Origin of the sequence: Microbacterium sp. zg.Y1084, from assembly GCF_024623595.1 — a bacterium.
Classification (GTDB): domain Bacteria; phylum Actinomycetota; class Actinomycetes; order Actinomycetales; family Microbacteriaceae; genus Microbacterium; species Microbacterium wangruii.
Window position 1 is genome coordinate 57,672 of sequence record NZ_JANJGV010000004.1, and the last position, 57,265, is coordinate 114,936.

At 69.1% G+C, this 57,265-nt stretch carries 51 protein-coding genes (2 of these 51 only partly in view); 23 read left to right on the top strand and 28 right to left on the bottom strand.

From position 1 onward, the window contains the following. On the bottom strand, positions 1-680 hold the 5' portion of the coding sequence (locus NQ165_RS08405; RefSeq protein WP_257532509.1) for a hypothetical protein. Its footprint begins 412 nt before the window's first position; the window shows 680 of its 1,092 coding nt (coding positions 1-680); its start codon is at positions 678-680; its stop codon lies beyond the left edge, outside the window. A 159-nt stretch (positions 681-839) separates the two neighbouring features. Here NQ165_RS08405 and NQ165_RS08410 point away from each other — a divergent pair, with 159 nt between their 5' ends. Further along, positions 840-1,202 (top strand): hypothetical protein, encoded by a 363-nt coding sequence (locus NQ165_RS08410; RefSeq protein ID WP_257532511.1) that lies wholly within the window; start codon positions 840-842, stop codon positions 1,200-1,202. Between the two features lie 900 nt (positions 1,203-2,102). On the opposite strand, the gene NQ165_RS08415 is transcribed toward NQ165_RS08410, so the two are convergent. From NQ165_RS08415 to NQ165_RS08435, 5 genes are all read right to left on the bottom strand, one after another. Next, positions 2,103-2,696, bottom strand: coding sequence for a hypothetical protein (locus NQ165_RS08415; protein ID WP_257532513.1), 594 nt, complete (start codon positions 2,694-2,696; stop codon positions 2,103-2,105). A gap of 175 nt (positions 2,697-2,871) precedes the next feature. Continuing rightward, on the bottom strand, positions 2,872-3,534 hold the full coding sequence (locus NQ165_RS08420) for a hypothetical protein (RefSeq protein ID WP_257532515.1): 663 nt from the start codon (positions 3,532-3,534) through the stop codon (positions 2,872-2,874). Between the two features lie 394 nt (positions 3,535-3,928). Next, a complete protein-coding gene (locus NQ165_RS08425; RefSeq protein ID WP_257532517.1) occupies positions 3,929-4,954 on the bottom strand; it encodes a hypothetical protein in 1,026 nt (341 codons plus the stop codon). Positions 4,955-4,968: 14 nt separating this feature from the next. Continuing rightward, positions 4,969-5,841, bottom strand: a complete 873-nt coding sequence (locus tag NQ165_RS08430; RefSeq protein ID WP_374940938.1) for a metallophosphoesterase — start codon at positions 5,839-5,841, stop codon at positions 4,969-4,971. Positions 5,842-5,989: 148 nt separating this feature from the next. Continuing rightward, positions 5,990-6,448, bottom strand: a complete 459-nt coding sequence (locus tag NQ165_RS08435) for a hypothetical protein (RefSeq protein ID WP_257532519.1) — start codon at positions 6,446-6,448, stop codon at positions 5,990-5,992. 341 nt (positions 6,449-6,789) lie between these two features. Between NQ165_RS08435 and NQ165_RS08440 the strand changes: the two genes are divergently transcribed. The 4 genes from NQ165_RS08440 to NQ165_RS08455 are packed head-to-tail and all read left to right on the top strand — an operon-like array spanning position 6,790 to position 11,374. After that, the gene (locus NQ165_RS08440) at positions 6,790-7,797 is read left to right on the top strand and encodes a site-specific DNA-methyltransferase (RefSeq protein WP_257532520.1); all 1,008 of its coding nucleotides are present in this window, start codon (positions 6,790-6,792) and stop codon (positions 7,795-7,797) included. Then, entirely contained in the window at positions 7,797-8,420 is a 624-nt protein-coding gene (locus NQ165_RS08445) for a hypothetical protein (RefSeq protein ID WP_257532522.1), read from the top strand. The genes NQ165_RS08440 and NQ165_RS08445 overlap by 1 nt, the downstream gene beginning before the upstream one ends. A 54-nt stretch (positions 8,421-8,474) precedes the next feature. Then, positions 8,475-9,620 carry an AAA family ATPase gene (locus tag NQ165_RS08450; protein WP_257532524.1) on the top strand — a complete coding sequence of 382 codons (1,146 nt, stop codon included), beginning with the start codon at positions 8,475-8,477 and terminating at the stop codon, positions 9,618-9,620. A 5-nt stretch (positions 9,621-9,625) separates the two neighbouring features. Then, complete coding sequence (locus NQ165_RS08455) at positions 9,626-11,374, top strand: restriction endonuclease-like protein (RefSeq protein WP_257532526.1); 1,749 nt, start codon at positions 9,626-9,628, stop codon at positions 11,372-11,374. Here the strand turns inward: NQ165_RS08455 and NQ165_RS08460 are convergent. Beyond that, entirely contained in the window at positions 11,353-12,336 is a 984-nt protein-coding gene (locus NQ165_RS08460; RefSeq protein ID WP_374940935.1) for a hypothetical protein, read from the bottom strand. The genes NQ165_RS08455 and NQ165_RS08460 overlap by 22 nt on opposite strands. A 93-nt stretch (positions 12,337-12,429) precedes the next feature. Here NQ165_RS08460 and NQ165_RS08465 point away from each other — a divergent pair, with 93 nt between their 5' ends. From NQ165_RS08465 to NQ165_RS08480, 4 genes are all read left to right on the top strand, one after another. After that, positions 12,430-12,744: a hypothetical protein gene (locus NQ165_RS08465; protein ID WP_257532530.1), complete on the top strand. Its 315-nt coding sequence runs from the start codon at positions 12,430-12,432 to the stop codon at positions 12,742-12,744. A gap of 105 nt (positions 12,745-12,849) precedes the next feature. Continuing rightward, positions 12,850-14,463, top strand: a complete 1,614-nt coding sequence (locus NQ165_RS08470; protein WP_257532563.1) for a hypothetical protein — start codon at positions 12,850-12,852, stop codon at positions 14,461-14,463. A 90-nt stretch (positions 14,464-14,553) separates the two neighbouring features. Beyond that, positions 14,554-15,210: a hypothetical protein gene (locus NQ165_RS08475; RefSeq protein WP_257532565.1), complete on the top strand. Its 657-nt coding sequence runs from the start codon at positions 14,554-14,556 to the stop codon at positions 15,208-15,210. Positions 15,211-15,513: 303 nt separating this feature from the next. After that, positions 15,514-15,888 carry a hypothetical protein gene (locus NQ165_RS08480; RefSeq protein WP_257532567.1) on the top strand — a complete coding sequence of 125 codons (375 nt, stop codon included), beginning with the start codon at positions 15,514-15,516 and terminating at the stop codon, positions 15,886-15,888. Positions 15,889-15,944: 56 nt separating this feature from the next. On the opposite strand, the gene NQ165_RS08485 is transcribed toward NQ165_RS08480, so the two are convergent. Both NQ165_RS08485 and NQ165_RS08490 read right to left on the bottom strand, forming a co-directional pair. Further along, on the bottom strand, positions 15,945-17,132 hold the full coding sequence (locus NQ165_RS08485) for an ATP-binding protein (protein WP_257532569.1): 1,188 nt from the start codon (positions 17,130-17,132) through the stop codon (positions 15,945-15,947). A 386-nt stretch (positions 17,133-17,518) separates the two neighbouring features. Then, positions 17,519-17,740, bottom strand: coding sequence for a hypothetical protein (locus tag NQ165_RS08490; protein WP_257532572.1), 222 nt, complete (start codon positions 17,738-17,740; stop codon positions 17,519-17,521). A gap of 659 nt (positions 17,741-18,399) precedes the next feature. Here NQ165_RS08490 and NQ165_RS08495 point away from each other — a divergent pair. Then, positions 18,400-21,249, top strand: a complete 2,850-nt coding sequence (locus NQ165_RS08495) for a M20/M25/M40 family metallo-hydrolase (RefSeq protein ID WP_257532574.1) — start codon at positions 18,400-18,402, stop codon at positions 21,247-21,249. A gap of 35 nt (positions 21,250-21,284) precedes the next feature. On the opposite strand, the gene NQ165_RS08500 is transcribed toward NQ165_RS08495, so the two are convergent. After that, positions 21,285-21,761 carry a GNAT family N-acetyltransferase gene (locus tag NQ165_RS08500; RefSeq protein WP_257532576.1) on the bottom strand — a complete coding sequence of 159 codons (477 nt, stop codon included), beginning with the start codon at positions 21,759-21,761 and terminating at the stop codon, positions 21,285-21,287. Between the two features lie 143 nt (positions 21,762-21,904). Between NQ165_RS08500 and NQ165_RS08505 the strand changes: the two genes are divergently transcribed. After that, entirely contained in the window at positions 21,905-22,111 is a 207-nt protein-coding gene (locus tag NQ165_RS08505) for a cold-shock protein (RefSeq protein ID WP_257507210.1), read from the top strand. A gap of 4 nt (positions 22,112-22,115) precedes the next feature. On the opposite strand, the gene NQ165_RS08510 is transcribed toward NQ165_RS08505, so the two are convergent. The 5 genes from NQ165_RS08510 to NQ165_RS08530 all read right to left on the bottom strand — a co-directional run bounded on the left by NQ165_RS08510 (position 22,116) and on the right by NQ165_RS08530 (position 28,180). Further along, a complete protein-coding gene (locus tag NQ165_RS08510; protein WP_257532578.1) occupies positions 22,116-24,185 on the bottom strand; it encodes a bifunctional lysylphosphatidylglycerol flippase/synthetase MprF in 2,070 nt (689 codons plus the stop codon). A gap of 62 nt (positions 24,186-24,247) precedes the next feature. Then, the gene (locus tag NQ165_RS08515) at positions 24,248-25,498 is read right to left on the bottom strand and encodes a hypothetical protein (protein ID WP_257532580.1); all 1,251 of its coding nucleotides are present in this window, start codon (positions 25,496-25,498) and stop codon (positions 24,248-24,250) included. Further along, positions 25,495-26,178, bottom strand: a complete 684-nt coding sequence (locus tag NQ165_RS08520) for an HAD hydrolase-like protein (RefSeq protein ID WP_257532582.1) — start codon at positions 26,176-26,178, stop codon at positions 25,495-25,497. Before NQ165_RS08520 ends, NQ165_RS08515 begins: the two co-directional genes overlap by 4 nt. A gap of 46 nt (positions 26,179-26,224) precedes the next feature. Next, positions 26,225-26,923, bottom strand: coding sequence for an endonuclease NucS (gene nucS, locus NQ165_RS08525; protein WP_257532584.1), 699 nt, complete (start codon positions 26,921-26,923; stop codon positions 26,225-26,227). Positions 26,924-26,932: 9 nt separating this feature from the next. After that, positions 26,933-28,180 carry an MFS transporter gene (locus NQ165_RS08530; protein ID WP_257532586.1) on the bottom strand — a complete coding sequence of 416 codons (1,248 nt, stop codon included), beginning with the start codon at positions 28,178-28,180 and terminating at the stop codon, positions 26,933-26,935. 59 nt (positions 28,181-28,239) lie between these two features. Here NQ165_RS08530 and NQ165_RS08535 point away from each other — a divergent pair, with 59 nt between their 5' ends. The 7 genes from NQ165_RS08535 to mnhG all read left to right on the top strand — a co-directional run bounded on the left by NQ165_RS08535 (position 28,240) and on the right by mnhG (position 35,607). Beyond that, positions 28,240-29,292: a LacI family DNA-binding transcriptional regulator gene (locus NQ165_RS08535; protein ID WP_257532588.1), complete on the top strand. Its 1,053-nt coding sequence runs from the start codon at positions 28,240-28,242 to the stop codon at positions 29,290-29,292. A 98-nt stretch (positions 29,293-29,390) separates the two neighbouring features. Further along, the gene (locus tag NQ165_RS08540) at positions 29,391-32,324 is read left to right on the top strand and encodes a Na+/H+ antiporter subunit A (RefSeq protein WP_257532590.1); all 2,934 of its coding nucleotides are present in this window, start codon (positions 29,391-29,393) and stop codon (positions 32,322-32,324) included. Then, on the top strand, positions 32,321-32,845 hold the full coding sequence (locus NQ165_RS08545) for a Na(+)/H(+) antiporter subunit C (protein ID WP_257532593.1): 525 nt from the start codon (positions 32,321-32,323) through the stop codon (positions 32,843-32,845). Before NQ165_RS08540 ends, NQ165_RS08545 begins: the two co-directional genes overlap by 4 nt. After that, on the top strand, positions 32,842-34,407 hold the full coding sequence (locus NQ165_RS08550; protein ID WP_257532596.1) for a Na+/H+ antiporter subunit D: 1,566 nt from the start codon (positions 32,842-32,844) through the stop codon (positions 34,405-34,407). The genes NQ165_RS08545 and NQ165_RS08550 overlap by 4 nt, the downstream gene beginning before the upstream one ends. Next, complete coding sequence (locus NQ165_RS08555; RefSeq protein ID WP_257532597.1) at positions 34,404-34,988, top strand: Na+/H+ antiporter subunit E; 585 nt, start codon at positions 34,404-34,406, stop codon at positions 34,986-34,988. Before NQ165_RS08550 ends, NQ165_RS08555 begins: the two co-directional genes overlap by 4 nt. Next, on the top strand, positions 34,985-35,254 hold the full coding sequence (locus NQ165_RS08560; protein WP_257532599.1) for a monovalent cation/H+ antiporter complex subunit F: 270 nt from the start codon (positions 34,985-34,987) through the stop codon (positions 35,252-35,254). The genes NQ165_RS08555 and NQ165_RS08560 overlap by 4 nt, the downstream gene beginning before the upstream one ends. Further along, entirely contained in the window at positions 35,251-35,607 is a 357-nt protein-coding gene (gene mnhG, locus NQ165_RS08565) for a monovalent cation/H(+) antiporter subunit G (protein WP_257532601.1), read from the top strand. Before NQ165_RS08560 ends, mnhG begins: the two co-directional genes overlap by 4 nt. A gap of 34 nt (positions 35,608-35,641) precedes the next feature. On the opposite strand, the gene NQ165_RS08570 is transcribed toward mnhG, so the two are convergent. Continuing rightward, on the bottom strand, positions 35,642-36,835 hold the full coding sequence (locus NQ165_RS08570; RefSeq protein ID WP_257532603.1) for an alpha/beta hydrolase: 1,194 nt from the start codon (positions 36,833-36,835) through the stop codon (positions 35,642-35,644). A 237-nt stretch (positions 36,836-37,072) separates the two neighbouring features. Between NQ165_RS08570 and NQ165_RS08575 the strand changes: the two genes are divergently transcribed. Continuing rightward, positions 37,073-38,752 carry a glycosyltransferase family A protein gene (locus NQ165_RS08575; RefSeq protein WP_257532605.1) on the top strand — a complete coding sequence of 560 codons (1,680 nt, stop codon included), beginning with the start codon at positions 37,073-37,075 and terminating at the stop codon, positions 38,750-38,752. A gap of 29 nt (positions 38,753-38,781) precedes the next feature. Here NQ165_RS08575 and NQ165_RS08580 read toward each other — a convergent pair whose 3' ends face one another. The 8 genes from NQ165_RS08580 to NQ165_RS08615 all read right to left on the bottom strand — a co-directional run bounded on the left by NQ165_RS08580 (position 38,782) and on the right by NQ165_RS08615 (position 48,705). Then, positions 38,782-40,269 (bottom strand): NAD(P)/FAD-dependent oxidoreductase, encoded by a 1,488-nt coding sequence (locus tag NQ165_RS08580; RefSeq protein ID WP_257532607.1) that lies wholly within the window; start codon positions 40,267-40,269, stop codon positions 38,782-38,784. Then, positions 40,266-40,967: an SRPBCC family protein gene (locus NQ165_RS14545; RefSeq protein ID WP_306816616.1), complete on the bottom strand. Its 702-nt coding sequence runs from the start codon at positions 40,965-40,967 to the stop codon at positions 40,266-40,268. The genes NQ165_RS08580 and NQ165_RS14545 overlap by 4 nt, the downstream gene beginning before the upstream one ends. Before the next feature lie 131 nt (positions 40,968-41,098). Beyond that, a complete protein-coding gene (locus tag NQ165_RS08590; protein ID WP_257532609.1) occupies positions 41,099-43,777 on the bottom strand; it encodes a penicillin acylase family protein in 2,679 nt (892 codons plus the stop codon). Between the two features lie 133 nt (positions 43,778-43,910). Next, a complete protein-coding gene (gene argG / locus NQ165_RS08595; RefSeq protein ID WP_257532611.1) occupies positions 43,911-45,344 on the bottom strand; it encodes an argininosuccinate synthase in 1,434 nt (477 codons plus the stop codon). A gap of 45 nt (positions 45,345-45,389) precedes the next feature. Further along, positions 45,390-46,061 (bottom strand): peptidylprolyl isomerase, encoded by a 672-nt coding sequence (locus NQ165_RS08600; RefSeq protein ID WP_257532613.1) that lies wholly within the window; start codon positions 46,059-46,061, stop codon positions 45,390-45,392. Positions 46,062-46,155: 94 nt separating this feature from the next. Further along, entirely contained in the window at positions 46,156-46,983 is an 828-nt protein-coding gene (locus NQ165_RS08605) for a MetQ/NlpA family ABC transporter substrate-binding protein (RefSeq protein WP_257532615.1), read from the bottom strand. 22 nt (positions 46,984-47,005) lie between these two features. Next, entirely contained in the window at positions 47,006-47,722 is a 717-nt protein-coding gene (locus NQ165_RS08610) for a methionine ABC transporter permease (RefSeq protein ID WP_257532617.1), read from the bottom strand. After that, on the bottom strand, positions 47,719-48,705 hold the full coding sequence (locus tag NQ165_RS08615) for a methionine ABC transporter ATP-binding protein (RefSeq protein ID WP_257532619.1): 987 nt from the start codon (positions 48,703-48,705) through the stop codon (positions 47,719-47,721). Before NQ165_RS08615 ends, NQ165_RS08610 begins: the two co-directional genes overlap by 4 nt. A 188-nt stretch (positions 48,706-48,893) precedes the next feature. On the opposite strand from NQ165_RS08615, the gene NQ165_RS08620 reads away from it, so the two are divergent. Both NQ165_RS08620 and NQ165_RS08625 read left to right on the top strand, forming a co-directional pair. Then, positions 48,894-50,180, top strand: a complete 1,287-nt coding sequence (locus tag NQ165_RS08620) for an adenylosuccinate synthase (RefSeq protein ID WP_257532621.1) — start codon at positions 48,894-48,896, stop codon at positions 50,178-50,180. Continuing rightward, positions 50,180-51,535 carry a lactonase family protein gene (locus NQ165_RS08625; protein ID WP_257532623.1) on the top strand — a complete coding sequence of 452 codons (1,356 nt, stop codon included), beginning with the start codon at positions 50,180-50,182 and terminating at the stop codon, positions 51,533-51,535. The genes NQ165_RS08620 and NQ165_RS08625 overlap by 1 nt, the downstream gene beginning before the upstream one ends. A 479-nt stretch (positions 51,536-52,014) precedes the next feature. Here the strand turns inward: NQ165_RS08625 and NQ165_RS08630 are convergent, their stop codons facing one another. Then, positions 52,015-53,142, bottom strand: a complete 1,128-nt coding sequence (locus NQ165_RS08630) for an AI-2E family transporter (protein ID WP_306816617.1) — start codon at positions 53,140-53,142, stop codon at positions 52,015-52,017. Positions 53,143-53,245: 103 nt separating this feature from the next. Here NQ165_RS08630 and NQ165_RS08635 point away from each other — a divergent pair, with 103 nt between their 5' ends. Beyond that, on the top strand, positions 53,246-53,542 hold the full coding sequence (locus NQ165_RS08635) for a chorismate mutase (protein WP_257532624.1): 297 nt from the start codon (positions 53,246-53,248) through the stop codon (positions 53,540-53,542). 79 nt (positions 53,543-53,621) lie between these two features. Here the strand turns inward: NQ165_RS08635 and NQ165_RS08640 are convergent, their stop codons facing one another. From NQ165_RS08640 to NQ165_RS08650, 3 genes are read right to left on the bottom strand one after another with little or no spacing between them, the layout of a single operon-like run. After that, entirely contained in the window at positions 53,622-54,317 is a 696-nt protein-coding gene (locus NQ165_RS08640) for a hypothetical protein (protein WP_257532626.1), read from the bottom strand. Next, positions 54,314-55,234 carry an ABC transporter ATP-binding protein gene (locus NQ165_RS08645; RefSeq protein ID WP_257532628.1) on the bottom strand — a complete coding sequence of 307 codons (921 nt, stop codon included), beginning with the start codon at positions 55,232-55,234 and terminating at the stop codon, positions 54,314-54,316. The genes NQ165_RS08640 and NQ165_RS08645 overlap by 4 nt, the downstream gene beginning before the upstream one ends. Then, positions 55,231-55,611: a GntR family transcriptional regulator gene (locus tag NQ165_RS08650; RefSeq protein ID WP_257532629.1), complete on the bottom strand. Its 381-nt coding sequence runs from the start codon at positions 55,609-55,611 to the stop codon at positions 55,231-55,233. Before NQ165_RS08650 ends, NQ165_RS08645 begins: the two co-directional genes overlap by 4 nt. A 333-nt stretch (positions 55,612-55,944) precedes the next feature. On the opposite strand from NQ165_RS08650, the gene NQ165_RS08655 reads away from it, so the two are divergent. Continuing rightward, positions 55,945-57,265, top strand: the 5' portion of a protein-coding gene (locus tag NQ165_RS08655) for a glycine betaine/L-proline ABC transporter ATP-binding protein (protein WP_257532631.1). The gene runs 20 nt beyond the window's last position; 1,321 of the gene's 1,341 nt are visible here — the first part of the coding sequence; its start codon is at positions 55,945-55,947; its stop codon lies off the right edge, out of view.

Consider the following 57,265-nt stretch of genomic DNA (forward strand, 5'->3'; position numbering starts at 1 on the left):
TCGCCGGGGCGGATGCCAGCCCCGGCGCACAGGACGAGCATGACCATTGCCCGGTCGCGGCTTTGGTCGGTGAGCTGGTTCGTCGCCCAGGTCCGGAACTCGTCCATCTCCTTCGGGCTGTAGGGTGCGGCGGTCGTGCGCTTGGAGAGGGGAGTGACCTTCTCGGGGTGCTCGTGCGGGAGCAAGACCTCGCTGATGCGCATGAGGTGAGCGCGGTAGTTGCGGCGGGTGCCTTCGGCACGGTCCTGGTTGGCGGTCGTGGAATAGATGTCGATGGCACGCACTGACCAGAGGACTCGGGCGTCCAGTGGCCAGCCCATGTCTCGGACGCACCAGGTCACGTACCGGGTCACACTCGCAAGGAGCAGCTTCACGGCGTACGCGGTGTGCGGAGCAGCGATGGTGACCGCATCGCGGATGAAGGGCTCGAGCTCCGGACTCGTGTTCTGGTCGAGCGGCAGGCCTTCCTGGGTCACGGCGTCCAGGGCTTCCGCCGGGAGCGCGGCGTATGCCGACTTCGCCAGCGCACGCTTGAGCTCGCGGGGAGGGTTTTCCATGCGATAGGAGCCCAGGTACTCCGCGAGCATTTCGGAATGGACGCGGGCGTGGCTGTTGTCACCCCAGCGGGTGACCCGGTTGGTGTAGATGGGGGCGTGAGCGTCGGCTGATGTCTTTTGCATGGTGCCCCCATGCACCCGGCCCGTGTGCCGACAGGTGATGTGGGCAAGATTTCTGCGAAGAGGGGCGAAATTCCTGCGTATACTGGATGAAGCGCTCGTGCTTCTGCCTCGCGGGCCGATGTAGAACACGGGGGCTTCGTGATGGCGTATCGAACCGGCATGAACTTCGAGCCGAGGTCGATGATCAAGGACAAGCATGCGTTCGGCCGGTCACAGATGAGTCTTGATCCAGCCGAAGGGGTAGATGAGGAAGACCATCGGTACCGGTCAGCAATCCTCCAGCACCGCATCGCAACGACGGCAAGGGACCTCATACAGGTTCGGTACGGGAGTATCGAGAGGTTCGCTGAGGCCCACCACCACATCCCAGGAATGAGTCTCGATCGCATCCGACGGATGCTTCGAGGGGAGACCACGATCACCTTCGCCGACTTCGCGCTCTTCGCAGTCGAGTTGCCCTTCGTCGCTAAGACAGCCAGTCGGGTCATCGAGACCTGGCCGTCTCCAGAGCGCAGGCAGTAGCCAATCACGGGCAAGGCATGCAGCAGGACTGTAATTGCGTCACTGCCGCTGTCACGCTGCCCAGCGGGCGAGCGTGCGAGGGCACGCGCAGGCTTGAGCGGGTGCGCTTCAGCCGACGGCGCATAATGCCACCTCCGGGTTGACATGCCGTCACCGTAGGGGGCGTGTCTCGCGGGGGCATCCAACTCCTGCTCACATGACGACCGTGCCCTGACTCCGGGTTCCCTTGGGACCGCGCATGGGGAGGGTGTGAGTGAACATCATCGTTATGACAAGTTCGGCCTCCCTCCCCGCTGGAGGGTCCGCTTCGAGCGCATCGAGGCGAGGAGCCATGAACTGGGGCGGCTCCCACGACGAAGCGACGACGTCGAGCCCGCCGACGTCGCGTGGATTGCCGATCAACGACGCGCAACGTCGCTGACGTCCGCCCAGGTCCGCGCCCTTAAGTCCCTACCGGGCTGGGAGGAGGCCACGAGAGAGGGGGCGTGGGACCTACGCGCGGACGAGCTCCGCGAGTTCATCCGACAGGAGCGACGTCCCCCGCGGGTCCGAAGCGACGATGAACGAGAGCGTGCCCTAGCCCACTGGTACTCGCGTCAGCGGAGAGCGCTGGCCCGAGGGGAGCTTTCGGAGCTTCGGGCCGCCGCGCTCACGTACGCCCTCCGTACCGCACGCTGACGTCGTCCCCACCCGTCTCGCACGGCTGGTACGGCGGAGAGAAGGATGGCTCCGAGGGCTGATGACGTCGTCGCAGCCCGTCACAGCACGACGCGATCGCGCCGCGTCGCCACTCGATGATTCACATGTCCCGCGCCAGCTCTAGGAGGCGTTCGGGCTCGGCCAGGTGGTCGACAAAGCGGATCGAACGTCTCGAGGATGACCGTCCGAGGTGGTTTGTGCTCAGAGCCAGCCGTGGTCGTCGATGAGCGTGAGAACATCACCGGGATCACGGCCCTGCTCGAGCCATTCGCGCGGAGTCAGTCCGCCCAAAGACTCGTCCGGGCTCCTCATGATGTGGTCGATGTCGAGCGGATGCGCATCCGATGGGAACGCGGCGAGGACTTCACGCAGCGCCGGCAGCAGCGAACGGTCTTCACGCAATTGCCACACCGGGTATACGAGGCGCCCGTTGGAGAGCCGCGCCGACGCGACCTTGCCGCAGGCGGCGAGTCGACGGAGCCGCCCGGGCGGGACATCGAGGCCGGAGGCCATGGCTCGTGTGCCGGGCCATCGCCGTAGCTCGGCTTCGAGGCGGGCGGCGCTGACCCTCAGCCAGTTCCTATCCGCTTGCAGGGCCGGGTGATCCGAGTCGGACGTGATCGTGATCCCAGCTTGACGAAGAAAGTGCTCCTCCGCGCCGGTGAGCTGTTCGTCGAGCACCACGACTTGCGAGACGGTGGCGCTCGGCTCCTTATCGAACCCGCTCATGTCCACCCAGCTCGACGCTCTCGCCCTGGCGGGGGTCGCGGAGTCCTTTCGCTTCTTCTTCGGCACAGCGTCTCCTTTCAATGGCCGCGGCAGATCAGAGGGGGAAGCGATGCACTCGTCATCAGCGTGCCGTCCTTGAAAGCGCCGTGGTTCGTCTGCCATCACCTTCCTTGAGTCGGGTGCACAGCGGGCGACGCCCTCGCTCGCCTTGCTGGCGCTACGGCTTCGCCGCCCGTGTCGATCAGACGAACGCGTAGTAAGGGATCGGTGGGTCATCTGGTGGTTGGCGTCGGCGGCGGGCGAGTTCGCGACGCCACGCGCGACGGAGGTCTTCTTGTCCCGCCGCCGTGCTGGCAAGCGCAAGCCACGCGTCGACCGCGTCTGCGTCCGTCTGGGTGATGCCGGTCACGGGGTTGATACGGTGCGTGCTGGTCAGTGCTCGCGGTGTGTGGTGTTGCCGAAGCGTTTCCTCGCGGGGGTGGTCGTCGACCCAGATCACGGGCCGGCCGCGGGTATCCGCGCCGATGCTTCGGGCCTTCCAACTGGCGGAGGTGTCATAGGGGATCGTGGGGACCCCGGGCGTGCCGGGAAGGTGAGGGAGGCCGAGTGGCTCGGTGAAGTAGGTGTTGGCGTACGGCCCCCATGTCGTCGCCCATCGCACGTCAACACCGCGGTCAAGAAGTGATCTGATCCATCGGACTGCGTACGCGGAGAAGTAGTCGGTCTCGGTGTTGGTGCCGTCTCGTTCCCAATGCGGCAATGAGTGGAACAGCCGGGGGTAGGCGTCGCGTCGCACCGTGATCTCGTGGCTGATCACTTCCACGCCACCCGCTTCGGGCCGTGGGATGCGGACGACGCCGTCCATGTCCAGTGCGACTACGGGACGGAGAAAGTCAGGCTTCACCGGTTTGCTCCTCGTGCTCCGGAGCATTGCTGCGCGTCGCGCGGACCGGCATCATCCGGTGGACTCTCCCCGGCGCCGTCGTCTGTGCTTGGCTGTCACCTTCCTGCGGCTGGTGGCGCCCGCGGTGCTCGTGCTCGTCGTTCGGTAACTCGCCGAGGACTGGTCGCGCCGGCGGAAGGTGGAGGTCAAACTCGTCGAGGGCATCGAGCAGCTCCTCGCGGTCACTACCTGCAGATGGGTCAGGCCGCTGATGTAGAAGAGCAGGTCCATCTGGGCCGGTCGCGTGGAGTCCAGGTCGCCGAGGACCTGTCGCGTTTCGGCGATGGCGTCCGCGAGCCTCTCTCCCGGGTCTGTGCGCCGGGCGAGCGGGTCATCCGAGGACTCCGCGCCGGGTTCACTCATCTGTGGCCTCGGTCACCCGTGCCGCGTCGGTGGAATCGGCATCGGCGAGGGCCGCGAGCAGTTCGCCGAGGACGGCCTCGAGGAACCGCAGCTGGCTGGAGGAGAAGGCGGCGTCCCGCTCGATGACTGGGAATGCGGAGAGATTGAGAAGTGCTCGCTCGGCCTCGTCGATGGCGCTATGAAGCCGCGTTCCCGGAGCGTTCTCGGGAAGTGAATGCTCGAGCTCAGCGAGTATCAGCGAGATCTTCGCGGCTGCGCTCTCCGGGTCACTCGCCCATGCTGTGGCGGTGTGCTGTGCGTCCAGGAGCACCTCCTGGAGGTGACCGGCGTGCAGCATGTCGATGCGCCGCCAAGCGGGCCGTGCGGGTGGGCTCGGCGGGGCGTGGGTCAGCCACTGCGCCCACATGAGCGGGCTGTCGAAACCAGCGTGAAGAACGCGCAGCACGTACTCCAAGCCATCGGGAGCCTGACCGCTCCGGACTTGTAGGGCCGGGAAGAGCTGGACGCCATCCGAACTGGTGAAGGAGAGGAGACGCAATTCGTCGGCCGCTTCATCGACCTCCTGGAGGGACGTGCCGAGGGCACGCGCGATGCTCTCCCGCGTGTAGCACTGGCCGATAACCGCGGCCCAGGGACCCGCGTTCGTAAAACGTGCGGACTCCGTCTTCGAGAGCTCGAGATGCTCCTCGCACAAGGTCGCGGACGCCGCACTGAGATTGCGCATCAGTCCCGGGCGACCGCACTGCTCACAGGTTTGGACGGCCTCGGCCTCCGCAAAGCGGAGCGTCGCCTGGAACGCTGCCTCAAGCGCGGGGATGTCCTGGGTAGCGTCAATCAGGAGCCGACCGTCGACTCGGCGGATCCGTCGCAGGCGGTATCGCGGGTTGAGCGCGGCAAGCCGGTTGTCCAGCCGAAGCACGAGCGGCCACCACCCGTCGCTGATTTCGGCGCGTTGCGGCCTCGCTTCCTCGAACCGCTCCGCGAGGCGCCCTTCCTCGTTACGTCGCTCGTCACTCATCTGCCACCGTCACGTCACTCGTATCCCAGACTCGACGCGCCCTGCGCCGCCGCGTGGATCTCACGGAGGGAAGGAACGGTCATCGTCAGACTGGCCAGGTCGAGAAATGCGAGGTGTCCTTCTCCCCCGTCGCGGTTAAGGCTCGCCACCCGACGGCCGTCCGCAGTCTTGCCGCCCCCGGCGACATGCATGTGCCCGTGCGCGAGCAACGGGGGCCGGACCGCGTCCCAGACGCGGGTGACCCTGCGTCGCGACTCGGTCGACGCTGCCAACGCAGCGGCCGGCCAGCTCGGCGGGTCCTCATGAAGAATGCGGTTCACGGCCCGCACAGGAGTGCCCTCGGGTGACTCATGGGTGAGGAGCAGATCCGCGGAGCCGCCTGCCACCGCGGCCTCGACATGGCCTTCGGTGATCGCTTCATCCGGCCACCAGTCGACTCCTTCCCGGCGCCAAGCCCGATCCACCGACGATGCACCGCCAAGCGAAAGCACTTCACGCCCACCGATGCTCATGCGGAACGGGCGGGCCAGGATCCACGTGGCCGCCGAGACGCGAATCGCCCGACCCGGGTGAGCCTCCATCAGAGGCGTGAGACGGTTCCACGGCTCATGGTTCCCGGTCGTCACGAGCACTCGCTCGATGCCGGTCCGCTGGAAGAGCGCATCCGTCCGCTCTGCATCCATCCACCAGTCCCCGAGCTGAAGAATCGTCCTCACATCCGGGGCCAACACCGGGATCGCGGACACGACGGTCCGCAACCAGGACGCGTTCCCGTGCCAGTCGCCACACACAGCGACACGCTCATCGTCCAGATCGAACCGAGCAACACTCTCCCATGGCCGCACGCGCGCCCCTCCCGGCATCCACGAACACGTTGCTCCGAGCATGGAGTAGAGGTCGGACACTCAACACGCGGGATCATCCATCAAGTGCGAACACGGTGACTTCGTGCCTCAAGCTGTTCAACGAGCACGCTCGGGCCTCTGCGAGCGACTCCCGAGCACCCAACGGGGCGGGGTGCCCGGAGCCGATTGCTCAGCGTTGCAGAGATCGGCGCTCGATCGCGTCGAGAACGTCTTGCTCGGTGAGCGCGGTGTCGAACTTCTCCACTAGGAGCGCCTTCACGTAGGTCCGGCTGAGCCTGATGGCGAGGTCTGGCAGCTCACGCAGAGGCTCGTCGGTAATCGGGCGGCCAAGAATGGGCGCGTATGGGACCAGCTCAGTCTCCGCGCACCCGAGCAGCACTTCCAGCAGTAGGTCGTAGGCCTCGGCGAGGTCGATGCCCTGCAGGGAGAACTGCGTCCGCCGCGCCCACTCGCTCAGGAACGCGTCGTTCGCGGCGACCTCGGTCCACCGCGCCGCGTTCCGGACGTGGAGGATGAGTTCACCGAAGCACACCCGCGGCGTCTCTTCTGCGATGGCGTCGGTGGCGCACCAGAAAGCGCTCTCAAGCGTGGCGGCGTAGGGCGCGTTGAAGTCAATCTCGTTCGACAAAGTTCTCGTCCTCCTGTGTGGCGCCGCCGTATGCAGCGCGTTCACTACCCGCTATGCGCGAGTGTGGCGAACGCCTGGAACACCAGATGGATCTCGTCGATGGCGGGCGGCGAATGCGCACGTCGCGGGCGGGTGCCGCGCTTAACCTGTCGCCTAACTTGCTGGGCGAGCTGAACTAGGTCAGATGACCCTGTCCGGCCGATCAGCGAGTTTGAGGCGGGCGCAGGGGAGGATGGATCGAACTAGTGTCTGGGGCCCTCCCTAGCCTGGTCGCCGGTGCGGCGTGGAGTTTTAGGCGCGCCTGGCACCGGTCAAGTAGACGACGAGAGAAGATTAGGGCGATGCAAGAGCTGGCGAAGATCATTCCGCTCCCTCCAAACCGGGCGTCTGTCGAAGGCGGGCGCCTCAAGCGGACCCCAGCGAACGCGGCTCTGAACCCGGTCGCGACGCCGCAAACCTTCTTCACCGAGGGCGATCTCCCCGAAGCTGCGTACTACTCCGACGACCGCTCGATGATCTTCAAGGGCGACGTCCGGACCGAGCTGCAACGCCTCATCGACGCGGGCATCAAGGTGGATTCCATCGTCACCTCGCCGCCGTACTACGGCCAGCGGGACTATGGCGAGGACGGCCAGATGGGCCTTGAGGAGCACCCGCGTCAGTTCATCGATGGACTCGTCGAGGTGTTCGATCTCTGCGGACAAGTGCTGAAAGACACCGGCTCGCTGTGGGTCAACATCGGAGACACCTACTGGAGCGGTAAGGGCGCCCACAAGAGTGGCGAGGTCAAGCAGGGTGCCCGGCGATTTGGGCTGCGCCCGCAGGATCGCCCTGGCGACGGCTTATGGGCGCGTCCGAAGCAACTCCTCCTCATTCCACACCGGCTGGCCATCGCGCTGCAGGACGACGGCTGGCTCGTCCGCAACGACAACGTCTGGGTGAAGCCGAACCCTATTCCCGACCAGGTACGCGACCGCTCGTCCATGTCGCATGAGTACGTGTTCCACCTGACCAAGAACCGTTGGTACTACTACGACCGCCATCTTGTCGGACGGAAGATGCCGTCGGGAAGTATCCTTCCGCCGCTGGACACATGGATCACGAACCCCGCGCGTGGACGGTCGTTCCATAAGGCGACATTCTCCGAGGATCTCGTCCGCACGCCAATCCTGGCAACGACGCCGCCTGGAGGTGTCGTACTCGATCCCTTCAATGGTTCGGGTACGACCATGGCGTTTGCACGTCGGCACGGCTTCCGTTCAATCGGCATTGACATCAGCGAGGAGTACTGCGACATCGCCGCCGATAGGCTGAAGGCCCTTAAGGACCATGACGACGAGGAGGCTTAGTGGCACTGTTCCTGTCACCAGACCTCATAAAGCACGCTGTCGATCGCTTGCGTGCCTCCCGCGCACAGCCCAAGCTCCTCGACTACCTGATCTTCCGGCGTGCTCTGGTCAACTCGGGCGGACCCAGCGCTCAAGTCGTCACGGGGATGGCGTCGCAGCCCTTCCAGCAGGCGATTCGGGAGTGGGCACGTGTTCGACCGGACACGAGGCCGGCACCGCACTTCTTCAATCCTTTCGGGAGTGCCAGCGCGACCGACAATGGATTCCGGTCGGACAAGTACCCGTCGAACGGCCCTTCTGACACCGCATCGGGATGGGCAGCATCGCTCGCGTCACCTCCCTTCGTGGCGGTGGCGGGGAGTTCCCCGCGGGCGTTCACCTTCGTTGCGATTCCGGGTAGCGAGCTTGAGAAGGCCTTCCTCCGAGCTGAGGGCGCTGATCCCGACAAGAACAAGAAACCGCGTCTTGCTGACACTGCCATCTGGTGGCTGCGGGATCGCGACCTCGAAACGCTCGGTCTCACGGACCAGGCGGAACCGTCGGACCTCATCGCTACGCTCAGGAGCGAGGTCGGTCTCTCGAACGCTGAGGAGTCGGCGCTCTTCGACCCGACGCTGATCTAGGCCACGAACGAATCGGAACTGCTCAGGATGACTCCTCTCTCGCTAGTGTCCGACGTGGCCGACGTCGATGATTACCTCCCCGCGGCACCGGCTGCTGCCACGCCGGCAAGTCAGCCCGTCGCGACGGCCAGCACGGTCGCGTTGAGCACCGTGGATATCCAGGCAGTTCTTGACTACATCGAAGCGCGGGGGTTCCACTTCGCACCATGGCAGGTCGCGTCGTACATCACGGCGATCCGCACCAAGCCGTTTGTCATCCTCGCCGGCGTCTCGGGCACCGGTAAGAGCGCACTCCCGCGTCTGGTCGCCGATGCAACCGGCGCCGTCGCGACAACCGTCCCGGTGCGCCCTGACTGGAACGACAGCAGTGAGCTGCTTGGGTACAAGAACCTGAGGAGCGACTTCGAGCCCGGCCATCTTCTGCAGTTCGCGCGCGAAGCTGCCGCGAACCCGGACACGCAGTACTTCTTCCTGCTCGATGAGATGAACATCGCTCGTCCCGAGTACTACTTCGCAGAGGTGCTGTCTCGTATCGAGGAAGCCGGCGTTCTGCTCGACGGCGTACCCGCGACGCCTCTCAAGCAAGATGCTGGCGACGAGTGGGGGCAGGTCGTCATCCCCAGCAACCTTGCCATCGTGGGCTCTGTCAACATGGATGAGACGACCTTTGGGTTCTCGCGGAAAGTCCTCGACCGAGCCTTCGTCATCGAGTTCTCGGAAATCGACCTCAGTCTGATCGGGGGCGGCGGCGCGGCGCCGGCACCTCAGCAGTGGCACTCGGACGCCTGGCGTCGAGAGGGCGCGACACTTGCCGGCCATCCGCGCAGCAGTGAGCCGAGTGTCGTGCGGGTTATCGAGACGCTCACAGAACTCAACGACCTGCTCCAGCCCGCGCAGCTGCACTTTGGATACCGCGTCCGCGACGAGATCGCCATGTTCGTTCTGGCGGCCGAGCAACAGCCTGACCAATTCGAGTCGGCCGAGGGTGGCCAGATCGATCCGCTGGACCTGGCGATCTCGATGAAGGTGCTGCCGCGCATTCAGGGCTCCGGTCCCACGATTTCGAATCTGCTGAAGCAGCTCGGCGAGTGGGCGCAACCCAGCGGTGGTGCCGCCTCGGCCTTTCCTGTGTGCGCTCAGCGCATCGACCTCATGCAGCGCAGGCTCGTCGAAACCGGCTTCACGAATTACTGGACGTAGTCGTCGTGGCGCAGCTTGCCGGCCTCGAAACCGACGCGCTGGTCGTTGAGATCAACGGGTCGGCGGAGTTTCCGGCGGCGCTTCAGTCTCGCCAGGCCCTGGCGATCACACCGCATTTCGCGGCGACCCTCAACGGCTCCCCGGTCGAGACTGCGGCCACGCCCGTGCTGTTCGAGGAACGCAACTACGAGCTCATCGTCCGCAGCAAGATCCCCGGCGTGCAGCCGGTGAGCGTGTTTCGTGACCCAACCCTCATCGTCCAGCGCACCGTCGTCACCGAGGCGAACGTACTGGCGCTCACGGTGCGATTCCGGGGGCAGGTCGGGCGGACCGACTTCTCATTTCGCGCCGGTGAAGAGACGCTCGTCATCGAGGCTGAGGTGTTCCCCTCGAAGATCGACTACGTCGAGGATTACGAGGAGCTTCTGGAAGGTGTCGCCGCGGTTCGCCGCACCCTCATCCTCGAGTACCTGCGCGGGACCTATCGGCAGGCGAGAGCGAATCGCGACGAGACCGGCTCGGGTATTGAGTGGTTGACCTTGCTGCGCATCCACCTTGGTGCGCTCAACGCGGCGATCCAATACATCACCTCATCGGCACGACGAACACTGGTGCGCGAAGACGCGGTCACGCCCGTGCACCGCGTCCGTGGCTCCAGCGCAGGCGCGACGCGCGCGGTCGTGCGCGGACTCGGATTCGGAGACTTCCAAGACGTTCCGGGTATTGGGCCGGTGCGCTCGCAGATTCAGGTGTCCCGCGCCTTCGAGTCGCTCGACACGTTTGAGCACCGCTGGATCCGGTCGCGCCTGAAGTTTGTGCATGCTCGGCTGCTCGAGCTCGAATCTGAGCAGGCAGCGCGGGTGCGACGCTCGGTCGAGCGGACCGGTAAGCGGCCACCGCGTCTCGACGCGGAGCTTTCGGAGATCCGCGAGCTTAAGGAGTTCGTTGGGCAGTTCTTGCTCTCGCCGGTCATCTCATCCGCCACCATTGACGTACCAGCGTCCGCGACTTCGTTGCAGCTTCAGAGCGCTATCGGGTACAGCCAGGCGTACCGCGTGCTGTCCGTGCTCAGCGCTGCGTTGGCCGGCGACGACGGCACCCACCAGTACTCAACGTCCGACCTCAACGATCTGTACGAGACGTGGTGTTTCCTCAAGGTGGCCCAAGTGACGGCCGAACTACTCGGCACCGAGGTGGACTTCTCGGAGTTGATACCGACGGACAGTGCGGGCTTGCGCTTCATGCTCCGCAAGGGACTCGCGCGCTCGGTGAAGCTCCCCGGCAAGTTCGTACAGGCGGCGCTTGCCTACAACCCTGCGTTCGACGTCCCGACTGGCATCCAAAAGCCCGACATCGTGCTTCGTGTCGTGGCGCCGGGTGGTGTGGACGTCATGATCGTGCTCGACGCCAAGTACCGCATCGATGGGTCGGCCGAGTATATCAAGCAGTTCGGCGCCGCGGGCGCACCCATCGACGCGGTCAATCAGCTCCACCGCTACCGTGATGCCATCCAAGTGCTCGATGACGAGAACGAGCCGATCCGGCCAGTCGTTGCCGGCGTGGCGCTGTTTCCTTGGCCGGCGCCAGCGACCGGCTACAAACTGCGCGATGCCGCCGATGAGGTTGGCATCGGCGCACTCCCTCTGCTGCCTGGCAACGACGAGGACCTCCGCACCTGGCTGACCAGCCTCTTCGAGTCGCTTGGCTTGACTGTCGTAGACGGCCGAGACCGTCACCTCCGCTTGGTGGGGTGAGTCGCCGCGAGGTGCTCGTGCCAGAGGGCTTCGCTCTCTTCCTGTCTGAGGTAGCGCAGTTGAAGTTCGCGAATACCTCGAGCCTGCTCGATGCCGGGAGCCCAGGCGAGTGCGGTCTGCAGGAAGCGCTCAAGGTCGACACGCGTAGCGAGCTTCGGGTTGGCGAGCTGGCGACGGTACGCATCGAAGACGGGGCCAGCACCCAAGTCGAGCGGATGGTGCACGAGCAGGAGCGTGGCCGGCAAGGTTGCTCCAAGATCAACCTGCAGGGTGCGTGCGCCGAGCGCGTGGCAGCGCACAAGCTGGCTCACCGACCCGTCGGTGAAGGTGTGGTCGGGGGATTTCCAGAGGTGGGTAGATTCTGCAAGGTCGCAGTACCGAGGACTCTCCGAGAGCGGCAGCCTTCGACTGCTGAACCGGTCCGTGTACTTGAGTTCGAGGACGAGGCCCTCGATGCCACCCTCCGCTGCAAGCTTCATGAAGACATCAACCCGTGTCATGTCTCCGAGGTACTGACTGCGCTTTGGCGGGGCGAACTCAACCGCGACGTCGAGCACCTCAGTCAGATCGGGCCGTGTAAGCACGCCGCGAAGCACTTCGAGCAGCCAGCCCTGATCGTCGGCGAGTGGTCCGAAGAGGTTCATGAGTAGCGCTTGGCTTGAGGTCATGTGGCTGGTCATCCGGACGGGATCGACGCCCCATCCCAGCGTCCGACGCTTCACGAACATCGCCTTGGCCTCGGGTGAGGTGAAGTTCCTGCCGGCTGCGGCGGCTGCCACCGGAAGGATGCTGCCGAGGGGTCGTCCCATAGGGGTCTTGCCCCAGCCAGGAACACCAAGCTGGACTGCCCGGTACCAGGACTGATGGAAGCGGGCGCGGCGGGCGTGCCTCGGTTCCGACAACCGAGGCTGATCCCCCAGAGCGCTCAGCGAGACCGGGCTGGGCGGGGTGGTCTCAAGCATCCGTCCACGCTATCTCCCGGTCCGTAACCGAACGCCCCAGGCAACTGGGAATCCGCGTCAGTCATGTCGCGAAGTGCGGGGCAGGATGGAGATGTGGGAGATGGACTGTTTGAACTCGATGACTCCGCTGACCAGGGCGCCGCAGCAACGCCCGCTCTGATGAGCCTCGTTCAGCGCGAGACGATCCGCGATCTTTTCGCGAGGATCGGCGTGACGGGTGCTCGCGAGCAATTCGACATGGTGGCCGAACTCACCGGCGTGCAGATCTCCTCAGTCGCGCAGCTTGAGGCCGACAAGGCGAATCTGCTCATTCACATGTTGAGCGGACGCGCTTCTCGCGCGCACCGCATGAACACGGGCAACTCGTGGGCTGACCGCGATGAGGACACTTGGATTGATCGGTTGTAGCTGTAGGCCGCATTCTCCGCGATCGATAGGCTGACGCAGGTGTAGCCCGGGGATCTGCGTGCTGTCCAGGCTACGAGGCTTTGCTGGTGGCGAAAGGCGGCGCTGATGCACCTTCTCTACGTGGTTGACTTCGATGCCGAGGCGGTGCACGACGGGAATTCGGCTTTCGCGCTCCTCTCGGAGCATGTGGCCAGCTGGCTAAGCCGAGGATCCGCGGTTATCGTCGGGGTGTCCGATCTGCTTCAGTCGGGAAAGCTCACACTGCCGCCTGTCGAGCTGGGCTCGTTGGTCGTCTCGGATCGGCTGGCGGTGTGGGAGTCAATTGGCGTCGGCTCCGATCGAGCACTACGAGTGTCGGTGCAGCAGCCGCTCGAGTCTGGGGTCGAACTCACGACACGCGTCACTCTCAGCGAGGTTGCCGGTCACGTGAGCTTTCGCGTCGGTATCAGCAGGGAGTACCTGGGCGGCGCACTTACACCCGTCCGGGCAACGAGCGTCTACCAGCCGGGCATCGTAGGTGCGGTTGCTCGGGACGAAGCGTTGCGAGTGAGCATTGGTGGTCAGCGGATTGACGCACGCTTCCAGATGGTTCGCGGCTTGGACGAGGTTGCCGCATTGGCGACAGCTCTGAAGTCCCCGTCGCGCCTTCCAATCCTTCTCGTCCACAACAGCTCGGCGGAGATCCGCGACGCCGCGTACGCCGCAGCCGGCAAGCTGATCGGCCTGACGCGGGTGGTCACCCTGAACTACTCGACACGGGATGCGTTGCAGGCATCCATCCCTGGGCTGCAGGTCCCCTTCGGCGGGGCCCGGCTTGTTTGGTCCGACCTCGCGGCGCCAGGCGTCGATGTGACGGCAGCACAGGTGGAGGTGGCAGCCGACCGTGAAGTCCTGCGCAATCGCCTCATGCCACGCCTCGCGCCCGTAGCCGCACTTACGCGCGGCGTCGACGAAGGGTGGCGCCGCGCACGCCAGGCTGTTCAGCGCGCAGCTCGCGCGGATGCCGACGCACGTGTTCGCCTCGCTCAGCAGGCCGCCGATATCGGTGCCGAACGCGACGCGTTGCTGGAAAAGGTCGGTGTGCTTGAGGGGGAGGTTGCCGAGGCGCAGGAACTGGCTGAATCGTATGCAAACGACGTCCAAGGGCTCAAGACGCGCGCCGATGCAGCGGAGGGTCTGCAGGTGGAGCTGGAGTACTGGAAAGGGCTCCACCTCGGTCAATTCAAGACCGGGGAGGAAGCCGAGGATGAGGATGACCCGTGGCTTCGCATCAAGCCGCTCGTAGCGTCGGCAGACCCGAGACCAACGTTCTTGGCACTCACGGATGCGAGCGGCTCCAGCATCGTCTTCACCGAGGCGGCGGAGCGATCTTGGAGGAAGATCGCATATCCCGACCCGGCTGACATGACGCAGACCTTGGCCGCACTCGCGCGTGCCGCAAAGAAGCTTTACGGCGACGATCCCGGAGCGATCGGTCACATCGACGATTGGTTCAAGTTGAACTTCGGCCTGAACGTCTCGACTGCTGACGACACCATCGAGAAGAGCAAGGCGATGCGCTACTTCGACTTCGAGGGCAAGCGGCACGATCAGGTGCCGCATGTGAAGGTCCGCGACGCCGTGAAGCCCAATGAGGTGGGTCGGATTCACTTCGCGTTCGACAAGGACGGGCGCCGCCTTATCGTCAACCACGTGGCGCTCAAGCTGTACGGTCGGTAGCCCAGAATCGGCGTCACCCAGTTCATGCGGCGCGACGCACGTCGACTCTGGGCTTCGAGACGTTGCGCTCCGTGCCCTCGGAGAAGCAACATGTTGGGCGATCCGTTCATGCGACAGCCCAGCCGCTCGCAGCTAGCGGGTGAGTTAGACCTGTTCCGCGTCGCATTAGGGCAGAGGCTGAGGCACCCCTACGGCTTGGTGGGGCGACGGGCTCAACGATCTGCGGAAAATGGCGAAATCTACCTGTACGAAGGTGCCGTCGCGCAGATAGAGATGTGGGACGCGGGCTCGCTGGAAATCTGGCACACCCCCTACTCTGACCCCATGGGGAAGAAGAACGAGGCCTACGTGCTCAGGCTCTGTGATGAGGTGCTGGGGTCACCAGGCAGGCGCGAGCACACCTTCGACTGGCTCAGGGGTGACCCGTCGCCAAAGACAGGCAATCGAAAGCCGCTGCCGGTCGACGCTTACTGGCCGCGGCTGAAGCTGGTGGTCGAGTTCCACGAAAAGCAGCACAGCGAAGCCGTCAAGCACTTCGACAAGCCGGACGTGATGACCGTCTCTGGGGTGCATCGTGGGGAGCAACGTCGCATCTACGACGACCGGCGCAGGGAACTGATTCCCGCGCACGGCCTCTCCCTTGTCATTCTCCCGATGAGCGATTTCTCCGTTCGCGGAGGCCTCATCGTGCCCGATCACGCCGCGAACCTCGAGGTCGTTCGCAAGGCACTCGCTGCTTTCGTTTGAGGTTGCTGAGCATGTTAGCCCGCGTCACTTTGCGAGGTTCCGTTCGGCGATGTTGACGCGCCGTGCTCGTCGAATCGTGTCACTCTGGGGCGTCCTTTTGTAGCGAGCGTTGGCGGGCTATGACCGCACTCTATCGCCGGATGTGCCCTGGCCCTTTGCGGGCTCTGGTGCGGTCGGTCAATGAGTCCTGCTTGAGCCAGGGCGGACGGGATGGAAGTGAGGCCGTTCGCGCCCCGCGGCGCATCGCCCGCCGTTCGGTTCCCCACCCACTTGCTTCCCGACTCGCGGTTGGTAGGCGTCATGATGCCCTTCTCGGCTGAATTCGACATCGTCTACGAGACGATCCAGCTTGCCGCGAAGGACGCTGACATGACCTGCGTTCGAGCTGACGATATCTGGCTCGATAACCACGTAATGGATGACGTCCTATCGATCCTGTGGCGATCCCGAGTGGTAATCGCTGACTTGACCGGGTGGAACGCGAACGTCTTCTACGAGGCTGGCCTGGATCATGCTCTTCCACGCGACACGATCCTGCTCACACAGAACGCTGCAGATGTGCCGTTCGACCTGGAATCAATCCGCTACCTCCGCTACGGGGTCGGGATGCAGGAGCGCCGCGATCTTCGCCGCCAACTCGCGCAGCGACTCCGGACCCTCACTTCCCCGTCGTCGTAGGGCAGCGGTGACCGTCTCTACACGGGCGACTAGGGCCACGGAATCCGCTCAGGCAACTAGTCCACCTGTCGGGCGATGAAGTCCGCCATCCCAGGAACCGTGAATGCTACAACTCCATGATCTGGGGCGTAGATCAGGCCCTTGTGGATGAGTTGGGCGCGCGTCGGCCCAAGCGAGTTGATGGTCGCTTCCATGCGGCTCGCCACCTCGCTAGAACCGACGCCGGCGTCTCCCTCAGGGCACATCGCCCGCATGTAGCGCTTCTCCTTCGCGGTTGCTCGGTCCCAACGCGCGCGGAAGAATCCGTTATCCAGTAGTTGTTGGCCCTTGGCGACGCCGAGAGTCGCGTCTTGGAGTGTGATTACCGTTCCGTTTGCACAGTTCCACGCTTCCTGACCGAACTGCTGAAGGAAGTAGGGATAGCGACCTGATGCCTCGACCACGTGCGCGAGCGCGGACGACTCCCATTCCACGTCGGCGTCTCGGGCAGGCTTAGCAAGCGCTTCTTCTGCATCCTGCTCGTCCAGCCGTTCGATGTGGCTGTACTGGAAGCGCTCGGAGTACGACTTAGCTTCAGCGAACGTCTGCGGAAGGCTGGGCAGGCCAGCGAACGCAAACAACACGGGCCAGTTGTCCTGCGCGGCCGCCTGCGTTACAGAGGCCATTGTTGTGAGTTCTTCCTCAGCGAGCTCCTGGGCCTCGTCGATCAGAACAGCGAGCCCGATGCCATCGTCGCGAGCTGCGAGTGAGACGTCCTTAATGATCTTGCGGAGATCGGTGTCGAGGATGCCACTGTCGGCGCCGCCACCCGGCGTGCCGGACAGGTCCACGCCGAAGGTCCAGGTACCGGTCGCATCGTAAGAGGCCTTGAAGGAGAGGGCTGTCTTCAGCGCCTTAAGGAAGCGGGCTCCCGCGTTGGGGCGCACGAGGTCTGAGAGGGGCTCATAGAGCGCCTCCCCCAAGAGCATGCGAAGCGACTTGTTCGCAGAGCCCGAGCCCCTAGATGAACCAGCCTCCAGCTGAGCCGTCATCCAGCCGCGGGCTTCGGCGTCGTGGCGCAGTTGCGTGAGGAGGACGGTCTTTCCGACGCCGCGAAGTCCGTAGAGCACGAACGGCTGGTCCGTCACCGAGCGTTCGGCGCGCTCCAACGCAACGTGCCAGGACTTGATAGTCGCATCGCGGCCGACTAAAGCCGCCGGCTTCCGGCCTGCACCCGGAACGTAAGGGTTTCGCACTGGATCCACGCTGATTCCTAACCATATCTAGTCCCGTATACGAAAATCGTATACATCAGTAGAAACTGTTACACGTAACCTACCGGCAGGACCCGCGCCGGGGGCGGCAGGCTGAGGCATTCGTGGGTGCCCGTGGGGGAGCTCTGACGCCGCTTAACAATCGCTCGGTCTAGGAGGCTGGGCTAACCCCGTCCGTGTTGCGCTCGTGCCAGGTTTCGGCAACGAACTGTGCCGCGGCGACCGTAGCGTTGAACACCAACCGGGCATGCTGGCGATGGCCTGCGACAACGCGAGCGCCAGCCCCGCCTCCGTGATGGCCAAACCCGACACGGCCTCTATGGAAGGCACGCTCTGGTCGGCAGTGGGCAAGCCGCTTACCGGCTAGACCGGTTCGATCAGTCGCGCGAGTTGAGGTGCTGTCCGTACTCCTCCGCCGACTGGAGCAGTTCCCACTCTTCAACGAAGCTGTCCCATTCGCGCAGGTGAGGGCGATGGCGTTCGCTTCCGTTCGTGCAGACGACGTCATCGTGCCAGTCTTCGTTGAACGTTGGATCGAGGAAGCAAGACCAGCCGCTGATACCGAGTTCCTCCCTAGCCCGGTCGAACGACTCTTCCATCGCGTGGTCGATCTCGGTGCCGGAGGGGGGCTCTTCCGGGACGTACGAATTGCTCTCAAGATGCTCTTCGTACCCCGGCTGCGGTCCCCCGTCATAGTCGCCGAACCTCGCATTACCTGCCCCGGAGCAGCCCGCAAGGAGCAGCCCAACAACGCCCGAGTGCTGTCGCCGAGACCCCGCCCCCGGCTTCGAATCATCGCGCCCCCAAGAAGATGTGTAGTTGACGTCACGATATCGCGGCCTTTCAACACTTCGGGGCCCCTGCCGTCGGGTTGAGGATTCTCCATCTGACCTGCATGTTGTAAGAAGCAGGGCACTAGCGTGTAACCGGGTCCTCGGGGCGGGTGTGACGCCCTTGAGTTTCCGGGCGTCCCAGGATTACCGAACACACCCACGACAGTGCGACGAACGGCCGGAGAGTGATCTCCGGCCGTTTCGCGTTTCTGTGGCACGTCGTAGCGCTGACCTGGGGGCGGTCGCAACCGTTGACAAGGCTGGGAGGTCCCTGACAGCGTGGCGGGCGAAACGGATGCCCCAACTCCGTTTGATCGAGGGAGATCGAGAGTATGCGGAGAAAGCCGATCGCGCTGACGCTGGGCGTGTCCTTGCTTCTGTCCACGTGTGTCCTCACCGGCCAGGGTGCCGCGGCCACAGAAAGGGTGGCCGCTGATCGTCTGGTGCCCGACGTCGGCTACGACCTGTCGGTCACCGAGGACGAGCGCGACATCGTGCACGCCGAGGTCGAGGCGTGGGCGGGCCTCGTGAGCGACGCCCGCGTCGGCGACGGGAGTTACGACCCGCTCACCCTGGTCGGCGCCATGCTCGACGGCTCGAGCTACGACTCGATCTCGCGCGGTGGCACGGCGGCGACGCGGTATCCCTTCCCCGTCAGCAACACGCCGGCCAACCAGTACGAGTACGACCGCAAGGTCGCCAAGCTCGCGTGGGTCGTCAGGCTCGCCCAGGACCTCGGCTTCCCGGTCGTCGTCCAGCGGCAAGCCGACAAGTACGTCTACGTCGAGATCGGCGACCCGGAGGCGCCCGAGATGATCATGGCGCTGAGCCACCTCGACTCGCCGACGGCATCCGTCTCCGCCGCCCAGCTCGAGCGCTGGCGGGATGCCGATGGCAACCTCGGCACCGAGGGCGCCTACCACGCGCCCTATATCAAGGACGGCTGGATCTACGGAGCCGGCATCCAGGACGACAGCGGCCCCACGCTGGCCACGCTGCTCGCTGCGAAGGCGCTGATGGAGGCCGGCCTGCCGATGGACCGGCGCATCCGCATCGCGATGGGCATCTACGAGGACGGCGGCCCCGGCACCCCCACGGCGGCCGACACTGCGACGTTCCAGTCCATCCCGTACAACGCGAACCCCAGCTTCTACGACAACTGGGCGTACAAGAACCTCAATCGCGAGGAGATGCCGATCGCGGCCTACACGTCCGACTCGCGCTTCCCCGTCATCGTCGGCAACTCCGGCTCGGTCACCCCCTCGGTCTCGATGGATCTGTCGGCCGACACCGGCCGCGCGTTCCGGCTGACGGAGGCGACAGCGGGAGTGACCCTGCGTGAGGGCGATCCGACGCTGAAGGACATCGCCTACGGCAGCACCACCCAGATCGCGTCCCGTGCGATCTTCACCCTCGACGTGACGGGCGCCACCCCCGCCGAGCGCGAGCGATTCGTCGCGGCCGTCACCTCCGCCGCCACCGCCCGCGGCTGGCTGCCTGCCGCGGCGGGCACCACGCCCAAGGTGCAGACCGCCCTCACCGGGGACGTGCTCACCATCGAGGTCAACACCGACGTGGCGATGGAGATGCCGACCCCGCAGTACGGCAAGAACGCCGTGGTGTGGGGCATGTCATTGCTCTCCGAGGGACTCGGCGCACTCGGCGTCACGGCTGAGGACATGCAGCTGAAGAAGGCCGCCGAGGGCATCACCGACCTGTTCTTCCGCGACGGCGTGGAGGGGGAGGCCTACATCGGCGCCTACATGGGCATCCCGGCCGATCTGCTGCGCAACCCGAGCAACGGTGTCCCGAATCTGACGTTCGCGCTCATGGCCAACATCAACTCCGAGACGCCACGAAGCTTCTACACGGCGGACTCCGGCAGTCTCCGCATGCCGCTGTACGTGCGCAGCATGCATGTCACCGCGGATGACGCCAGCCGCGCCACCGCGGCGGTCACCGAAGCGTTCGAGTCGCGGGGGTTCGCGATCGGGGCACTCGGAGCACCCATCGGCGCGGGACTGTACGTCACCCACGACAACCCGCTGACCGCGCTGCAGTTCGGCAGCTATCAGGCCTCGATCGACCACGATCCGGCGGAGTTCGCCGACCCGTACGCCCTGCGGGACATCGTCTACCCGCAGGGGACGACCGGCGGCACCCTGGCCAGCAACTTCCGCAACAAGATGACCGCATTCGGTGCGGTCATCCCCGGCAACGAGCGCTGGTGGCACACCGCCAATGAGCGGATGCGCCTGGACTCGGCCGTGCAGATGACCAAGATGATGGCCGACGGGATGCTGGAGATGGCTCGCTACTCCGGGCCCGCCGGTGCGCAGTTCATGTGGGCCGACATCCCTGGCATGAACGCGGATCGCGCCGACCTCGATCTGCTCGACGTGACCATCGGCACCTACGAGGACGCATCGTCCGCGGTCGGCGCGGGCGCGCTCGGCGACCAGGCACTGCTCGGGGCCACCGCCTTCACCATCCCGATGTGGGAGCGGCGCGGCAACAACGCGCCGACCGCGGCGGCGTTCGCCCTGGGCCACGCGCCGGGCGGCGTGTACCTGCCGCTGGACGACCCGGAGCTGCTGGCATCCACCTACGTTGCACCGATGCGTCTGGAGTTCAAGGTGGAACGCCCCGCCCACATGTCGGATGAGGCCTGGCAGACCTTCGTCGACGGCGGCTACGGCGATTTCGCCTTCAACGTGCTCGTCGGCGACGGCGTGGTGCCGCTGGCCGTGCCCGAAGGCCAGCGTGCAGACCAGTACTTCTCGTCGCGCGTCTCGGCCACGAACGCCGACGCGGTCTACCTGTCCGTCAACCTCGCGATCGCCGACGCCCCCTACGCGGGTGTGCAGGCGGTCCTGGCCGATTCGAAGACCGACCTCTACACCGTCAATCCCACCTTCCTCGAGACGAACGCCGATCCGTTCCCCGAGCGCGGAGCCGTCGAACAGCGCGGGTTCTTCCTGCTCGGCGACGGTGTGAAGAACGCGGAGTTCTCCTCTCCCGACGCGGTCTACGTCACGGTCGACAACGCGGTCGTCGATGCTGAGCCGTCGGCAGTGGTCACGAAGCTGCCGGGCAAGACGAATGAACTGACCATCACGGTCGCCGAGACGCGCGTCGACGGATCCGACTCCTCCGTCACCGCGACGTTCACCATCTCCAACAACGCCGCCGGCACGTACACCGTGGGCGAGCACCGGGTGTACGTCGAGACGAAGGGCAACACCCAGGTGCGGAAGATCTCCATCGTGGAGTGAGGCGGGGCGGTGGGCTCCGAGCGGAGCCCGCCGTCTCAGACCCCGTCGAGGACGGGCGGCAGCGAGTACAGGCGCTCGCCGGGGCCGAGGCCCTCCGCGCGTTCCGCTGACACGTCGGCGAAGCCGTTGTGCTCGGCGACGGCCGCGGCGGCCGCGTCGCCGGCGTTCACGATGGCGAAGAGCGGTCGGATCGGCTCGAGTGAGATCAGCAGACGCAGGGCCTCGGTGGCGACGCCGCGACCGCGCGCCGAAGGGCTGATCCAGACGTTCACGAAGCGGTCGTCGCCCGCCGGCCCCGCCACCGCCGTGCCGACGAAGTCGCCGTCTTCGGTCACGGTGAACAGAGTGGTGTCCGCGGACGCGAGATCGGCCGCCATCGCCTGGTCGAATCGGGCGCGGTCCTCGTCGCTCGGCGCCGGCGCGGATGCCGGATCGGCGTCGCCGCGCCACATCATCTCGAACACGGCGTCGAGGTCGTCATCGCCCATCGGTTGCAGCGCCACATGTCCCATCCGTTCACGCTACCGGTGTCGCCGGAGGCACATGCAACGGTTTCGTCACTGTCGAAATAAGGGGGCTGACGCGGCGAGTCTCTTTCGTTAGCGTATGGATCGTCGGGGCGACCGCTTCGGCATCCTCAGCACGAAGGCAGTTCATGGCTACGCAGGGCACCGTCAAGTGGTTCAACTCCGAGAAGGGCTTCGGCTTCATCGCTCCCGACGAAGGCGGCGCTGACGTCTTCGCTCACTACACCGCCATCCAGGCCGGCGGATACCGCTCGCTGGAGGAGAACCAGCGGGTCGAGTTCGAAGTCGCGCAGGGCCCCAAGGGCCTGCAGGCGGAGAACATCCGCCCCATCTGATCGATCAGTCGCCCTCGCCGCGCACGAGTACGAGCCCGGCGTCGGCGAACTGGCGCAGGGACGCGTCCGGGAGGAATGCCCGGACGAGTCCCGCGCCGATCCTCGGCAGGTCGCTCTCATCGCGGTAGAGCAGGTGGAGCGTGTCGTAGCGAGGGTGGAACTTCTCCTTGAAGCGGTGCAGCGAACGGAAGCCGTACACCGGCTCCAGAGACTGGGCCAGCCGCTCGCTGAGCGCGGCGATGACCCCGGCCCCCGGCGGGTAGTGGTGCGTCAGCGGAGCACCGGACAGCGACATCAGCTGCGCGCCCTCCGCGGAGAACTGCAGCGCGCTGGAGCCGATGAGGTACTCCATCACGGGCACGAAGCCGCCCTCGCGCCGCCGCATGAGGTCGAGGGTCCAGCCGGTGACCGTGCCGCCGGCGCCGTACACGGGCAGCCATGACAGGAACCCGTCGACATCGCCGTCGGGGGAGATCGCCAGGGCCAGCCGCACTTCGGGATCGCGCGCCTCATCGAGGGTGCCCAGGGTGAAGCCCATCTCGGGCAGGTCCTTCCCCCCGACCCATGACTGGGAGATCACCCGCAGCTGCGCCTGCACGCCCCAGCTCTCGTCGATCAGGCGGGTGAGGCGGAAGGTCATGCCCTCGCGCCGGGCTCGGTTGAGGGAGGTGCGCACCGGCTTCCAGGCGTTGCCGCCGAACTGCAGGCCGGGCAGGTCGACGATCGTGTCATCGGCGACGACCAGGCTGCGCCAGCCGGCCGGAGCCGCCTGGCGGGTCGCGTCGGAGGCGCCGAACCAGCAGGGCACGATGCCCGCGCGCTCGGATGCCGCGGCGAACTCCCACACCGATCCCGCCCGCCCGTCGGCGGGGCCCAAGGGGTCGGCGAGGGCGATGGCGACCCCGGCGTGGCGCTGATAGGCGACGATGCCGGTGGTGGTGCGCAGATACGACATGTCCTTCCACGTCGTCATCCACGACAGCGTCCCGCCCCCATGGGCCCGCAGCAGGAGCGCGGCATCCTCGGCGGTCGGCTCAGGGTCGGTGCCGATCGTCGCGTGGCGCCCCGCGCGGAACGCCGCCCGCGACCAGACCAAGTACGCGAGGAAGATCGCCCAGACCCCCGCCTCGGCGACAAGCGGTGCCGGGTCGCCGCCGAACGCGTCGTCGGGCACGCCCGGCACCCGCACGCCGACCCCGACCACGATCGACCACGCGATGTTCACCGCGGCGAGCACGATGCTCACGATCCACGCCCACCGGCGCCCGCGCCGCAGTCCGTGCGCCACCACCATGAGCAACACGACGTCGACGACGACGTTGACCAGCGGTGACGACGCAGCGTCGCTCCCTCCGAAAGGGCCGCTCGTGGGGGCGATGAAGGAGAGCACCTCCGCCGTCGCGATCGCGAGGGCGGTCGTGAACCCCAGGAACCGGCGTTCCCGCAGGGTGGTGCGCCACGCGGCGAGAGGGCGCTGCACCACCAGCACGAGCAGAACCGCGAACGCATGCACGACGTCGGCGAGTGTCGCCCAGAACAGCAGCAGCACGGCGCAAGCGCCGATGACGACGAACCACACCCGCTCGCGCCAGGGCGAGCGCATGGCCGATGCCGAGGCCGCGATGCAGGCCATCGTCCCGCCAGACGGGCCGACGTCGAGCGACGCCGCCTGCGCGGCGGCCCACGGCCACGGCCACGCCAGTGACGCCGCGGCGATGAAGCCGATCATCGCGAGCACCCCTACGAGCTGGCCTGCGGTGAACCAGCTCAGCGCGATCCGGGAACCCCGGCGAAACTCCAAGAAGGCCACGCCGGCGAAGCCGGACACCACGATGACGTAGAGCCACGGCGGGTCGCTGAAGAAAGTGCCCGTGAGGGGCGTCCACCACCGCCCGTCGGCGAACGCGGGGACGCCGTAGGCCACCTGGTCCCAGAGGGGGGACCGCGACAGCGGACGCCACAGCGCCTGGGACCCCACCGCGCAGACCAGCAGCAGAACCACGAGGCTCAGAGCGACCGGGAGCCGTCTGGCCACTCGCGGCAGCAGACGTCGTGACGCGGTGCCCTCGGTCATGAGGACACCCTAGGCGTGCGACCCGGGCAGCCGCAGGGTCGTCGCGGGATTCGCGTGGCGGATCAGCGTGCCAGGCGGGCGTACGCCGCCAGCGCCTCGGCATCCTCGGCGTGCCGGATCGCCCGGCGGGCGGCATCCAGCGCGGAGACCGGGTCCTGAGACTGCCGGGCCGCGGCCATCTCCCGCTGAGCGGCGTCGAGGCGCACGCGGGCGTCTGCTCCCGCGCCGGCGGCCGCGCCCTCCGCCCGGGCGAGGGCGCCTCGTGCTGCGGCGAGGGTGCCCGGCAGAGCCGAGCGCGCACCGCGCAGACGCTGCTGGGCGGTGCGGGCGTCGCCGAGGGCGAGATCCAGTCGGCCGCGCAGGCGGGCCAGCTCCGCAACCGTCGCCGTCGGTCGGCGCGCGGCGTCGGATTCCAGCGCGGCGACGCCGTCGGCCACCGCTCGCAGTTCGGCGCTCAGCCGCTCGGCGTCGGCGGGCTCCAGGTCGTCGCGCGTGCGACCCGCCTGCGCGATGGCGGTGCGGGCGGCCTCGAACTCCTGCGGCACCGCGAGGGCGGCATCCGTGACGAGCCGGTAGGCCTCATCGAGACTGCGGGAGGCGGTCTCCGCCCGGCGCAGTTCCCGCTGCGCGGCGGTGAGCTCCGGCAGCGCGCTGCGCGTGGGGTCGGCGGCACTCAGCCGTGCCGCGGCGATGCGGGTCTCCGCGGCGGCGAGGGCGGCGGATGCCGTGCGCGCGGCGGCATCCGCGTCACGCCACTCGGCGGCGTCATAGCGACTCGACAGGTCGGCCACGAGGGTCCCGGGATCCCCGAGCTCGGTGCGCAGGCGTGCGAGACGGTGGGTGGCGGCGTCGACCTGCGCGCTCGCCGATCCGTGCGCCCGCACCCACTCGTCGTGCACGGCCCTGGCCTGCGTCACGGCCGCCAGAGCGCCGTCGACACGGGCGCGGATGCGGGCGGCCGTGCGCCGCGCCTCGGTCGGGTGCGCGACATCGAGGTCGCGGAACGCCTCGAACGCCTGGTCGCGCACGTGCTGCGCCGTCATGCGCGCGCGGCGCAGCGACGGGGGAGCGGCGCCGTCGTAGAGGGCGCCCGACAGCTCCACCTCGAGGTCGAGCTCGGCAACGGCGTCGTCGAGCTGCACCAGCGCCGAGCCGGCGCGCGTGCGCTCGGCGTCGGCCGCCGCGCGGGCGCGCGGTCCTCGACCGGCCCGCCGGAGCGCCCAGAGGCCCGCAGCCACGAGCAGGGCGGTGACCCCGAACACGACGAGGGCCGGGATGATCCAGCCCGCGGCGCCCTCCGGGTCGACGCTCATCCGGCGGAATCCTCCACCAGCAGCAGCGCCCGCAGCTGTGCGACCGAGTCGACGACGGCCGATGCCCCCTCGGCCTCATGAGGCCAGCTGAACCCCCAGCGCACGAAGATGACCGGCACATCGTGCTCCGCTCCCCCCTCGACGTCGTGATGACGGTCGCCGATCAGCACGGGGCGGCTGGTGTCCGCGCCCGCCGCTCGCAGGCGCCGCAGCGACTCGGCGACGATGTCCGCCTTGGCGCTGAGGGTGCGCTCGTCGGCGGTCGCGCCGACGATGGCGGCGAGGTGGGGGGAGAGCTCGAAGTGCTCCATCAGAGCGAGCACCTGGATCTCGGGTTTCGAGCTCGCCGTCGCCTGCGCGATGCCGGCCGCGGCCAGGTCCGCCATGAGGTCGGCGATGCCGGGGTACAGCCGAGCGTCGCGGGTGTACCCGTCGGCCTTGCCCAGCCTGCGGTAGAAGGCGACCGCCTCGGCGGACTGCTCCGGGGTCATCCCCACGTTGGTCTGGAACGACTCGAACATCGGCGGGCCGATCCAGTGCACCAGCTCGGCGCGGGTGGGTGCGGGCTTGCCGTAGTGCTCGAGCGTCAGGGCGAGGCGGCGGAGGATCCCCACCGAGGCATCGACGACCGTGCCGTCGACGTCCCAGAGGACGCAGGTGAAGGGGGACCGCAGCGGCATCCCCCCACCCTAATCCGCCCCCTGCCGCAGCGGGACGGGGATCGGGTCAGAACAGGCGGGGCGCGCCGGAGTCGATGCCCTTCATCTCGTCGTAGTCCAGCGTCACGCAGCGGATGCCGCGATCGGCGGCGAGCACCCGCGCCTGCGGCTTGATCTCCTGGGCGGCGAAGACGCCGGTGACCGGCGCGAGGTGCGGGTCGCGGCCCAGCAGCTCGAGGTAGCGGGTGAGCTGCTCGACGCCGTCGATGTCGCCGCGGCGCTTGACCTCGACCGCGACGGTGCCGCCGGCGGGATCGCGCAGCAGCAGATCGACCGGGCCGATGGCGGTGGGGAACTCGCGGCGCACGAGCGTCAGACCTTCGCCGATCACCCCCACCTGCTCCGCCAGCAGGCGCTGCAGGTCGGCCTCGACGCCGTCCTTCACGAGGCCCGGGTCCACCCCGAGCTCATGCGATGAGTCGTGCAGCACCTCGTAGATGCGCACCACCAGCGAGTCGCCGGTCTTGGCGTGCGTCACCCGCCACTGCTCGACGACCTGCTCCTCGAGCTCCTCGGCGACCGCCGGGGTCTCGACCGTGAGGGAGCAGGGTGGGCTCATCCAGTTGAGGGGTTTGTACGACCCCCCATCGGAGTGCACCAGCAGACTGCCGTCGCCCTTGTGGACGAGCAGGCGCGTCGCAGTGGGCAGGTGCGCGTTGAGGCGCCCCGCGTAATCGACGGAACAGCGGGCGATGACCAGACGCACCCGACGAGCCTACCCGTGCTCCCCGGTGCGACCCGCACCGACGGCGGCACCGGCGGGCGGTCGAGCCGACGACGACGCGAATCCCGACGCCGCCACGAGCGCCACGACCACGAACAGCGTGTTCAGCAGGCCGATCCGGTCGCTGATGAAGCCGAGCACGGGTGGACCGCACAGGAAGGCGACGTACCCGATCGTGGCGGCGGCGCTCACGCGGGCAGCGGCCTTGGCGGGGTCGTCGGCGGCCGCTGACATGCCCAGAGGGAAGCCGAGCGAGGCGCCCATGCCCCAGAGGGCGGCGCCGACGAACACGAGGGGCAGGTTGGGCGCGAGGATGAACAGCAGGATGCCGGCGGTGGCCGTCACCGCGAGCACGCGCAGCACCCCCACCCGGCCGAATCGGTCCACCAGGGGGCCACCGAGCACCCGGACGACGGTCATCGCGACGGAGAACACCATCAGTGCCGCGGCGCCCAGCGCCTGCCCGCCGCCGTGGTCCTCGCTCACGCCGAGCGCGAGCCAGTCGTTGGCGCCCCCCTCAGCGAAGGCCATGCCGAGCATCACGACGCCCAGGGCGTAGGTGCGGGGCTCCCGCCAGGCCGAGAGCGCGAGGGCGAGGCGCGCACGCCAGCCCTCCCGGGGCGTGTCCGGATCGGTCTGCGGGGCGTCGGCGCCGAGGTGGGTGGGTACGTTGGCATGGGCGACGAAGGCCACCACGAGGATCACCACCGCCACGATCGCGGTGTGGGTGAACACGTCGATGCGCAGGGTCGCGGCGAGGGCGCCCAGGCCGGCGCCGAGCACCGTGCCCACGCTGAAGAAGGCGTGGAACAGCGGAAGCAGCGTCTTGGAGGACTGCGTCTCGATCGCGGCGCCGTCGACGTTCATCATCACGTCGACGGATCCGTTGCCGAAGCCGAAGAGCACGAGGCCGATGAGCACGAGCGCGATCGACGGGACGAGATTGGTGCCGATGCCGATCAGGGCGACGCCGCCGGCGAAGACGATCATCGCGCCGAGCATGCCGGTGCGCGTGCCGAAGCGGGCGATCACCACCGACGACGCCGAGAGGCCCAGGATCGAGGCGACCCCCATGCCCAGCAGCAGCAGCCCGATGTCGCTGTTCTCGATGCCGAGGTCGGCTTTGATCGACGGAACGCGCGACGCCCAGGTCGCGATGCTCAGCCCGCTGGCGGCGAAGATCGCGAAGATGGCGGTGCGCCAGCGCACGAACGGGGAGCGGGCGAGGTCGATGGTCACCGAGTCAGCGTAGCGAATCGATTCGACGGCGAAATCGCGCAGGCTACGATCGGGAGGTCATGAGCACACGCCGCGCAACGATCGCCGACGTCGCCCGCACCGCGGGGGTCTCGCCGTCGACCGCGTCCGTCGTGTTCAGCGGCAAGACCCCCGTCACGGATGCCACTCGGACGCGCGTGCTCGATGCCGCCGCCGCCCTCGGGTACACCGGGCCCGACCCGCGCGCGGCGTCGCTGCGGCTGGGGCGCTCGGGCATCGTGGGAGTGGTGTTCATCGGGCACCTCGGCGCCGCGTTCGTCGATCCCGTGGTGCGGGCGATGATGGACGGCCTTGCCGAAGCGGTCGCGCCGGTGGATGCCGCCCTGCTGCTGCTGCGCGACAGCGCGGGCGCCGCTGCGCAGGGCGCGCGGGCGACCACCGCCCCGATCGACGCGGCCGTGCTGGTGGGCTGCACCCCCGCCATGGCGGAGTCCCTCGCGATGCTGCGCGCCCGCGGCGTCCCGGTCGTGGTGATCGAGGGCGACGCCGGGCCGGACGTGCCTCGGGTCCTCCTCGACAACAGGGAGGCGCAGCGGACCCTCGCCGAGCGGGTGCGCGCGCTCGGCCACACCGAGGCGGCCATCGTCACCCTTCCGACGCATCGCGGCGGCGTGCCGGGGTGGATCGACCCCGACCGGCAGGGGCAGATCGCCATCGACGTGGTGCGCGACCGGCTGGCGGGTGCGCGGGAGGTCTACCCGCACGCCGCGGTGTTCGCCGCCGAGGCGAGCTCGATCGATGCCGGGCTCGCCGCCGGCCGTGCGATCCTGGCCGATCCGGCGACGCGCCCCACCGCGGTGCTCGCGCAGAGCGACCTGCTCGCGGCGGGTGTCGTGCGCGCCGCGGAGGAGCTGGGACTCACCGTGCCGGGCGATGTCAGTGTGACGGGCTTCGACGGCATCGATGTGGACGGTCTCGCGCCGTTCGTGCTCACCACCATGGTGCAGCCCGCGGCCGAAAAGGGCCGAGCGGCCGGTGCGGCCGTGATGGCCATGCTCGACGGTGAAGAGGCCCCGTCGGTGTGCTTCCGGAGTGTGTACCGCGAGGGGAATACGACCGCTCCGCGCCGCTGATCGGGCCGCCGGCGACCGGGAGCACTTCTTCGCCCCCGTAGAATGGATCCGATCCTGAACGCCCGTGCCTTTGGCTGCGACCCCTGAGGAGGCCGCGTATGCTGCTCCTCCTCGGCGCGTTCGCGGTCCTCCCGCTGACGTTGCCGTGGCTGGTCGGCCGCATCGGCGCCCGCGCGTTCTACGTCGCCGCGATCCTCCCTCTGGTGGCGTTCGCGCACACCCTGACGCTGGCTCCCGACGTGTTCGGCGGGCGCACCCCGTTCGAGACGTTCTCGTGGATTCCGGCGCTGGACATCTCGGTGTCCATGCGCATGGACACCCTCGGGTGGGTCATGGCCCTGGTCGTCACCGGGGTCGGCGCGCTCGTGATGATCTACTGCCGCTGGTACTTCGACGGCAAGCGTGACGGCGTCGGACAGTTCTGCGCAGTGCTGCTGGCCTTCGCCGGCGCGATGTACGGCCTCGTCCTCACCGACGACATCGTCGTGCTCGTGATGCTCTGGGAGGTCACCAGCGTCCTGTCCTACCTGCTCATCGGCTTCTACCATCGGCGCGGCGCCAGCCGCCGTGCCGCACTGCAGGCGCTCCTCGTGACCACCCTCGGCGGTCTCGTCATGCTGATCGGCGTCGTGCTGATGGTGGTCGCGACCGGGACGACGAGTCTCTCCGGCATCCTGGCGCTCGCCCCGACGGGTCCGGTGATCGACGCCGCGCTGGTGCTCATGCTCGTCGGCGCCCTCAGCAAGTCGGCGATCTTCCCCTTCCATTTCTGGCTGCCCGGCGCCATGGCCGCACCCACCCCGGTGAGTGCGTACCTGCACGCGGCGGCCATGGTGAAAGCCGGCATCTACCTCATCGCACGTCTGGCCCCGGTGTTCGCCCTCGCAGCGCCCTGGCGCCCGATCGTGATCGGGCTCGGCATCCTGACCATGCTGATCGGCGGACTGCAGGCCCTGCGCGAGTCGGACCTCAAGCGCGTTCTCGCCTTCGGCACCGTCAGTCAGCTCGGCATGCTCACCGCCGTCCTGGGCTACGGCACGCGCGATGCGGCGCTGGCGGGCCTGGCGCTGCTGATCAGCCACGCGCTGTTCAAGTCGGCCCTCTTCCTCGTGGTCGGCGTCATCGACCGCCAGCTGTCCACCCGAGACATCGCGGAGCTGTCGGGAGTCGGGCGCCAGGCGCCGACTCTGGCGGCGTTCTCGATCATCGCCGTCGCCTCGATGGCGGGCGTCATCCCGACCATCGGCTTCGTCGCCAAGGAAGCAGCCCTCACCGCCTTCCTCCACGAGGGGCTGGGTGGCCAGGTGTGGGCGTGGGTCGGTCTCGTCGGTTTGGTTCTCGGTTCCATTCTGACCGCGGCATACGGCATCCGATTCGTCTGGGGCGCGTTCTGGACCAAGAAGGATGCCATCGGCGAGCCCATGCCGCGAACGGAATGGCCAGACCCGCCGATTGGATTCCTCGGCGCCCCCGTCGTGCTGGCCGGCCTCACACTGGTCGCGGGACTGGCCGCCCCGCTCATGGACAGCGCGCTGGCGACCTACGCCGACACGGCGCCCGTCGCGAGCCCGGGGGTGACGGCGCCCGATCACGTGTACCACCTCGCCCTCTGGCACGGCCTGGAGCCGGCCCTGTTCCTCTCGCTCGGATCGATCGCCGTCGGCGCCGTGCTCTTCTGGCTCGTCATCCGGTTCCGCGCACCCAAGCGGCTGCTCCCTTTCACCGCCGCCGACGCGTACAACGCGGTGCTGCGCGGGATCGCCCGGATGGCCGTGTTCACGGTGACCGTGACCCAGCGAGGATCGCTTCCGGTGTACGTGGGCACGATCTTCGTGGTGCTGGTCGCCGCGGAGGGCACGGCGCTGCTGGCGTCCCCGCAGTGGCGCATCAGCCTCGATGCCTGGCAGTCACCGACACAGCTGCTCGTCGCGCCGGTCATGATCATCGCCGGCATCGTCGCCGTGCGCGCCCGCAAGCGCTACACCGGCGTCGTGCTCGTGTCGGTCACCGGGCTCGGCATGGTGACCCTCTTCGCCACGAGCGGCGCCCCCGACCTCGCCCTCACGCAGGTGCTGGTCGAGACGGTCACCCTCGTCGCCTTCGCGCTCGTGCTGCGCCGCATCCCCGCCCGCCTGGGCGAGCACAACGCCTCGGTGCTCCCCGTGGCGCGCGCCGTGCTGGCCGTCGCGGTGGGCGTCACCATGGCCGCCGTCGCCGTCGTCGCGACCGGCGCCCGGGTGGCAGAGCCGATCTCGGCGGTGTTCCCCGAGCTCGCCTACGAGCTCGGTCACGGCAAGAACGTCGTCAACGTCACCCTCGTCGACCTGCGCGGCTGGGACACGATGGGCGAGCTCTCGGTGCTGATCCTCGCGGCCACCGGTGTGGCATCCCTCGTCTTCGTCACGCATCGCGCCGACACGTTGTCGCGCGCGGTCTCGCCGCTGCCCAACCTCGCGGTGCGCACGCGCCGGCCGCTCGTCGAGACCGACGAGGGACCGCGGCCGCAGACGGCGGACAACCGGGGTGCCCCGCGCACGTGGCTCGTGGGCGGGCAGCGGGTGCGGCCCGAGAACCGCTCGATCATGCTCGAAGTGATCGTGCGCATCCTCTTCCACACGATCATGCTCGTGTCGATCTACCTACTGTTCGCCGGGCACAACCTGCCCGGTGGCGGCTTCGCCGGTGGTCTGGTCGCCGGTATGGGCCTCGTCATGCGCTACGTCGCCGGCGGCCGCTACGAACTCGGCGCGGCCGCGCCCACCGATGCCGGGCGCCTGCTCGGCGTGGGCATGGCGCTGGCGGTCGGCACCGCCGTCGTGCCGCTGCTCTTCGGTGAGGCGCCGCTGACGAGCACGTTCTGGGAAGCGAAGCTGCCCGTGCTCGGCCACGTCGAGTTCGTGACCTCGACGATCTTCGATGTCGGCGTGTACCTCGTGGTCATCGGTCTGGTGCTCGACGTGCTGCGCAGCCTCGGCGCGGAGGTCGACCGGCAGACGCAGGAGCTGCGGGAGAAGGGGGTGCTGTCGTCATGACCGTCTCCTTCACCCTCGTCATCATCATGGGCGCTCTGTTCGCCGCCGGGGTGTATGCGATGCTCGAGCGCAGCCTCACCCGTGTGCTCATCGGCTTCCTGCTGCTGGGCAACGCGGCGAACCTGTTCCTGCTCATCGTCATGGGCCGGCCGGGCACGGCCCCGTTCTTCGGGGCCGCCGATGCCGAGCAGATGAGCGACCCGCTGCCGCAGGCGCTCACCTTGACGGCCATCGTCATCACCTTCGCCGTCTCGGCCTTCCTCCTCGCCCTCATCTACCGCTCCTGGCAGCTCGGCCAGGCCGACACCGTCGAGGACGACGAAGAGGACGTCGCCGTGCGAGAGCGCAGCGCCACCGATGAGGACTCGATGGACGACGAGGTCGACGAGGAGGACGACGACGCGACGACGGACTTCGTCGGCGTCGAGACCGCACCCATCACGGTGCTGCACGCGAAGGACGTCCCCGGCTTGCGCGACGACGCCCCCACCGATCGCCCGGCCCGCGGAGGTGACCGATGAGCGCCCTCGTGCCCCTGCTGGTCGCCCTGCCGCTGCTCGGTGCCGCCGTCGCGCTCATCGCGGGGCGCCACCGCCGCACCCAGGTCGCGGTCTCCACCCTCACGCTGACGCTGGTGTGCATCATCGCCGCCGTGCTGCTGGTCGCCGTGGACTCCTCGGACCTCCCCATCGCCGTATCGGTGGGCGGATGGCCGATCCCCTTCGGCATCGTGCTGTACGTCGACCGCCTCGCGGCGCTGCTGGTGATGGTCTCGAGCATCGTTCTGCTCGCCGTGCTGCTGTTCTCGGTGGGACAGGGCGCGGCCGACGGCGATGACGAGACCCCGGTGTCGATCTTCCACCCGTCGTACCTGATCCTCGCGGCCGGTATCTTCAACGCCTTCATCGCCGGTGACCTGTTCAACCTCTACGTCGGGTTCGAGATCCTGCTGGTCGCCTCGTACGTGCTGATCACGCTGGGCGGCACCGAGTCGCGCATCCGCACGGGCGTGGTCTACATCGTCGTCTCGCTGGTGTCGTCGATCCTCTTCCTCTCCGCCATCGCCGCGATCTACGGAGCGCTGGGCACGGTGAACATGGCGCAGCTGTCGCAGCGGATGGGGGAGCTGCCGCAGGAGACCCAGCTGGTGCTGCACCTGCTGCTGCTCGTCGCCTTCAGCATCAAGGCCGCCATCTTCCCGCTGTCGTTCTGGCTGCCGGACTCCTACCCGACCGCGCCCGCGCCGGTGACGGCGGTGTTCGCGGGCCTGCTGACCAAGGTCGGCGTCTACGCGATGATCCGCACCGAGACGCAGATCTTCCGCGACAACGACGTCAACACCCTCCTGCTCATCGTCGCGCTGGCCACGATGATCGTGGGGGTGCTGGGTGCCGTCGCGCAGGCGGAGTTGAAGCGCATCCTCTCGTTCACCCTCGTCAGCCACATCGGCTACATGGTGTTCGGGCTCGCGATCGCGACCCCCGCCGCGATCGGCGCGACCGTGTACTACACGGTCCACCACATCGTCGTGCAGACGACGCTCTTCCTCGCGGTGGGACTGGTGGAGCGCCGGGCGGGGTCCACATCGATCCTCAAGGTGCGCGGACTCATGCGCGCCGCCCCACTGCTGGCGGTGCTCTACTTCATCCCCGCGATCAACCTGGGCGGGCTCCCGCCGTTCTCCGGGTTCATCGGCAAGTTCGCGCTGTTCGACGCCGCGGCATCCGTCGGCACCCCGCTCATGATCGTCCTGATCGTCGGCGGCATCATCACCAGCCTGCTCACGCTGTACGCCCTGATGCGCGCCTGGAACCTGTCGTTCTGGCGCGAGGACGAAGACGACCACGCCGAGGCCGAGACCGAGGATCGCCTGTCGTATCTCGGCGGCGCCCCCGCGGCCGCCGCGCAGACGCGCCGACGTGTGATCCCGCGCATCATGACCGCCGCGACGACGGGCATGGTCGTGCTCACCGTCTCGCTGACGGTGTTCGCCGGACCGCTCTATGACGTGTGCACGCGCATCGGCGCGTCTCTCATGGACCCGGTGACCCTCGTGCAGCTCGAGGAGGGGACGCAGCGATGAGTCCCCACCGGTCCACCGTCCTCACCCAGCTGTGGCGACAGCTGCCCTTCTTCGTCTGGCTGATCGCCCTGTGGATGCTGCTGTGGGGCCAATTCACGCCGCTGGCGTTCGTCACCGGGCTGGCCGTGGCGGTCTTCGTCACCCGGGTGTTCCGCCTGCCGCCGGTGGAGCTGTCGGGCCGCGTGAACCTCTGGTACGGCCTGGTGTTCCTGCTGACGTTCTTCGGCGCCGTCGTGCGCGGCTCGCTGCTCGTGGCGTGGCAGGTCGTCGACCCGCGACGCTACCCCGGCACCGCCATCATCGCGGTGCCGCTGCGCACCGACGACGACCTGATCATGACGCACGTCGGAGTGACCGCCTCCCTCATCCCGGGGTCGCTGGTGGTCGAGGCCGACCGTGACCGCCGCATCCTCTACCTCCACGTCATCGGCGTGGACAGCGAAGCCGATGTGGTCAAGCAGCGCACCGCCATCCAGGGCTGGGAGGCGCGCATCGTGCGCGCCGTGGGATCGCGGGCGCAGCTGGAGAAGATCCGCGCGGCGGGCGTGACGTCGCCGCAGCAGGGAGGCACGCCGGTATGAACCTGCTGCTGGTGCTCATCTACGGGGTCTTCGCCGTCTCCGGCGTGCTGACCCTGTGGCGCATCATCATCGGCCCGTCGATCCTCGACCGGGCGGTGGCGTCGGACGTGCTGCTGACGCTCGTGATGTGCCTGCTGGGCGCCGACATGGCGATCAACCATCACACCCGCACCCTGCCGGTGCTGCTGATCATCGCCGCCGTCGGCGTCTTCGGCTCCATCTCGATCGCGCGGTTCGTCGCGAGAAGGGACAACACCGACCGATGAACGCCGTGCTGGATGTGCTCTCGATGGTGCTGATCCTCCTGGGCGCGCTGCTGTGCCTGACCGCAGCGGTGGGCCTGCTGCGGTTCCACGACGTGCCGTCGCGACTGCACGCGGCGACGAAGCCACAGGTTCTCGGTCTCATCCTCATCTGCCTGGCTGTGGCGCTGTCGGCGCGCTCCTGGGCGGTCGTGGCGTTCCTCGTCGCGATCGTGCTGGTGCAGCTGGCCACCGCACCGCTGTCGGCGCACATGGTCGGCCGCGCCGCCTACCGCAACGGCACGCTCGACAGGCGCTCGCTCTTCACCGACGAGCTGGCCGAGTCTCGCGAGACGCCGCCCGCCGCCGGCGGCTGAGCCGTCGCCCTCGCGCGCGTCCGGCGGGGGCCGGTCACAGCGCGTGCAGCTGCCTCAACGTGCCCACGACATCCCGATGCCAGCGTCGCGCCGCCGGGAGGACCCCGGTGAACATCGGGGTGTCATGGGTGACGCCCAGGTACTGCACCACGCTGGCCGGCACTCCGGCTGCGCGCAGCTTCGCGCCGTACGCGGCGCCGTCGCTGCGCAGCGGGTCGTACTGCGCCGTCAGGATCACCGCGTCCGGCAGCCCTTCATGCGAGGGCGCGCGCATCGGCGATGCGAGCGGGTCGCGGGCATCGCCGTGCTCGCCGAGATACGTCCTGGCGATGGAGCGCATCTCCCGTGTCGCCACGATGCTGGGGATGCCGAGCGCGCGCGTCGCACCCAGATCCACGTACCGGCCGGTCAGATCGGTGACGGGAACCTCGAGAAGCTGCAGCCCGATCGGCAGGTGCGTGCGGTCGCGGTTGGCGATCGTCAGTGCCGCAGCGATCGACCCGCCCGCCGACGTGCCCGCCACGCCCATGCGCCGTCCGTCCACACCGAGGGACGCCGCGTTCTCGTGCAGCCACAGCAGGGCCGCGTGGGCCTGCTCGACCTGTGTGGGGAAGCGGTGTTCCGGCGCGAGCGCGTAGTCGACGGCGGCCATGACGACCCCGGCATCCGCGGCGCGCCGGCGGTTGGCGGCATCCGTCGTCGGATAGTCGATGCCCCCGATGCGGAAGGCGCCACCGAAGAAGGTCAGCCACACCGGCAGAGCCTGTCCCTCCGCGACGTCGGGGTAGTACAGGCGCACCTTGACCGAGGGGAACCCCCGCACCGGCACGATGTGCTCCGCGGTGCGCAGGTCGGGACCGGGCGTGCCGATCGCCTGGAGCTCCTTGCGGTCCCAGGCCAGCGCGGCCCGGCGATGCCGCTCGCGCGCGCTGCGGGGGTGGGAGACACCCGGTTGCGCGGATGCCGCCTCGCGCGCGGCCGCCCGCGGGTGGGCGGTCACGCCGCCGTCGGCGAGCGGACCACCGCCGGCGGCAGCGGTCGCCCCGGGCACCGCAGTCACGGCATCCGGTGCGGGGCGCCGGTGCCCGGACGACGCGCGCGGCAGCACGGCCTCGCGGATCTCCGCCCACCACCGGTTCCACCGCGCCCGGTAGGACTTCAGGGTGCTCTTGATGAGGTACCGACGATGCGTGCGCAGCCGCTCCGCGAAGTACGGGTCCAGTGGCATGCGATCTCCTCGAAACGGGGTTGGATTCTCTTGAGCGGCGGCGCCGGTCAGCAGCCCAACGCGTGCGGCATGTAGACCCGAGCATGCCCGGCGCCCCGCGCGCAACCCCTTCATCCCGGTTGCTCCGCCGTAGTTGGGTGGAAGCATGAGCAGGCGATCGATCCGTTCCGCATCCCGCGCCACGTCCGTCCGGCGCGCCGGCCCCTTCGCCGCGGGTTCGCGCCGCGGGTGCACGGCGTGACCGCCGCGTCTCCCGCCGCGCCGGTGCGCGTGAGCGTGGTCGTCCCGGTCTTCCGTCCCGGTGCCGGCTTCGACGATCTCATCGCCTCGCTGGATCGTCAGACGCTGCAGCCGCACGAGTTCGAAGTGCTGCTGTGCGACGACGGGTCGGGCCAGCCGACGCAGGCGCGACTGGCGGAGGTCGCCCGCACCCGCCCGCACGTGCGCGTGCTCACCCTGCCGCACAGCGGATGGCCGGGTGCGCCGCGCAACGCCGGCGTGGATGCCGCACGGGGAACGTACGTGCAGTTCGTCGACCAGGACGACTGGCTGTTCGACGGGGCGCTCGAGGATCTCTGCGATTACGCCGACCGCTACGACTCGGATGTCATCATCGGCAAGGAAGTGGGGATCGGCCGGCGGATGCCACGGCAGATCTTCCGCGATGACATCCCGCGCGCGGTGCTGGGCAAGGATCCCATCCTCGAGGTGCTCACGCCTCACAAGATGTTCCGCACGTCGTTCCTGCGCGCGCACGGCATCCGCTTTCCCGAAGGGCGCGTGCGGCTGGAGGATCACCTCTTCGTCATGCAGGCGTACTTCGCCGCCGCCACCATCTCCGTCCTGGCGAGCCGCCCCTGCTACGCGTGGGTGAAGAACGATGAGAGCGCCAGCGCATCGCGCATCGACCCGGTGACATACTTCCCCCACCTGGAGACGGTGCTCGATCTCGTCGAGGCGAACACCGAACCCGGCCGGCAGCGGGACACCCTGCTGCGCCACTGGTATCGCGGCAAGATCCTGAACCGGCTCGAAGGCCGGCGGTTCGTGCGCTATCCGCCCGAGTACCGCGAGGAATTCCTCGACGTGGTGACGCCCATCAGCCGCGCGCGCTTCGGCCCCGGCGTGGACGCCGGGCTGGCCTTCCCGCTGCGGGTGCGTTCCGCGCTGCTGCGCGAAGACCGGCGCGAAGACCTGCTGCGCTTCGCCGAGTTCGAGGCGGGCATCGGATGCCGGGCGGAGATCACCGCGGCCAAATGGACGCCGCGCGGTGCGCTGCGGCTCGACGTGCGCGTGCGCTTCGATGCCGGACCGGGGGAGGCGCCGGTGTTCGGGCCGGCGACCGCGCGGGACGCCGTCGCCGCGGGCGGGGCAGAGGCGACGATGTCGGGCGCCCAGGGGTCGGACGCGGTGGCTGCGACGCCGCGCGGTGCGGTGTGGCATCCGCCGGCCGGCCTCGGCGCCGATTTCCTCCCGGTCGAGACGCGGGATGCCGCGCGTGACCTCAAGCGCGACCGTGTCGACCTGGTGCTGCGCGACGAGGCCGAGGGTCAGGAGTACGCCATCCCGGGCACCGGCCGGCTGACGGCGGGCCGGGCGCGAGTCACGATCGATCCCATCAGCATCTTCACGCGGCGCGATCGCACCCGCGGCGGGTCGCTCGTCGCCGACGTGCGGCACGCGGGGTGGTCGTTCCGTACGCCGCTGCGCGCCGAGCCCGGAGTGCTCGCCGCGCTTCGCCGCCCGCCCTTCCTCGCCGGGTCGCTCTGGCGGCTGACGGAGGGGCCGGACGGAACGGTGGAACTGATCCGCGACGGTCGGTCGGTGGGGCGCGTCCGCGATCTCGCGGCCCGCGCGGTGCGCCGCGCGCGGTCGCTCGCGCGCCGGGTGGTCCGGCGGCTGCCGATCCGGCGCTGAGACGCGGCCTGCGGCGACGTCGCGCACCCTCACTCGGCGTCGAGGTCGCTCCCTCGGCGTCGCGCATCCCGGCTCGGGGCCAGGGATGGGGCGTCGGGGAGACGGAAGGTGTGGCGCAGTGCCGAGCGGGCGGCGTACCAGCCGGAGAGGCCGTGCACTCCGGGGCCGGGCACCGTCGACGCACCGCAGAGGTACACCCCCGGCATCGGGGTGCGCCACGGGTCCGTCGACAGCACCGGGCGACGCAGCAGCTGTGGCAGCGTCGCGGCGCCGGCGCTGATGTCGCCGTCGATGTAGTTCGGGTTCTCCTCCGGCAGCTGCGCCGCCGTCACGCTGCGGCTGTCGAGGATGAGGTCGCGGAAGCCGGGTGCCGACCGCTCGATGGTGCGGATGATCGCCTCCCGCTGGTCCACCGTCGAGCCCGCGGGCACGTGCGTGTACGTCCACAGCGTCTGCGCGCCCGCCGGGGCACGCGTGTCATCCAGCACGGAGGGCTGCGAGACCAGCACGTACGGTTCGGCGGCATGGCGCCCCTGCGCGACGTCGTTCTCGGCCCTGGCGATGTCCGCCCGCGTCCCGCCCAGGTGCACCGTGCCCGCCAGGCCCACGCGAGGATCCGCCCAGGGCACGGGGCCCGACAGCGCGAAGTCCACCTTCGCGGCGGCGTTGCCGTACCGGAACGACCGCAGCGCCCGCCGGTAGCGGGAGGGGAGGGACCCCTGCGCCAGGTGCAGCAGCGCCCGCGGCGTGACGTCGAGCAGCGTCGCCCGTGCCCGGGGCAGCTCCTGCAGCGACGTGACCTCGTGGTCGGTGACCACTTCGCCGCCGTGGGCGACGAGGTCGGCGATGAGGGCGTCGATGATCGTCTGGCTTCCGCCTCGGGGGATCGGCCACCCGCCCGCGTGCGCATGCGCCTGCAGCGCCAAGCCGGCACCGGCTCCGACCACCGACGGCTGCCGCACGATGGCGTGGGCGGAGACTCCGGTGATCATCGCCGGGGCCACCTCGTCGGCGAAGCCGGCATTCCACGCCGGTGACCCCTGTGCCAGCGCCCGAAGTCCGAAGAGCACGGCGGTGAGCGGATGCCGCGGCACCCCGATGAGGTTCGATCCGGTGAACTGGGCGACCTCCAGCGAGCGGGCCGCGAGGGGGCCGATCAGCCGCCGGTAGGCCGCACCGTCGCGGCCGAGCTCCGCCGCCGTGCGTTCGAGGTCGCGGTAGGCGATGCCGGCGCGGCCCGGCAACGGGTGGGCGAAGGACACCTCGGGGGTGAGCAGCTCGATGCGCTGCGCCAGCCCGAACGCGCGGAAGAAGGGCGAAGCGAGGGCGAGGGGGTGCACCGCGGAGCAGCCGTCGTGCCGGAATCCGGGCAGGGTCAGCTCCTGCGTGCGCGAACCGCCGCCGGCCTGCGCCGCGCGCTCGTAGACCCGCACCGCCAGTCCGGCCCTGGCCAAGGTGACGGCCGCCGCGAGGCCGTTGGGTCCGGAGCCGACCACGACGGCATCGAGCATGCTCATCCGGAACTGTCCGTGCGCGCCGCGGAGCGGTCGGCATCGGCCTGGTCGCCGGCGGCATCCTGCCCGGTGTCATCCGCGCGCTCATCGCCGGCAGCCGCGCCGGCGGCGTCGCCCGAGGGGACATCCACGGACGCGGGGTCGTGCGCCCCGCGCTCGGCCTCATCGGCGGAGGCCGTGTCCTCCCGGGCCTCCCGCCCGGGGGTGGCTTCGGAGGATGCCGGGACATCGGGTCGCAGAGTCGGCGCACCCTCTTCGCGCTCGCGTCGACGGCCCTCCGCGAGGAACGCCAATCGCCGCAGGGTCTCGCGGTTGCGCAGGCGCATCAGCGGTGCCCACAGCGCCCGCGGCACCGCGAGCGTCGGGCCGGCGACGGGCTCCTCGCCGATGCGCACCACGCAGCCCTGGGGGTGCTCACGCACTTCGATCGCGACGACGGCGCGGCCGATCGGCCCGCCCTTCGCCCGCAGACGCACGCGCTGCGGCGGCGACCACTCCACGACCTCGGTCTCGTCGTCGATCAGCACGGGCCAGGCGCCGAACGAGTGGTGGATCTTCGAGCCCTGCCGCGGCCATTCGGGCGCCACCGCGCGCATGCGCGCGGCTCCCACCACCCACACCGGATACAGCCAGCCGTCCGAGAGCGTCGCGAACACGTCGTCGGGCGTGCTGCGCATCACTCGTGCGATTCCGGAGGTCATGCGGGGATCCCTTCGTCGGTCTCGATGCCCCGATCGTAGGCGGCGGCCGCGGCCGGTGCCCGGGGGTTGCGCGCCGCGCGTGCACCTGCTCCGCCGCGCCGTTGCGCGGGCGCGATGCCCTCCGCTGCGCCTCAGCCCGCGGGGACGAGACGCAGCGTGTGCGTCGCCGCCTCCCGCACCGCCTCGTCGCTGAACGCCCACGGCGTCATCTCGGCGCGCTGCCAGGTCTCGGTCTGGTCGGTGTAGTTCGGGTGGAAGGCGTGGCCGCTGGTGCCGGTCAGGTGGTTCCACCGGGAGCCGTCGAGGTCGGCGAGGTCGATCACCATGCGCATCGACGGCACGGTCACCGTCTCGAACGAGCCGCTGCCGAGCACCCACCCGCTCGCATCCACGACCGACGTGCCGCCGCCCACCGGGTACGGCCCACGGTTGAACAGCCACTCGATGGGCGCGATGCCCGACGAGCCGAACGTGTCGCTGGTGAGGGTGAGGGCGTGCAGCGTCCCCCACTGCCACCGCGTCGGGTCCTCGCCCTGCAGTTCGGTGAGTCGGGCGGCGGCGTCCGCGGCGGAGCGCTCCAGCATCTCGCGCTGACCGTCGACGTCGAGCCCGGTGTTGGTCCACCAGGGGTCGGACGGCTCGTCCAGCAGCGTGTCGACCACGAGGAACATGCGCGCCTGGCTGCCTGCCGGAATGGCCGTGTCGCGCTCGCGCACGAACATGTTGGCGACGAGCTCGTCCCACAGCACGTTGGCATACGCCGCGGCGGCCGAGTCGGCGCTGTTCTGCGCGTCCCAGTCCGACAGCAGGGCGAGGGCGGCATCCGTCTGCGCATCGCCGGTGGTGATGTCCGCATAGACACCGGCGAGGCGCTTGCCCATCCAGAACTGCCTGTCGGCCTGGATGTCGCGCATGTCGTCGACGGTCAGCGGGCCCGCCGCCGCGGCGCTCTCGATGAGGTCGACGATGCGGGCGGCGCGCCAGCCGTAGTCCCAGTCGTTGGTGAGCAGGTACGGATAGCCCTCGCCGACCACGGCGTTGTTGGCCGTGACGATGTAGCCCTCCTCGGGGTTGTAGACCACCGGGAGCTCGTCGAACGGGATCATGCCCTGCCAGTCGTAGGCGGAGTCCCAGCCCGGCTGAGGCAGCGACCCGTCGCCGGTCCCGCGCACGGGCTGACGGCCCGGCGTCTGGTAGCCGATGTTGCCCTCGCGGTCGGCGTAGACGAGGTTCTGGGCCGGCACATCGAACAGCTTCGCCGCGGCGCGGAAGTCGGTGAAATCGGTGGCGCGGTCCAGCGCGAAGATGGATGCTGCGGTCGCCCCGGGCTGCAGCGCCGTCCACTGCAGACTCACCGCGTACTCGCCGCCGGCGGGCGTCGGGGCGGCATCGCCCGTGATGGCGGGGTCCTCGGCGATCTCGGTGAACTCGCCCGACAGCCCCGACACGATCGGCCCGTGCACGGTGGAGCGGATCTCCAGCTCCACCGGGTCGCCGCCGGCCACCTCGACCATCTCGGTGCGCGTCTCCAGTGGGACGAGTGCGCCGTCGCGCCAGTACTCGTCGCCCTCGACGCGCTCGACGTACAGATCGGTGACGTCGCTGGTGAGGTTCGTGAACCCCCACGCGATGTCGCGGTTGTGGCCGATGATGATGCCCGGCACGCCCGAGAAGCCGAACCCGGTGACGTCGTAGGGGCACGCCTCCGACACCGTGCGACAGCGCAGGTGGCTCTGGTGCCAGACGCTCGGCAGCGACGCGCCCAGGTGCGGATCGTTGGCCAGAAGCGGCATCCCGGTCTCGGTCAGGGCGCCGGAGACGACCCAGGAGTTGGAGCCGACGCCCTCGCCCGCGCCGCCGAGCAGCGCAGAGGCGGCTTCGACCACGCTCTCGACCTCGACCCAGTCGATCGACGCGGCCGCCGATGATGCGGGCTCGCGGTCGGTGGGCTGCTGCGCGCTCGCCGTCGTGGTGCTTCCGGCTCCCGCGGCATCCGGTTCTGCCGCTGCCGGGGCGTCGGCGGTGATCAGCGGGACGATCACCGGGTTGCGCTCGAACGGGTACTCGGGGAACAGCTGCGCAACCTCCTCGGGGGAGTGGTCCCGCGCCATCAGCGCGCGGTCCGCCTCGACCTCGACGTTGCTCCGCAGGTCCCACGCCATCGCCTTGAGCCACGCGATCGAGTCCACCGCCGTCCACGGTTCGATCGAGTAGTCGGGGTTCTGCAGTCCCAGCACGGCGTACTCGAACGATGCGTCGGCGCCGTCGTTGTCATCGAGGAAGGCGTTGACGCCGGCGGCGTAGGCGTCGTACCCGGCGCGGGTCTCGTCGTCGAGCGCCTGCTCCTCCTGCGCGGCCAGCTCGTGCCAGCCGAGGGTGCGCAGGAACAGGTCGGTGGGCAGCTGGCTCTCGCCGAACAGCTCGGCCAAGCGTCCCGCCGTCAGGTGCCGGCGGAAGTCCATCTCCCAGAAGCGGTCCTGGGCGTGCACGTACCCCTGCGCGAAGAACAGGTCCTCGGGGGTCTCGGCGACGATCGTGGGGATGCCGAGCTCGTCGCGCAGCACCTCGACCTCGCCGCCGAGACCGGTCACCTCGACGGTGCCCGACAGCTGCGGGAACGAGCGCTGGATCGTGAAGACCACGGTGGCGGCGACGATGAGGGCGACGACGACGACCGCGGACACGAGGCCGTAGACCGTCATTCCGATGATGCGTCCGACCCGGCGGCGCGGCTTCCGACCCTCATCCCCGGTCGCGTCGGGTGCGTGCGGGTCCTCCGCTGCGGCCGTGGTGGTATCGCGTGTCGCCATCGAGCATCCTCAGTCCCACCGTGCTCACCATCGCGCACGGGTGTCAGCATGCTATCCCGCGCAGCGGGACACGTCGGCGCATGCCGGGGGTCGGGATGCCGGTGCGGCTTGCTCCCGCCCGGTCAGCGGCGGATCAGTCGGCGCCGAAGTCGAACGACGCCGACTCGGAGGCCTCGTCGACCGCGTCGAGATCGCGGCGGTCGTCTGCGGCGCCGTCGGCGGTGATCTCCTGAGCCCCGCCCTTCTCCAGCGTGCCGACGAGCTCGCCCGTCGCCCCGCCGATGAGGCCCAGGCCGGCGTACTGCTCGAGGCGCGAGCGGGAGTCGGCGATGTCGAGGTTGCGCATCGTGAGCTGCCCGATGCGATCGGTGGGCCCGAAGGCGGAGTCGCCGACGCGCTCCATCGACAGCTTCTCGGGGTGGTACGACAGCGTCGGGCCGGTGGTGTCGAGCACCGTGTAGTCCTCGCCGCGGCGCAGCCGCAGCGTGACCGAGCCGGTCACGGCCGATCCGACCCAGCGCTGGATCGACTCGCGCAGCATCAGCGACTGCGGCTCGAGCCAGCGGCCCTCGTACATCAGCCGGCCGAGGCGCCGGCCCTGCTCGTGGTAGGTGGCGAGGGTGTCCTCGTTGAGGATGGCGTTCACGAGGCGCTCGTAGGCGGTGAACAGCAGGGCCATGCCGGGGGCTTCGTAGATGCCGCGCGACTTCGCCTCGATGATGCGGTTCTCGATCTGGTCGCTCATGCCCAGGCCGTGGCGGCCGCCGATGCGGTTGGCCTCGAACACCAGCTCCACCGGGTCGGCGTACTCGACGCCGTTGAGCGCGACGGGACGACCGGCCTCGAAGGTGACGGTGACGTCCTCGGTGTCGATCTGCACTGCGGGGTCCCAGAAGCGCACGCCCATGATGGGCTCGACGGTCTCGAGCGACACGTTGAGGTGCTCCAGCGTCTTGGCCTCGTGGGTGGCGCCCCAGATGTTGGCATCCGTCGAGTACGCCTTCTCGGCGGAGTCGCGGTAGGGGAAGCCGTGGGCGACGAGCCATTCGCTCATCTCGGTGCGGCCGCCCAGCTCCGTGACGAAGTCGGCGTCGAGCCAGGGCTTGTAGATGCGCAGGCTCGGGTTGGCGAGCAGGCCGTAGCGGTAGAACCGCTCGATGTCGTTGCCCTTGTAGGTGGAGCCGTCGCCCCAGATGTCGACGCCGTCCTCCTTCATGGCGCGCACCAGCAGCGTGCCGGTGACGGCACGGCCCAGCGGCGTGGTGTTGAAGTAGGTGCGCCCGCCGCTGCGGATGTGGAAGGCGCCGCAGGCCAGGGCGACGAGGCCCTCTTCGACCAGCGCCGTCTTGCAGTCGACCAGGCGGGCGACCTCGGCGCCGTACTCGAGGGCGCGGCCGGGGATGGCCTCGATGTCGGTCTCGTCGGGCTGGCCGAGGTCTCCGGTGTAGGTGCAGGGCACGGCGCCCTTGTCACGCATCCAGGCGACGGCGACGGACGTGTCGAGTCCTCCGGAGAAGGCGATGCCGACGCGTTCGCCGACGGGCAGGGACTGAAGGACCTTCGACATGGAGTCCAGTCTACCGAGCGCGGCGATGCCGCCTGAGCCGGGGCGTCAGCCGATGACGACGTCGGTGATGGTCACCGGGGTGGCCGGCGGTCCGTCGGGAGCCCCGCCCTCGGCGCCGCCGGCGGCGATCTGCTGGACGACCTCCAGGCCCGCGGCATCCATCTGTCCGAACACCGTGTAGTTCGGCGGCAGCTGGGTGTCCTCGTAGACGAGGAAGAACTGCGAGCCGTTGGTGTCGGGTCCGGCGTTGGCCATGGCGACGGTGCCGGCGGGATAGGTCTCGGTGCCGTCGAGCTCGTCGGCGTAGCTGTAGCCGGGGCCGCCGCGGCCGGTGCCGCTGGGGTCACCGCACTGCAGCACGAAGATGCCGGAGGTCGTGAGGCGGTGGCAGGTGGAGTCGTCGTAGTAGCCCTGCTCGGCCAGCGCGACGAAGCTGCCCACGGTGCACGGGGTGCGGTCCGCGTCGAGGGTGACGGCGATGGGCCCCGCGGAGGTCTCGAGGGTGGCGGACACGTCGCCCGCGACGGTCGGTTCCGCCGGCGGGGCTTCGACGTCGCGCACGGCGCCGGCGGCCTCGGTGTAGACGCACGTGGCCGCGTCGGCGCCCGCCGTGGGGGTGGGTTCTGCGATGGCGTCGGTGTCGTCGGCGCCCGCGCACCCGGCGAGCACGAGCAGGGAGGCGGCGAGCAGCGGCAGGGCGAGCAGACGGGAGCGCATGGGTCTCAGCGTACGGCGGGGCCGCCGCCCGCTCCACGCCGACGGCCCCGCTCAGGGGTGAGCGGGGCCGTCGGGCGTGCGGAGGAGGCGGGTGTCAGCCCACGACGGGGACGACCAGGCCGCCCCACTGCTCGACCTCGAAGTCGGCGGTCTCCTGCGACGTGAGCAGCTCGTAGAGCGCCTCGATGCGGGGGTCGTCGACGAGGTCGGGGCGGGTCGCCAGCACGTTGTAGTACGGGCTCGACTCGCCCTCGAGCAGGATCGCCTGGTCGCCGGTGAGGCCGGCCGGCAGGGCGAACGAGATGGTGACGAACGCGGCATCCACGTCGGGCAGTGCCTGCGGCAGCGTGGCGTTCTCGATCTCGGTGAAGCGGAAGTCTCGCGGGTTGGCGGTGATGCCGCTGAGGTCGACGACGTCGTCGGTGACCTCGATGAGCCCTTCGTCGGCGAGGAGCTTCAGCGCACGCCCCTCATTGGTGGGGTCGTTCGGGATGGCGATGGTCGCGCCGTCCTCGAGCTCGTCGAGGCTGTCGACCTTGTCGGAGTAGAAGGCGGCACTGGGCAGGTAGGCCTGCCCGACGCTGACGAGATCGGAGCCGGTGGCCTCATTGAAGGTCTCGAGGAACGTGGAGTTCTGGAAGAGGTTCGCGTCGATCGAGCCGTCGGCCAGCGCCGTGTTGGGCGTGTTGTAGTCGGTGAACGGCACGAACTCGATCGTCAGTCCCACCTCGGCGGCGCCGTTCTCGGCGATGTGCTGCAGGATGTCGCCGGCCGGGGTCTGCAGGGCGCCGACCTTGATCGTGCCGAGACCGTCGGATGCCGCGGTGTCGCTGTCGGCGGACGTGCCGCCGGCGCAGGCGGTGAGAACGAGGGCTGCGGCGGCGACGGCTGCCAGCAGCGGGATGCGGGGGGTGCGGGACATGGGGGTGGTTCCTCTCGGGCGTTCAGACGGCGGCGACGCGGGGGCGGCGCGGACGGGACGGACTGCGGCGGGCGAGGCGGCGGGCGCCCCAGCTGGCCAGCGACTGCAGCGCCATGACGATGGCGAAGATGATGACGATGACGGCGACGATGTGGATCCAGCTGTACTGCTGGTAGCCGTAGCGGATCGCGACGTCGCCGAGCCCGCCGCCGGCGACCGTGCCGACCATGGCGGAGAAGTTGATGATCGAGGTGACGGTCGTCGACAGGCCGAGCAGCATCGGGGCTGCGGCCTCGGGCAGCAGCACCTTCGTCACCAGCTCCCAGCGGCTCGCGCCCAGCGACGAGGCGACCTCGAGCAGGCCGGGATCGACCTCCTTGATCGCGATCTCGACCATGCGGGCGAAGAACGGGATCGCCACCATCGACAGCGGGACGATGGCAGCGGTCGGGCCGATGAACGTTCCCACGATGAGGCGCGTGACCGGGATGAGCGCCACCATCAGGATGATGAACGGTACCGAGCGGCCGAGGTTCACCACGAAGTCCAGCAGCCGGTTGACCACGACAGCGGCGGTGCGCGAGCCGAACAGGCGGTCGAGGAATCGTCCTTCCTCGGTGCCGACGAGGACCACACCCAGCGGCAGGCCGACGATCACCGTGACCGCCAGCGCGACCCCGACCATGTACAGCGTCTGACCCGTGGCGACCCACAGGACCTGCAGCAGCTGATCGTTCATACGAGCACGCCTTCCTGAAGCACGTCGACGAGCAGTTCCTGCCCGCGCAGGTCGGCGATGACGGCCGCCGCGGCGGTGGCGGGGATCTCCAAGCGCGTGCGGCCGGCCTGGGTGCCGCCGATCTGCTCGATCAGCGCGCCGAGGATCGACACGTCCACGTCGTGATCGCGGGCCAGGCGCGCGATCACGGGGCGGTCGGCGGTGCCGCCGGCGAAGGTGATGTCGATGACAGTGGCATCCGGCGCCACGGTCGGGGGGATCGGGCCGAGGGGGAACAGCTGGGCGGTCAGTCGCGATGCGGGGGTGCGGATGAGGTCCACCAGCCGCCCGCTTTCGACGACGCGGCCGGCCTCGATGAGGGCGGCCGAGTGGCACACCGCCTTCACGACGTCCATCTCGTGGGTGATCAGCAGCACCGTGAGACCGAGCTCCGCGTTGATCTTGCGGTACAGGTCGAGGATCGACGCGGTGGTCTCGGGGTCGAGGGCGCTGGTGGCTTCGTCGGACAGCAGCACCGACGGGTTGGCGGCGAGGGCGCGGGCGATGCCGACGCGCTGCTGCTGTCCGCCGGAGAGCTCGTGCACCGAGGCGTCGCCGCGGTGGCCGAGGCCGACGAGGTCGAGCATCTCCTGGGCGCGGGCGCGCCGCTGGGCGCGCGGGGTGCCGTCGAGTTCGAGGGCGAGTTCGACGTTGCCGCGCACGCTGCGGCTGCCGAGCAGGTTGAAGCGCTGGAAGACCATGCCGATCCGCCGACGGGCGGCCCGCAGGTCGGCATCGCGCAGCGCGGTCAGCTCGGTTCCGTCGACGGCCACGGTCCCGGCATCCGGGCGCTCGAGCAGGTTGACGATGCGGGCGAGGGTGCTCTTGCCGGCGCCGCTCTGCCCGACGATCCCGAAGACCTCGCCGCTGGGGATCCGCAGCGATACGTCGTCGACCGCGACGAGGTCGCCGAAGCGCTTCGTGACGTGTTCGAGGGTGATCATGCGCTGTCTCCGGCCTTGTCCGAGGCCCGCATCGCCGGGCGGCGGCGAAGGGGCCGGATTCGATCCAATCGGGCGCGGCGGCGGGCCGAAAATCGCGTTACGCCCCGTGTCGGTCCGCTGCCGGCCGGGGGCGCGGCGGTGGGGGTCGATAGGATGGGTTCTCACCGTCCACTAACGGGGGAGCAGCCATGCCAGGCATCGTGATCGTCGGCGTCCAATGGGGAGACGAGGGCAAGGGCAAGGCCACTGACCTCCTCGGGGAGCGCACCGACTGGGTCGTCAAGTTCAACGGCGGCAACAACGCCGGCCACACCGTCGTCATCGGCGACGAGAAGTACGCCCTGCACCTGCTGCCCAGCGGCATCCTGTCACCGGGCGTCAACGCGGTCATCGGCAACGGCGTCGTCGTGGACCTCGAGGTGCTGTTCGCCGAGCTCGAAGCGCTGCAGGCCCGCGGGCTCGACACGTCCCGGCTGCGGGTGAGCGCCAACGCGCACATCATCACCCAGTACCACCGCACCCTCGACAAGGTCACCGAGCGCTTCCTCGGCAAGCGCCAGATCGGCACCACCGGCCGCGGCATCGGGCCGGCATACGCCGACAAGATCAACCGTGTCGGCATCCGCGCGCAGGACCTGTTCGACGAGAACATCCTGCGGCAGAAGGTGGAGGGCGCCCTCGACCAGAAGAACCATCTGCTGGTGAAGGTGTTCAACCGCCGCGCGATCACGGTCGACGAGATCGTCGACGACCTGCTGTCGTATGCCGAGCGGCTGCGCCCCATGGTGAGCGACACCGGTCTGCTGCTGAACAACGCGCTCGACGCGGGCGACGTCGTCGTCTTCGAGGGCGGCCAGGCCACCATGCTCGACGTCGACCACGGCACCTACCCGTTCGTGACGTCGTCGTCGGCGACGGCCGGCGGTGCCGCCACCGGCTCCGGCGTCGGCCCGAACCGTCTGGACCGCATCGTCGGGATCGTGAAGGCCTACACGACGCGCGTGGGGTCGGGTCCGTTCCCCACCGAGCTGTTCGACGAGCAGGGCGAGTGGCTGCGCTCGCGCGGCTTCGAGTTCGGCACCACGACCGGCCGCCCGCGCCGCGTCGGCTGGTACGACGCTCCCATCACCCGGTACGCCACCCGCATCAACGGCATCACCGACCTGGTGCTGACGAAGCTCGACATCCTCACCGGACTCGACCGCATCCCGGTCTGCGTCGCGTACGACGTCGACGGGCGCCGGTTCGACGAGGTGCCGGTGAACCAGTCGGACTTCCACCACGCCAAGCCGGTGCTCGAGTACATGCCGGGCTGGAGCGAGGACATCTCGACCGCCCGCACCTTCGAGGATCTGCCGCAGGCCGCGCAGGACTACGTGCTCGCGCTCGAGGCCATGAGCGGCACGCGCATCTCGGTCATCGGCGTGGGGCCCGCCCGCGACGCGGTGATCGTGCGCCACGACCTCGTCGACTGATGCGGTTCCTCGTCGGCGGGTACACGGCCGACATGCGGGGCGAGGCCCGCGGTGTCGGCGTGCTGCGCGCCGGTGAGGCGGATTCCGCCTCGGCCGGGGGCCCGCTCGCGTTCGAGGGCGAGGCGGTGGATGCCGCCGGGTCGCCGTCGTGGCTCACGTGGCATCCCGCATTTCCCGTCGTCTATGCGGCGATGGAGGGGGCGGGCACCGTGCAGGCGTTCCGTCGCTCGGGCGCCACGGGGCTCGTGCGGCACGGGGCTCCCCTCGCAGTCGGCGAGGCGCCGTGTCATGTGGCGGTCGCGCCCGACGGGTCCTCGCTCATCGCCAGCTGCTGGGGTGATGGACGGGTCGTGCGCGTGCGACTCGACGCCGACGGCCGCCCGGAAGGTGGCGGGGCCATCGCGGCAGCGGCCGCCGCGCGGGATCCGTATGCCGACGGCGGAATGGGCATGGCGCTCGGGGTGCCGCGGGGGACGTCGGCGACACTCGTGCCGGGTGTGCCCGGTGTGCACGGTGTGCCGGGTGCGTCGGCGGATGCCGCGGACGAGGACGAGCAGCGGGATCTGGCCGCTGCGGCGCGCGCGCTGCGCGAGGTCGCCGGGGCGGAGTTCTCGCATCTCGTGCCCGATTATGCGATGCCCGACGACTCGGCGCTCGGCGCGCATGGTCTCGGCGACGTCGCAGGTGCTCGCGGAGCGCTCACCGATGCCGACCGCTCGCCGGAGCGCGAGGGCGAGCCGGGCGGAGAGGCTGCCCGCACGTCGCGCGCGCATCAGGCGCTGTTCCTTCCGCGGGGAGTGCTGGCTGCGACCGACATGGGGCTCGACCTCGTGCGGTTCTGGCGTGCGACCGAGGGTGGCGGGTCGCGGGCGCTGCCCGACGTGGTGCTGCCTCGGGGCAGTGGGCCGCGCCACATGGTCTGGCATCCGAGCGGTCACCTCTATGTCGTCACCGAGCTGTCGCGAGAGGTGTTCGTGCTCGCCCCCGACGCCTCGGGTGCGTGGCGTCTTGTGTCGGGCGGGCCGTTGTCGCCGGCAACCCTGGCCTCGGATACCGCGGCCGAGGTCTGCCTCTCGCGGGATGGGCAGTTCGTGTACGCGGGCGTCCGTGGGAGTGACACCCTCGCCGTGCTGCGCGTGCGCGGCGACGGGTCGGAGCTCGTGCCGGTCGCCCTCGCGGATGCCGGCGTTGCCGGTCCCCGCCATCACACCATCGTGCTCGACACGCTGCTCGTGGCCGGGCAGGCGTCGGGCGAGGTCGCCGGGCTGACGCTCGATGTGCGCACGGGGGTGCCCGGCCGGGCGCGGGTGCGCACGGCGGTGCCGACGCCGACCTGTCTCGTGCCCCTGCGCTGACGCTCGATCACTCTCCGCCCGCCCCCCGCGCCCGCCGCCCGCGCCCGCCGCCCGCCGCCCGCCGCCCGCGCGCGGCGCCGGTGCTCGCTGCGCCCGAAAGGTCGAGCATCGCTCGATTTCTCATGTGAGTTCCCGCCCACACATGTCGGGTGGACCCGCGCCGGCGCGGGTCTGGCGAGGGTCGCTCTCGGTGCACTGCGGCGCGCCGCAGATGGGGGGCGTCGCTGTCCCCGACGCCGTGCATGCCCGACCACTGCCGAACTCACGGACGACGCGACGGAGCACGCCCGTCGTGGTCATGTGAGTTCCTGCTCACACGCATGTTGGCGACGCGAGCAGGCTGTCGACAGGCGCCAGCATCGTGTGAGCGGCAACTCACATGAGAAATCGAGACGATGTCTGCGGTCCGCGGTCCGCGGTCTGCGGTCTGCGGTCTGCGGTCTGCGGGCGGTGGGCGGGAGCGGGAGGCGGCGCGGGCGCTATTGGAGCTTCGCGTCCTGCCGCGGGATCCACACCTGTTTGATGATCAGCAGGATCGACGCCGTCACGGGGATCGCGATGAGGGCGCCGAGCAGGCCCAGCAGCGTCCCGCCGACCAGCGCGCCGATGACCACGAGCGCCCCCGGCACCGAGATCGCCCGATTCATGACACGCGGGGTGAGGACATATGCTTCGATCTGCATGTAGAGGAGATAGCCGATTCCGAAGACCAAGGCCGCCAGCGGGCTCGAGAACAGGGCGAGCCCCGTCGCGAGCACCCAGTAGGCCACGGGTCCCACGAGCGGGATGATCGTGAGGAAGAACGCGATGACGGTCATCAGCGCCGGGAACGGCAGCCCGAGCAACAGGTGCAGGATCAGCGCCACGACCGAATTGAAGAACGCCAGGATCACCATGCCCATCAGGTAGGCGCCGATCGACTCGGTGATCTCGTCGGTCAGGCCGGCCACCTTGCTGCGGCTGCGTGCGGGGGTGAGTCGCACGAACGACCGCTTCATCGTGTCGAGCGAGGCGAGGAAGTACAGCGACAGCACCAGCACGATCACGACGCCCGAGATCGTCGTGGCGATCGAGACCCCGACCTGCAGCACCCCGCCGCCGATGGAAGCGAGGTTGGACGGGTTCGTGATGAAGTTCTGCACGTCGGTGACGAGCGTGCCGATCTGGTCGCTGAATCGAGCCGTGAGCCACGCGTAGACGTCGGACTTCTGGAAGTCGGAGAACAGTGAGGGCACGCTGTCGACGAACTGCTTCACCTGAGAGGCGACGGTCGGGATGACCACCCACAGCAGGCCCGCGATGACCAGCGCGAACCCGGCGAACACGATGACGATGCCCCAGGCGCGCGGCACCTTGCGGTGCTCCAGCCACCTCACGATCGGGTTGAGGCCCAGAGCCGCGAACAGCGCGAAGGCGACGTAGATGAGAATCGTCGACAGGTTCGAGATCGCCAACCCCAGCAGGAACGCCGTGAGGCCGCCCAGGGTGAGGAGGAACCCGAGCGCGAAGGGGCTCGACACGTTCATCGAGCGCCGCCCCGGGTCTGCGTCGGCGCGTGGCGTGACCGCGCTGTTCGCGACGGGCGGGTTGGCGGGGGCGTCGCTCATGGGGACACTCTAGGGGCGGTCGACCGGTCGTGGCAGGGGACGCCCGGTGCCACGCTGCGGGGCCGGCGCTGCCCCGCCGGTAGGGTCGAACGAGGAGGATGCCATGACCGACGAAGACCCCACGACGACGCTGACGCGCCTGCGCAGCAGCATCGACAACATCGACGCCGCACTCATCTTCATGCTCGCCGAGCGCTTCCGCTGCACGAAGCAGGTCGGCATCCTCAAGGCCGAGCATGGGATGCCGGCATCCGACCCCTCCCGCGAGGAGCAGCAGGTCGCCCGGCTGCGCCGCCTGGCCGAAGAGGCCGACCTCGACCCCGAGTTCGCCCAGAAGTGGTTCACGTTCGTCGTGGCCGAGGTCATCCGCCACCACGCCGCCGCCGCCGACGAGCGGTGATCGCAGCCGGCCGCGACGGGCGCCGGAACGGCGAACGCCCCGAGCCGAAGCCCGGGGCGTCCGACGCGCCGATCAAGCGTCAAGGCACCGCGCGGCGAAGCGTGCGCCAGGAGATCACGGCCAGCACCGCGATGAGGGCGACGCCCCACAGGGCCAGCCCCAGCGCCCCCTGCGCGACGAACCACTCGGCGAACGCGCCCCAGGACTGCGTCTGCGTGATCAGCCAGGCCAGGGCCACCAGCGCGAGAGCCAGTGCGACCAGCACCACGGTGAGCCACAGGTTGCCGAACCGCTTGTAGATCGTCGCGCCCCAGAAGCCACACACGAAGAACAGCAGCGCCAGCACGAAGAACACGAACCCCGCGGCGAGAGGTCCCGCCTCCCACACCCACGGCAGGTAGAAGAAGTACCCGTTCATGCCCCACCCGTCGGTGGCCTGCTCGAGCAGCCCGCCGACCACGAACACCAGACCCAGCAGAGCGGAGGTGAGCACCGCGGTGAGCACGGTGCCGGCGTAGAACTCCCGCCGGGTCACACTCATCGCCTGCGAGAACGGGAACGTGAGGGTCAGAGCCTGAATGCCGACCACCCCGAAGTACCACAGCGGCGCCTGCGCGCCACCCCCGTACTTCGGGCCTGCCACACCGGCGTACTCCAGGATCCCGTAGATGGCCAGCGTGATCACCAGGGAGCCCGCCAGCACAAGGAGCGGCACCCAGATGTAGGTCAGCCGGTTCACCAGCTGCATCCGGACGACATTGATGGTGCGGCTCATTGCAGTGCTCCTTCGTCGATCGGCGTCGACGCCGATGCCGCCGTATCCGCGGCGTGCTGGGTGACGCGCACGATCAGCTGCTGCAGCGACACGGCGCCCACATCCAGCCCCTGTGCTGCCAGAGCCGCACGCTCGGCGTCGGTGAGGGTGCCGAGCACCGTGACACTCGACACGCGGCCCAGGCTCTCCCGGTGGATCACCTCGCGGCCCGCGACGAACGCCTCGACCGCTGCCGTGTTCCCCACGATCGTGGCCGCACGGTCGCGCACGGCGTCAGTCGACTCGTCCATGATGATCCTGCCTCGATCGATCACCAGCACCCGCTCGATCAGATTCGCCACCTCGTCGATCAGATGGCTGGACAGGATCACCGTGCGCGGGTGCTCGGTGTAGTCCTCGAGCAGCCGGTCGTAGAAGATCTGGCGCGCGACGGCATCCAGGCCCAGGTAGGGCTCGTCGAAGAACGTGATCTCCGCACGCGCGGCGAGCCCGATGATCACTCCGACGGCGGAAAGCTGACCGCGGGAGAGCTTCTTGATCCGCGTCTTCAGCGGCAGCTGGAAGTCCTCGATGAGGCGCTCGGCGAACTCCTGGTCCCAGTTCGGGAAGAACAGGCGGGCGGTGTCGAACGCGTGCTTGGGCAGCGCGTCGTCGGGGTACTTCTGGCCCTCACGGACGAAGCACATGCGCTGCAGGACGCCCGCGTTCTCGTAGGGATCCTCGCCGAAGATGCGCACCTCGCCGGACGTGGCGAAGTTCTGCGCGGTGAGGATCGACATGACCGTCGTCTTGCCCGCGCCGTTGCGGCCGAGGAGACCGTAGATGGTGTCCTTCTCAATCTCGAAGCTCACGTCGTCTACCGCGAGTGTCTCGCGGTAGCGCTTCGTGAGGTTCTGCACCTCGATGACGGGAGTCATCGTGCCGTCCCTTCTCCTGTGGTGGTGTACCTGCGCTGGATGAGCGCGGTGAGGTCGTCGGCGCCGAGGCCCAGAGCGCGGGCTTCGGCCAGCAGCGGATCGATGTAGCGGTCGGCGAAGGCCGCGCGGCGCTCGCCGCGCAACTGCTCGCGCGCCCCCGGGGCGACGAACATGCCGATGCCGCGGCGCTTGTAGAGCACGCCCTTGTCCACGAGCATGTTCACTCCTTTCGCCGCCGTGGCGGGGTTGATGCGGTGGAACGCAGCGAGCTCATTGGTCGATGGCACCTGGCCCTCTTCCGGAAGGCTGCCGTCGACGATGGCATCCTCGATGCTCTCGGCGATCTGCAGGAAGATGGCCCTGCCGTCTTCGATCACGGTGCTCCGTCCGCTGGTTCATTACTTGACTAATTAACCATGCAACGGGTGAGCGGCCAATGTCAAGCCCTTCTGTGAGGCGGTTTTGCGAACGCTGTGGACGCCCCGATACGGTGGAGGAGGACCATGAGGTCCGCGAGACCAGTCCGCGGTCGCCCCCCTTCGCCCGATCGGGACGGGCGAGCGTATGGTCGGCGGTCTGGGCCGCGCACCCGATGTGCGCGTCGCCGGAGCGCCTCGGTCGGTCGCCAGACGGCGGCGCGAGCCCGGGGTGCCGATGACCGTCACCCGGGCGTGACCGATGCGGCCGCGTGCGGCCGCCGAGGTGACCACGTGACCGCTGCTGCCCCCGCTGTCGAAGCGAAGAACCTGTTCAAGGTGTTCGGCCGCAACCCGAAGGATGCCGTCAAGCGGCTGCGTGCGGGACAGAGCCGCACCGACGTGGCCGACGCCGGAACCGCCGCGGTCATCGACGCGAGCTTCACCGTGCAGCCGGGCGAGATCTTCGTGATCATGGGCCTGTCCGGCTCCGGCAAGTCCACGATCATCCGCATGCTCAACGGCCTGCTGGAGCCGACCGCCGGCGAGGTGCTCGTGCAGGGGCGCAGCGTCACCGGCGCATCGGCCGGGGAGCTGCGCGGCATCCGCCGGCAGTCGATCTCGATGGTGTTCCAGCACTTCGCGCTGCTGCCGCACCGCACCGTGATCGACAACGCCGCCTACGCGCTCGAGATTCAGGGGGTCGCCAAAGCCGAGCGGCGTCGCCGCGCGCAGGAGATCCTCGACAAGGTCGGCCTCGCCGACCGCGCCGAGGCCATGCCCGACGAGCTGTCGGGCGGCATGCGGCAGCGCGTGGGCCTCGCCCGCGCCCTCACCGCCGGCACCGACATCCTGCTGATGGACGAGGCGTTCTCGGCCCTGGACCCGCTCATCCGGCGTGAGATGCAGGAGCAGCTGGTCGAGCTGCAGCGCGAGCTCGGCCGCACGATCGTCTTCATCACCCACGACCTCAACGAGGCGATGTTCCTCGGCGACCGCATCGCCGTCATGCGCGATGGGCGCATCGTGCAGAACGGCACGCCGGAGGAGATCCTGACCGACCCCGCGAACGACTACGTCGCGCAATTCGTGCAGGACGTCGACCGTGCCCGGGTGCTCACGGCATCCGCCGTCATGGAGCCCGCGCACGCCACCACGCCCCTCAGCGCCGGACTGCGCGGCGCGCTGCGCTCGCTGCGCGAACTGCAGGCCGGATCCGTGTTCGTGACCGAGAACCGGCGGCTGCTCGGCGTCGTCAGCGATCGCCGCGTGATCCGGGCGATCAAGGCCGGCGAAACCGACCTGCGCGCGATCGTCGACGCCTCGGTGCCGACCGTCTCGCCCGACGACCCCCTGACCGACGTCGTCGAACGCGCTGTCGAGACCACCGTGCCGGTGCCCGTCGTCGACGACGCCGGGCGCCTGGTGGGCCTCATCCCGCGTGTGACGCTGCTGGCCGCGCTGGGTAACGTGCCGGCGACGACCCAGGCGCTGCCGGTCATCGAGCCCGCCCCGTCGGTGCCGCAGGCCGACCTCGTGGCCTCGCTGGCCGAGCTGGGCCAGGCCGAAGCGGATGCCGCGGCGGAGGCCGATGCCGCCGACCTCGCCGCCGCGG

Coding starts and splice junctions, on each gene's coding strand:
- NQ165_RS08410 (WP_257532511.1), top strand. CDS start 840: ATGAACTTCGAGCCGAGGTCGATGATCAAGGACAAGCATGCGTTCGGC.
- NQ165_RS08425 (WP_257532517.1), bottom strand. CDS start 4,954: ATGAGTGACGAGCGACGTAACGAGGAAGGGCGCCTCGCGGAGCGGTTC.
- NQ165_RS08430 (WP_374940938.1), bottom strand. CDS start 5,841: ATGCTCGGAGCAACGTGTTCGTGGATGCCGGGAGGGGCGCGCGTGCGG.
- NQ165_RS08440 (WP_257532520.1), top strand. CDS start 6,790: ATGCAAGAGCTGGCGAAGATCATTCCGCTCCCTCCAAACCGGGCGTCT.
- NQ165_RS08460 (WP_374940935.1), bottom strand. CDS start 12,336: ATGCTTGAGACCACCCCGCCCAGCCCGGTCTCGCTGAGCGCTCTGGGG.
- NQ165_RS08470 (WP_257532563.1), top strand. CDS start 12,850: ATGCACCTTCTCTACGTGGTTGACTTCGATGCCGAGGCGGTGCACGAC.
- NQ165_RS08475 (WP_257532565.1), top strand. CDS start 14,554: ATGTTGGGCGATCCGTTCATGCGACAGCCCAGCCGCTCGCAGCTAGCG.
- NQ165_RS08480 (WP_257532567.1), top strand. CDS start 15,514: ATGCCCTTCTCGGCTGAATTCGACATCGTCTACGAGACGATCCAGCTT.
- NQ165_RS08490 (WP_257532572.1), bottom strand. CDS start 17,740: ATGGAAGAGTCGTTCGACCGGGCTAGGGAGGAACTCGGTATCAGCGGC.
- NQ165_RS08500 (WP_257532576.1), bottom strand. CDS start 21,761: ATGGGACATGTGGCGCTGCAACCGATGGGCGATGACGACCTCGACGCC.
- NQ165_RS08505 (WP_257507210.1), top strand. CDS start 21,905: ATGGCTACGCAGGGCACCGTCAAGTGGTTCAACTCCGAGAAGGGCTTC.
- NQ165_RS08510 (WP_257532578.1), bottom strand. CDS start 24,185: ATGACCGAGGGCACCGCGTCACGACGTCTGCTGCCGCGAGTGGCCAGA.
- NQ165_RS08515 (WP_257532580.1), bottom strand. CDS start 25,498: ATGAGCGTCGACCCGGAGGGCGCCGCGGGCTGGATCATCCCGGCCCTC.
- NQ165_RS08520 (WP_257532582.1), bottom strand. CDS start 26,178: ATGCCGCTGCGGTCCCCCTTCACCTGCGTCCTCTGGGACGTCGACGGC.
- NQ165_RS08535 (WP_257532588.1), top strand. CDS start 28,240: ATGAGCACACGCCGCGCAACGATCGCCGACGTCGCCCGCACCGCGGGG.
- NQ165_RS08540 (WP_257532590.1), top strand. CDS start 29,391: ATGCTGCTCCTCCTCGGCGCGTTCGCGGTCCTCCCGCTGACGTTGCCG.
- NQ165_RS08545 (WP_257532593.1), top strand. CDS start 32,321: ATGACCGTCTCCTTCACCCTCGTCATCATCATGGGCGCTCTGTTCGCC.
- NQ165_RS08550 (WP_257532596.1), top strand. CDS start 32,842: ATGAGCGCCCTCGTGCCCCTGCTGGTCGCCCTGCCGCTGCTCGGTGCC.
- NQ165_RS08555 (WP_257532597.1), top strand. CDS start 34,404: ATGAGTCCCCACCGGTCCACCGTCCTCACCCAGCTGTGGCGACAGCTG.
- NQ165_RS08560 (WP_257532599.1), top strand. CDS start 34,985: ATGAACCTGCTGCTGGTGCTCATCTACGGGGTCTTCGCCGTCTCCGGC.
- mnhG (WP_257532601.1), top strand. CDS start 35,251: ATGAACGCCGTGCTGGATGTGCTCTCGATGGTGCTGATCCTCCTGGGC.
- NQ165_RS08570 (WP_257532603.1), bottom strand. CDS start 36,835: ATGCCACTGGACCCGTACTTCGCGGAGCGGCTGCGCACGCATCGTCGG.
- NQ165_RS08580 (WP_257532607.1), bottom strand. CDS start 40,269: ATGAGCATGCTCGATGCCGTCGTGGTCGGCTCCGGACCCAACGGCCTC.
- NQ165_RS14545 (WP_306816616.1), bottom strand. CDS start 40,967: ATGACCTCCGGAATCGCACGAGTGATGCGCAGCACGCCCGACGACGTG.
- NQ165_RS08590 (WP_257532609.1), bottom strand. CDS start 43,777: ATGGCGACACGCGATACCACCACGGCCGCAGCGGAGGACCCGCACGCA.
- argG (WP_257532611.1), bottom strand. CDS start 45,344: ATGTCGAAGGTCCTTCAGTCCCTGCCCGTCGGCGAACGCGTCGGCATC.
- NQ165_RS08600 (WP_257532613.1), bottom strand. CDS start 46,061: ATGCGCTCCCGTCTGCTCGCCCTGCCGCTGCTCGCCGCCTCCCTGCTC.
- NQ165_RS08605 (WP_257532615.1), bottom strand. CDS start 46,983: ATGTCCCGCACCCCCCGCATCCCGCTGCTGGCAGCCGTCGCCGCCGCA.
- NQ165_RS08610 (WP_257532617.1), bottom strand. CDS start 47,722: ATGAACGATCAGCTGCTGCAGGTCCTGTGGGTCGCCACGGGTCAGACG.
- NQ165_RS08615 (WP_257532619.1), bottom strand. CDS start 48,705: ATGATCACCCTCGAACACGTCACGAAGCGCTTCGGCGACCTCGTCGCG.
- NQ165_RS08620 (WP_257532621.1), top strand. CDS start 48,894: ATGCCAGGCATCGTGATCGTCGGCGTCCAATGGGGAGACGAGGGCAAG.
- NQ165_RS08625 (WP_257532623.1), top strand. CDS start 50,180: ATGCGGTTCCTCGTCGGCGGGTACACGGCCGACATGCGGGGCGAGGCC.
- NQ165_RS08630 (WP_306816617.1), bottom strand. CDS start 53,142: ATGAGCGACGCCCCCGCCAACCCGCCCGTCGCGAACAGCGCGGTCACG.
- NQ165_RS08635 (WP_257532624.1), top strand. CDS start 53,246: ATGACCGACGAAGACCCCACGACGACGCTGACGCGCCTGCGCAGCAGC.
- NQ165_RS08640 (WP_257532626.1), bottom strand. CDS start 54,317: ATGAGCCGCACCATCAATGTCGTCCGGATGCAGCTGGTGAACCGGCTG.
- NQ165_RS08645 (WP_257532628.1), bottom strand. CDS start 55,234: ATGACTCCCGTCATCGAGGTGCAGAACCTCACGAAGCGCTACCGCGAG.